50 protein-coding genes (1 of these 50 running past the window's edge) are annotated in these 57,671 nt (G+C 62.1%); 19 read left to right on the forward strand and 31 right to left on the reverse strand.

From position 1 onward, the window contains the following. Positions 1–28: 28 nt before the first annotated feature. Positions 29–349: a 4a-hydroxytetrahydrobiopterin dehydratase gene (locus tag ABAC460_RS31385; RefSeq protein ID WP_023452597.1), complete on the reverse strand. Its 321-nt coding sequence runs from the start codon at positions 347–349 to the stop codon at positions 29–31. Between the two features lie 137 nt (positions 350–486). Here ABAC460_RS31385 and ABAC460_RS31390 point away from each other — a divergent pair, with 137 nt between their 5' ends. Next, positions 487–2,388, forward strand: coding sequence for a glycoside hydrolase family 2 protein (locus ABAC460_RS31390; protein WP_023452598.1), 1,902 nt, complete (start codon positions 487–489; stop codon positions 2,386–2,388). A 232-nt stretch (positions 2,389–2,620) separates the two neighbouring features. Here the strand turns inward: ABAC460_RS31390 and ABAC460_RS31395 are convergent, their stop codons facing one another. The 5 genes from ABAC460_RS31395 to ABAC460_RS31415 form a co-directional block, all read right to left on the reverse strand. After that, entirely contained in the window at positions 2,621–3,415 is a 795-nt protein-coding gene (locus ABAC460_RS31395) for a sugar phosphate isomerase/epimerase family protein (RefSeq protein ID WP_023452599.1), read from the reverse strand. Positions 3,416–3,463: 48 nt separating this feature from the next. After that, on the reverse strand, positions 3,464–4,345 hold the full coding sequence (gene phhA, locus ABAC460_RS31400) for a phenylalanine 4-monooxygenase (protein ID WP_023452600.1): 882 nt from the start codon (positions 4,343–4,345) through the stop codon (positions 3,464–3,466). A gap of 100 nt (positions 4,346–4,445) precedes the next feature. Continuing rightward, a complete protein-coding gene (locus tag ABAC460_RS31405) occupies positions 4,446–4,751 on the reverse strand; it encodes a winged helix-turn-helix domain-containing protein (protein WP_023452601.1) in 306 nt (101 codons plus the stop codon). Between the two features lie 5 nt (positions 4,752–4,756). Then, entirely contained in the window at positions 4,757–5,350 is a 594-nt protein-coding gene (locus ABAC460_RS31410) for a hypothetical protein (protein ID WP_023452602.1), read from the reverse strand. Between the two features lie 32 nt (positions 5,351–5,382). After that, positions 5,383–5,976 carry a hypothetical protein gene (locus tag ABAC460_RS31415; protein ID WP_023452603.1) on the reverse strand — a complete coding sequence of 198 codons (594 nt, stop codon included), beginning with the start codon at positions 5,974–5,976 and terminating at the stop codon, positions 5,383–5,385. Positions 5,977–6,130: 154 nt separating this feature from the next. Between ABAC460_RS31415 and ABAC460_RS31420 the strand changes: the two genes are divergently transcribed. Continuing rightward, positions 6,131–8,299: a prolyl oligopeptidase family serine peptidase gene (locus ABAC460_RS31420; RefSeq protein ID WP_369794084.1), complete on the forward strand. Its 2,169-nt coding sequence runs from the start codon at positions 6,131–6,133 to the stop codon at positions 8,297–8,299. Positions 8,300–8,566: 267 nt separating this feature from the next. Here the strand turns inward: ABAC460_RS31420 and ABAC460_RS31425 are convergent, their stop codons facing one another. Then, complete coding sequence (locus tag ABAC460_RS31425; protein WP_081716474.1) at positions 8,567–9,412, reverse strand: LytTR family DNA-binding domain-containing protein; 846 nt, start codon at positions 9,410–9,412, stop codon at positions 8,567–8,569. 47 nt (positions 9,413–9,459) lie between these two features. Here ABAC460_RS31425 and ABAC460_RS31430 point away from each other — a divergent pair, with 47 nt between their 5' ends. Beyond that, positions 9,460–10,458, forward strand: a complete 999-nt coding sequence (locus ABAC460_RS31430; protein WP_023452606.1) for an alpha/beta fold hydrolase — start codon at positions 9,460–9,462, stop codon at positions 10,456–10,458. 8 nt (positions 10,459–10,466) lie between these two features. Here ABAC460_RS31430 and ABAC460_RS31435 read toward each other — a convergent pair whose 3' ends face one another. The 3 genes from ABAC460_RS31435 to ABAC460_RS31445 are packed head-to-tail and all read right to left on the reverse strand — an operon-like array spanning position 10,467 to position 13,723. Beyond that, positions 10,467–11,648 carry a hypothetical protein gene (locus ABAC460_RS31435; protein ID WP_023452607.1) on the reverse strand — a complete coding sequence of 394 codons (1,182 nt, stop codon included), beginning with the start codon at positions 11,646–11,648 and terminating at the stop codon, positions 10,467–10,469. A 21-nt stretch (positions 11,649–11,669) separates the two neighbouring features. After that, positions 11,670–12,833: a hypothetical protein gene (locus tag ABAC460_RS31440; RefSeq protein ID WP_023452608.1), complete on the reverse strand. Its 1,164-nt coding sequence runs from the start codon at positions 12,831–12,833 to the stop codon at positions 11,670–11,672. Continuing rightward, a complete protein-coding gene (locus ABAC460_RS31445; RefSeq protein WP_235075773.1) occupies positions 12,830–13,723 on the reverse strand; it encodes a response regulator in 894 nt (297 codons plus the stop codon). The genes ABAC460_RS31440 and ABAC460_RS31445 overlap by 4 nt, the downstream gene beginning before the upstream one ends. 147 nt (positions 13,724–13,870) lie before the next feature. Between ABAC460_RS31445 and ABAC460_RS31450 the strand changes: the two genes are divergently transcribed. The 4 genes from ABAC460_RS31450 to ABAC460_RS31465 all read left to right on the forward strand — a co-directional run bounded on the left by ABAC460_RS31450 (position 13,871) and on the right by ABAC460_RS31465 (position 15,898). Further along, entirely contained in the window at positions 13,871–14,275 is a 405-nt protein-coding gene (locus tag ABAC460_RS31450) for a hypothetical protein (RefSeq protein WP_023452610.1), read from the forward strand. A gap of 64 nt (positions 14,276–14,339) precedes the next feature. Beyond that, on the forward strand, positions 14,340–14,684 hold the full coding sequence (locus tag ABAC460_RS31455) for a hypothetical protein (RefSeq protein ID WP_023452611.1): 345 nt from the start codon (positions 14,340–14,342) through the stop codon (positions 14,682–14,684). 4 nt (positions 14,685–14,688) lie between these two features. Next, positions 14,689–15,477 carry a 3-hydroxybutyrate dehydrogenase gene (locus tag ABAC460_RS31460; RefSeq protein WP_023452612.1) on the forward strand — a complete coding sequence of 263 codons (789 nt, stop codon included), beginning with the start codon at positions 14,689–14,691 and terminating at the stop codon, positions 15,475–15,477. A gap of 208 nt (positions 15,478–15,685) precedes the next feature. Next, positions 15,686–15,898: a hypothetical protein gene (locus ABAC460_RS31465; RefSeq protein WP_023452613.1), complete on the forward strand. Its 213-nt coding sequence runs from the start codon at positions 15,686–15,688 to the stop codon at positions 15,896–15,898. A 105-nt stretch (positions 15,899–16,003) separates the two neighbouring features. Here the strand turns inward: ABAC460_RS31465 and ABAC460_RS31470 are convergent, their stop codons facing one another. Both ABAC460_RS31470 and ABAC460_RS31475 read right to left on the reverse strand, forming a co-directional pair. Beyond that, positions 16,004–17,857, reverse strand: coding sequence for an ABCB family ABC transporter ATP-binding protein/permease (locus ABAC460_RS31470; RefSeq protein WP_023452614.1), 1,854 nt, complete (start codon positions 17,855–17,857; stop codon positions 16,004–16,006). Positions 17,858–17,955: 98 nt separating this feature from the next. Then, positions 17,956–18,579 (reverse strand): DsbA family oxidoreductase, encoded by a 624-nt coding sequence (locus ABAC460_RS31475; protein ID WP_023452615.1) that lies wholly within the window; start codon positions 18,577–18,579, stop codon positions 17,956–17,958. A gap of 137 nt (positions 18,580–18,716) precedes the next feature. On the opposite strand from ABAC460_RS31475, the gene ABAC460_RS31480 reads away from it, so the two are divergent. Together ABAC460_RS31480 and ABAC460_RS31485 are read left to right on the forward strand one after the other, a co-directional pair. Next, a complete protein-coding gene (locus ABAC460_RS31480) occupies positions 18,717–19,514 on the forward strand; it encodes a GDSL-type esterase/lipase family protein (protein WP_031236527.1) in 798 nt (265 codons plus the stop codon). Positions 19,515–19,574: 60 nt separating this feature from the next. Further along, positions 19,575–21,605 (forward strand): GAF domain-containing hybrid sensor histidine kinase/response regulator, encoded by a 2,031-nt coding sequence (locus ABAC460_RS31485; RefSeq protein WP_023452617.1) that lies wholly within the window; start codon positions 19,575–19,577, stop codon positions 21,603–21,605. Positions 21,606–21,843: 238 nt separating this feature from the next. Here ABAC460_RS31485 and ABAC460_RS31490 read toward each other — a convergent pair whose 3' ends face one another. The 4 genes from ABAC460_RS31490 to ABAC460_RS31505 all read right to left on the reverse strand — a co-directional run bounded on the left by ABAC460_RS31490 (position 21,844) and on the right by ABAC460_RS31505 (position 26,875). Continuing rightward, positions 21,844–23,742, reverse strand: a complete 1,899-nt coding sequence (locus tag ABAC460_RS31490) for a sodium:solute symporter family protein (protein ID WP_023452618.1) — start codon at positions 23,740–23,742, stop codon at positions 21,844–21,846. A 29-nt stretch (positions 23,743–23,771) separates the two neighbouring features. Next, a complete protein-coding gene (locus tag ABAC460_RS31495) occupies positions 23,772–24,968 on the reverse strand; it encodes an AGE family epimerase/isomerase (protein ID WP_023452619.1) in 1,197 nt (398 codons plus the stop codon). Continuing rightward, complete coding sequence (locus tag ABAC460_RS31500) at positions 24,965–26,143, reverse strand: glycoside hydrolase family 130 protein (RefSeq protein ID WP_023452620.1); 1,179 nt, start codon at positions 26,141–26,143, stop codon at positions 24,965–24,967. The genes ABAC460_RS31495 and ABAC460_RS31500 overlap by 4 nt, the downstream gene beginning before the upstream one ends. Positions 26,144–26,206: 63 nt before the next feature. Next, positions 26,207–26,875, reverse strand: a complete 669-nt coding sequence (locus tag ABAC460_RS31505) for a DNA-3-methyladenine glycosylase I (protein ID WP_023452621.1) — start codon at positions 26,873–26,875, stop codon at positions 26,207–26,209. Positions 26,876–26,939: 64 nt separating this feature from the next. Between ABAC460_RS31505 and ABAC460_RS31510 the strand changes: the two genes are divergently transcribed. Genes ABAC460_RS31510 through ABAC460_RS31520 form a run of 3 tightly spaced genes read left to right on the forward strand, consistent with a single transcriptional unit; the run spans position 26,940 to position 28,931 of the window. Beyond that, positions 26,940–27,386 (forward strand): MerC domain-containing protein, encoded by a 447-nt coding sequence (locus tag ABAC460_RS31510; protein ID WP_235075774.1) that lies wholly within the window; start codon positions 26,940–26,942, stop codon positions 27,384–27,386. Between the two features lie 47 nt (positions 27,387–27,433). Then, positions 27,434–28,558: a YcxB family protein gene (locus ABAC460_RS31515; protein WP_023452623.1), complete on the forward strand. Its 1,125-nt coding sequence runs from the start codon at positions 27,434–27,436 to the stop codon at positions 28,556–28,558. A 46-nt stretch (positions 28,559–28,604) separates the two neighbouring features. Continuing rightward, positions 28,605–28,931, forward strand: a complete 327-nt coding sequence (locus ABAC460_RS31520) for a Dabb family protein (RefSeq protein ID WP_023452624.1) — start codon at positions 28,605–28,607, stop codon at positions 28,929–28,931. Between the two features lie 92 nt (positions 28,932–29,023). On the opposite strand, the gene ABAC460_RS48915 is transcribed toward ABAC460_RS31520, so the two are convergent. Beyond that, positions 29,024–29,377, reverse strand: coding sequence for an endonuclease domain-containing protein (locus ABAC460_RS48915; protein WP_081716476.1), 354 nt, complete (start codon positions 29,375–29,377; stop codon positions 29,024–29,026). A gap of 207 nt (positions 29,378–29,584) precedes the next feature. Between ABAC460_RS48915 and ABAC460_RS31530 the strand changes: the two genes are divergently transcribed. From ABAC460_RS31530 to ABAC460_RS31540, 3 genes are read left to right on the forward strand one after another with little or no spacing between them, the layout of a single operon-like run. Then, positions 29,585–30,439: an alpha/beta hydrolase gene (locus ABAC460_RS31530; RefSeq protein WP_023452626.1), complete on the forward strand. Its 855-nt coding sequence runs from the start codon at positions 29,585–29,587 to the stop codon at positions 30,437–30,439. Positions 30,440–30,456: 17 nt separating this feature from the next. Beyond that, positions 30,457–30,918: a hypothetical protein gene (locus ABAC460_RS31535; protein ID WP_155914600.1), complete on the forward strand. Its 462-nt coding sequence runs from the start codon at positions 30,457–30,459 to the stop codon at positions 30,916–30,918. 55 nt (positions 30,919–30,973) lie between these two features. Further along, a complete protein-coding gene (locus ABAC460_RS31540; RefSeq protein WP_023452628.1) occupies positions 30,974–32,962 on the forward strand; it encodes an ArnT family glycosyltransferase in 1,989 nt (662 codons plus the stop codon). Between the two features lie 218 nt (positions 32,963–33,180). Here the strand turns inward: ABAC460_RS31540 and pstB are convergent, their stop codons facing one another. The 6 genes from pstB to ABAC460_RS31570 all read right to left on the reverse strand — a co-directional run bounded on the left by pstB (position 33,181) and on the right by ABAC460_RS31570 (position 41,482). Continuing rightward, entirely contained in the window at positions 33,181–33,990 is an 810-nt protein-coding gene (pstB, locus tag ABAC460_RS31545) for a phosphate ABC transporter ATP-binding protein PstB (RefSeq protein ID WP_023452629.1), read from the reverse strand. Position 33,991: 1 nt separating this feature from the next. Next, positions 33,992–34,849: a phosphate ABC transporter permease PstA gene (gene pstA / locus ABAC460_RS31550; RefSeq protein WP_031236530.1), complete on the reverse strand. Its 858-nt coding sequence runs from the start codon at positions 34,847–34,849 to the stop codon at positions 33,992–33,994. A gap of 11 nt (positions 34,850–34,860) precedes the next feature. Continuing rightward, positions 34,861–35,736 (reverse strand): phosphate ABC transporter permease subunit PstC, encoded by an 876-nt coding sequence (gene pstC, locus ABAC460_RS31555; RefSeq protein ID WP_023452631.1) that lies wholly within the window; start codon positions 35,734–35,736, stop codon positions 34,861–34,863. An 81-nt stretch (positions 35,737–35,817) separates the two neighbouring features. Further along, positions 35,818–36,867: a phosphate ABC transporter substrate-binding protein PstS gene (gene pstS, locus ABAC460_RS31560; protein ID WP_023452632.1), complete on the reverse strand. Its 1,050-nt coding sequence runs from the start codon at positions 36,865–36,867 to the stop codon at positions 35,818–35,820. 227 nt (positions 36,868–37,094) lie between these two features. Continuing rightward, positions 37,095–39,629 (reverse strand): TonB-dependent receptor domain-containing protein, encoded by a 2,535-nt coding sequence (locus ABAC460_RS31565; RefSeq protein WP_023452633.1) that lies wholly within the window; start codon positions 39,627–39,629, stop codon positions 37,095–37,097. Positions 39,630–39,919: 290 nt separating this feature from the next. Next, complete coding sequence (locus ABAC460_RS31570; protein WP_023452635.1) at positions 39,920–41,482, reverse strand: hypothetical protein; 1,563 nt, start codon at positions 41,480–41,482, stop codon at positions 39,920–39,922. Between the two features lie 270 nt (positions 41,483–41,752). On the opposite strand from ABAC460_RS31570, the gene msrB reads away from it, so the two are divergent. Both msrB and msrA read left to right on the forward strand, forming a co-directional pair. After that, positions 41,753–42,196: a peptide-methionine (R)-S-oxide reductase MsrB gene (msrB, locus tag ABAC460_RS31575; protein ID WP_235075775.1), complete on the forward strand. Its 444-nt coding sequence runs from the start codon at positions 41,753–41,755 to the stop codon at positions 42,194–42,196. 9 nt (positions 42,197–42,205) lie between these two features. Continuing rightward, a complete protein-coding gene (gene msrA, locus ABAC460_RS31580; RefSeq protein ID WP_023452637.1) occupies positions 42,206–42,802 on the forward strand; it encodes a peptide-methionine (S)-S-oxide reductase MsrA in 597 nt (198 codons plus the stop codon). A 116-nt stretch (positions 42,803–42,918) separates the two neighbouring features. Here msrA and galA read toward each other — a convergent pair whose 3' ends face one another. The 8 genes from galA to ABAC460_RS31620 all read right to left on the reverse strand — a co-directional run bounded on the left by galA (position 42,919) and on the right by ABAC460_RS31620 (position 56,165). Continuing rightward, entirely contained in the window at positions 42,919–45,417 is a 2,499-nt protein-coding gene (galA, locus tag ABAC460_RS31585; RefSeq protein ID WP_023452638.1) for a beta-galactosidase GalA, read from the reverse strand. A gap of 238 nt (positions 45,418–45,655) precedes the next feature. Continuing rightward, positions 45,656–48,565 (reverse strand): TonB-dependent receptor, encoded by a 2,910-nt coding sequence (locus tag ABAC460_RS31590; protein WP_023452639.1) that lies wholly within the window; start codon positions 48,563–48,565, stop codon positions 45,656–45,658. A 120-nt stretch (positions 48,566–48,685) separates the two neighbouring features. Next, positions 48,686–49,672 (reverse strand): FecR family protein, encoded by a 987-nt coding sequence (locus ABAC460_RS31595; protein ID WP_023452640.1) that lies wholly within the window; start codon positions 49,670–49,672, stop codon positions 48,686–48,688. After that, positions 49,650–50,237: an RNA polymerase sigma factor gene (locus tag ABAC460_RS31600; RefSeq protein WP_023452641.1), complete on the reverse strand. Its 588-nt coding sequence runs from the start codon at positions 50,235–50,237 to the stop codon at positions 49,650–49,652. The genes ABAC460_RS31595 and ABAC460_RS31600 overlap by 23 nt, the downstream gene beginning before the upstream one ends. Positions 50,238–50,353: 116 nt before the next feature. Next, positions 50,354–51,697: a glycoside hydrolase family 53 protein gene (locus ABAC460_RS31605; protein ID WP_023452642.1), complete on the reverse strand. Its 1,344-nt coding sequence runs from the start codon at positions 51,695–51,697 to the stop codon at positions 50,354–50,356. A 285-nt stretch (positions 51,698–51,982) separates the two neighbouring features. Then, positions 51,983–53,623: an EAL domain-containing protein gene (locus ABAC460_RS31610; RefSeq protein ID WP_023452643.1), complete on the reverse strand. Its 1,641-nt coding sequence runs from the start codon at positions 53,621–53,623 to the stop codon at positions 51,983–51,985. 238 nt (positions 53,624–53,861) lie between these two features. Beyond that, positions 53,862–55,706, reverse strand: coding sequence for an ATP-binding protein (locus ABAC460_RS31615; protein WP_023452644.1), 1,845 nt, complete (start codon positions 55,704–55,706; stop codon positions 53,862–53,864). A gap of 102 nt (positions 55,707–55,808) precedes the next feature. Further along, positions 55,809–56,165, reverse strand: coding sequence for a DUF2200 domain-containing protein (locus tag ABAC460_RS31620; protein WP_023452645.1), 357 nt, complete (start codon positions 56,163–56,165; stop codon positions 55,809–55,811). A gap of 124 nt (positions 56,166–56,289) precedes the next feature. Here ABAC460_RS31620 and ABAC460_RS31625 point away from each other — a divergent pair, with 124 nt between their 5' ends. Further along, positions 56,290–57,201, forward strand: coding sequence for a transglutaminase family protein (locus ABAC460_RS31625; RefSeq protein ID WP_023452646.1), 912 nt, complete (start codon positions 56,290–56,292; stop codon positions 57,199–57,201). After that, on the forward strand, positions 57,198–57,671 hold the 5' portion of the coding sequence (locus tag ABAC460_RS31630) for a transglutaminase-like domain-containing protein (protein WP_023452647.1). It continues 336 nt past the right edge of the window; only the first 474 of its 810 coding nucleotides appear in the window; the start codon lies at positions 57,198–57,200; its stop codon lies beyond the right edge, outside the window. Before ABAC460_RS31625 ends, ABAC460_RS31630 begins: the two co-directional genes overlap by 4 nt.

Consider the following 57,671-nt stretch of genomic DNA (forward strand, 5'->3'; position numbering starts at 1 on the left):
AGAGGAAAGGTCATAACAACTCCATCTTTCACGCCAAAATCGCGGCCGGTTGGACACCGCTGGCCTGGGCGGCCTGTTCGATAAAACGCGCCAGGGCATGGTCGCGGTCGGTGACCGCATCGGCATCATGCGTGGTCAGGCGAATCTGCACGCGGTTATAGACATTAAACCATTCAGGATGGTGGTCGATGCGGTCAGCTTCGGCCGCCACCGACGCCATGAACGCAAAAGCCGCCTTGAAATCGGCAAAGGTAAAATCGGCGCGAATAGCCTTGCCGTCCGGATCGATCTTCCAGTGCGGATAGTCCTGGGTCAGGGCCAACAGTTCATTTTCCTTGAGCTTATGCATGACGGTCTCCAATCCTGGCGCATAATGAACCCAAAGCCATCAGACGCCAATGGCCTTGGCGCCATCAGACGGTAAAGCCGTTGTCAGGCGTTGAACGCCAAGCTAAGTCTTTCGCCTATAAAATACGGGAGGTCGTCATGAAGGTACTGAAACAGTGGGTTCTGGCTTTTGTGATGGCGACGGCGCCCCTGACAGCTCCCATGGCTGCCCTGGCCAACCCCGCGGCGCCCGCCGATAACGCTGCCTACGCAGAGGTCACCCCGCAATATATCCTGGTCAGCGCCGACATGCGCGCCGGCATGAGCCTGTCCGGCCCGTGGCACTGGTCGGTCGATCCGTATCGCGACGGCCTCTACGATTTCCACGGCAAGCCCTACGATCCGACCAAGGGCCGCGCCATGGATATCAGCGTCGCCGACGCCATGGCCAGGAACCCCAACGCCCTTTTCGAACACGACCTCCACCGCGCGCCGGTGACCCAGGTGCCGGGCTCGTGGATCGGTTACGATCCGGAGACACGCTACTACGACGGGCTGATGTGGTACCTGAAGTCCTTCGACGCGCCGGTGCGCACCGGCAAGCGTGTGTTCCTGCGTTTCGGTGCCGCCGATTACCGCGCCGACGTCTATCTCAATGGCCAGAAGGTCGGCAGCCACGAAGGCGGCTTCACCCCGTTCAGCTTCGACGTCACCGATATCCTGCGCGACAAGGGCAACAACCTGATCGTCGCCGTCGATTCCAAGCGCTCGGCCGACACCGTGCCACCGACCGTCACCGACTGGGAAACCTATGGCGGCATCACCCGCGACGTCCGCCTGGTCGTCACGCCCCAGACCTATGTCGATGACGACTTTATCCGCCTGACCAAGGACGGCCGTATCGCCGCGGACGTCGCCCTGGAAGGCGCTGGCAAGTCGGGCCAGGCGGTCGAGGTCGCCATTCCGGCTTTGAAACTGACCCTGAAGGGCACGACCGACGGCAATGGCCGCGTGTCGTTAAGCGCCGCCGCCCCCAAGAGCCTGAAGCGCTGGTCGCCGGAAACGCCGGTGCTATATGATGTAATGGTCAAGGCCGGCGACGACATTTTGCCCGACCGTATCGGCTTCCGCACCATCGAGGTCCGCGGCACCGACATCCTGCTCAACGGCCAGCCCATCTATCTGCGCGGCATCTCGCTGCACGAAGAAGAGTTCGGCACCTCGCCTCAGCGCATCATCACGCAATCGGCGGCGCGCGCCCTGCTGGGCGAGATCAAGTACGGGCTGAACGGCAACTATGTCCGCCTGTCGCACTATCCCCATTCGGAGGTGATGACGCGCATGGCCGACGAGATGGGCCTTCTGGTCTGGTCGGAAATCCCGGTCTACTGGACGGTCAAGTTCGAAAGCCCCGAGGTTCTGAAAGCCGCCCAGCGCATGCAGGCCGAGAACATCCTGCGCGACCGTAACCGCGCTTCGATCATCATCTGGAGCATCGGCAACGAAACCCCGGTCAGCGATGCCCGCAACAGCTTCTACACCGCCATGGCGCGGCACGCCCGGGCGATCGACGGGTCACGCTTGATCAGCGCCGCGCTTTTGACCGAACGCAAGATTGTCGATGGCCATATCGACATGACGATCGACGATCCGATTGTGCCTGAGCTGGATGTCATGGGCGTCAACACCTACAATGGCTGGTACGGCAACGACAAGATCGCGGACGTTCCCAATACCGTGTGGCATAGCGCTTCCGGCAAACCTTTGCTGTTGTCCGAGTTCGGCGCCGACGCCCAGTTCGGCAATGCCGATCCGGAACGCCACAGCCGCTTCAGCGAGGACTACCAGGTCGACTTCTACAATGGCACCTTGGCCATGGCGGACAAGATTCCGTTCCTGCGCGGCATGTCACCGTGGATTTTGAAGGACTTCCGCTCACCGCGCCGCCAAACCATCTGGCAGGAGGGCTGGAACCGCAAGGGTCTGGTCTCCGAAACCGGCCAGCGCAAGCGGGCCTTCTTCGTGCTGAGTGATTATTACAAGAAGAAGGCGGCAGAGTAGGCTCTTATACCTCCCCGCGCCTCTTCGCGTGGGGAGGGGGACCGCACGAGCGAGCCAGGCCGCAGGCCGCCAGCGAGTGAGATGTGGTGGTGGGGCGACTTTCTTTCGGAAACGCCGTCGGAGCGTCACAGACAGCAAGTCGCCCCACCACCATTTCGCTCCACTTCGCTTTGCTCGTTCCCGCTCATGGTCCCCCTCCCCACGCGAAGAGCGCGGGGAGGTATAAGAAAAGCTAGCCCTTCAAATAGCGATAGCTGCTGGCTAGGCTGACGAAGCCGTCAGCAGGGTTGTCGTGCTCGACATAGACCTGCTCGACGCCCTTGGCCTTAGCGACTTTGAGCACCTTGTCCCACTGGATGATGCCTTCTCCGACCGGGGCCATCTCACCTGACGGCGTCTTATCCTTCAGGTGCAGGGTCTTGATGCGGTCGCCGTGATGTTCCAGCACATGGACAGGATCGTGGCCGGCCAGGCTGCACCAGTAACAATCCAGCTCGATCACCACCAAGTCCGGATCGGTCTTGTCCAGCAGGATATGGAACGGCAGTTCGCCGCTGTCGGCTTTGAACTCGAAATCGTGATTGTGATAGCCGAAGACGATGCCGCGCTGTTTGGCCAGTTCGCCCCAGTGATTCATGCGGTCGGCCCACATCGCCCAGTCGCCGCGTTGATCCTGCGGGATCCAGGCCATGACGGCATATTTGGCGCCCAGCACCAGGTTGTCGTCCAAGGTGGCTTCCGGTTTGCTCATCAGATCCGCCAGGCCGACATGGGTCGCGGTAGCCTTCAACCCGCCTTCATCCAGCGCCGCCTTGAACTGCTGCGCCGTCATCCCGGCCAGGTTCGAAGTTTCGATATGGCGGTAGCCGATGGCGTGCAGCTTTTTGAACGTCCCGACCGGATCGGCCTTCAGCGCATCGCGCACGGTATACAGTTCGACACCCGGATCGTACAGGGTTTGCGCTGCGCGAGCGGTTCCAGCCAAGGCCAGGCCGGACAGGCCAAGCAGCAGATGACGACGGTTCATGGGCAGTCCTCCGGTTTTTCACCATAGGAGCACCGCCCGCTACCGTTGTCAAAGTGCCGCGTGATAGGCGCCGCTACCGCGATGGAAGACCCGATCGCTGGCCAGCACATCCGACGGCCGGAAATCGGCCTGGCCGCTCAGTTCGTCATAGATCGGCCCGAAATCGGTCCGCGCCAGGTCGAACAGGCTGTCGATCGACGGCAGGACGAAGTAGCTCTCCTGGAACTCGTCGATGCGATATTCCGTGCGCATCACCCGCTTCAGGTCGAAGCCGATCCGGTTGGGCGAGGCATCGTCCAGCGCAAACACCGTCTCGGTAAACGACGACAGGATGCCGGCACCGAAGATGCGCAGGCCTTCCGGCTGCTCAACCAGGCCGAACTCGACCGTGTACCAGTACAGCCGCGCCAGCCGGTCCAGCACACCCAGCTTTTCGGCACGCAGGCCGCCTTCGCCATAGGCCTGCATGAAATCGGCCATGACCGGGTTCATCATCATCGGGACATGGCCGAAGATGTCGTGGAAGACGTCGGGTTCCTGCAGGTAGTCGAGCTGATGGCGTTTGCGGATGAACTGGCCGGCCGGGAAGCGCCGATTGGCCAGGTGGTCGAAGAAGACATCGTTGGGCACCATGCCGGGGACGGCGACCACCTGCCAGCCAGTTTTGGCGGTCAGAACCTCCGACAGGGCGTCGAAATCGGGAATAGCGGCGTCGGTGATCGGAAGGTCGTTCAGCCCATCGAGATAGGCCTGGCAGGCACGGCCGCGGACGCGCTCGATCTGGCGGTCGAACAGGACTTTCCAGACGGCGTGTTCGTCGGGGGTATAGGCGTGCCAGTTCTGCGGAACGGTCCAGTCCGGCCGTTCGGGCACATAGCCGCCGACGATACCGTGTTTTTCATCTGCGATGTTAAAGGACGGGTCATCCATGGCGCATCTCCGTTGGAGATAGTGTGCCGCCAAATGGTTTCAAATGCAATTATCATTTGCGTTACCCCCCTTTGCCGAGGCTTCGGGCGGCAGGGGCCGTCTATCCACCCGACTCGGCGATCAGTTTTCGCATGGCGTCGAGATAGGCAATGTAGGCCTTGCGGCCCCGCTCGGTCAGGGTCACCGTCGTCTGCGGCTTCTTGCCGACAAAGGCCTTGTCGATCGTGACATATTCGGCTTCCTCCAGCTTGCGCAGCTGAACCGACAGGTTGCCGTCACTGGCCTGCAGCCGCTGCTTCAGGCCGGTGAACTCGGCCGCCCCGGCCGTCGACAGGTAAGCCATGATCCCCAGCCGCAACCGGCCGTGTATCACGTCGTCGATGGAGTCGATGTTGAACTCGTCCATGACGTTCAGGCCTTCTCAGCCTTCATCAGTATATAGCCCGGCAGGGTCGCCAGCAGCAGAAGACAGGCCGTATAGGCCAGCATCTGTTCCGGCATGGCCGCCATCAGGCCCAGCACCGGCGCGGCAACGAAGCAGCCGACCGACACCCATTTCAGCCAAGCCAGGCCGGACATCCGCGCATCCACCCACCAGCCCATGCCATACAGCACGATCAGCACCGGCGAGATAAACGACAGGACATAGGTCTGGCGGGTCTGATAACTGACCAGGATCACCGTAAAGATGAACGCGCCGATACCCAGAGAAACCGCCGTCCACACCGAACTGGAGGCCCTGCCGGTCGTGGTGACGGCGCGGCACTGGCGATTGCGCAGAAAGGCGAGCAGGCCGAAAAGCCCACCCAGGCCGAACCAGATCAGGAAACTGACCCAGACCTGCTGGGGCAGGACGCCGATCATCAGCAGATACTGCCCCACCGAGGCCAGGCCGAACAGGATCCCCGCCCACATCAGGGTGTAACCGCTCCGCAGAGGGCCGGCATTGCCGGCCTCCGCCAGGGCTTTCATGTAGGCGATATCGTCTTGCAGGTTCGAGGACATGGCTGATTCCTTGAGTTTGATGACAGTGGACATCAGACGGCCGGCTTGCGCAAGAGCAGGGTCAGGCCGGGCAGGACGGCGAAGACCACGATGCACAGGGTGTGGACCAGGTATTGCTGGGGCGTACCGGCCAGGGTGGCGGTGTAGATGGCGCACAGGAAGGCTCCGACGGCCAGCAGGTTCGGCCATTTGCGGCCCGACATGACCGCGGCCATGCGCCAGCCTATGCCGTAGATGCACAGGGTGATCGGCGACGAAATGAAGGGCGCCTTGTCGCCGACGCCGAACTGCATCAGCATGGCGATAAAGGCCCCGACCAGGAACATGGCGCCCAGGATCAGGCTGCCCCACACCGCGCGGTAGCGGCGGAAACCGGGGTGGACCTTGGTCATCGGATCGACACCCAGCTTCAGGATCACACCGAACAGCAGGAAGGCGGCGGTGGCGCCCATCCAAACCAGGCCGATCATGCCGGGATGCGGCAGGTGCACGGCGCCGGACAGAACCAGATAATTGACGAAGCTGGCGGTACCGAACGACAGGCCGGCCCAGAAGGGCATGCTGCCGTCGATGATGACAGAGTCGGTTTCAGCCGCATCAGAGGCGGTCATGGCGAGGGTGGACATCAAAAGTCTCCGGGTTGCGATGATTTTGGTATAAAGAAAGTACTTTATTTTGTAAAGTTCTTTTTCTAACGCCGAACATGACTCTTTTGTAATGTCCCATCCACCGCAAAGTCGGGTAGTTTCAACGGCAATTGTATACGAATGGGGGCACATGATGCGAACTTCCCTGACGGCGCTGGCACTGGTATGGGCGATGGCTGCCCTTCCTCTGTCTCCGGCTTTTTCCAAGACCATGACCACTGTCGCCAAGCCCACCGCCTCCAATCCCGCCGACTTGCCCAAAGGCACCCCTGATCCGCGCGCCTTCCTCGATGAAATCGACGGCGAGGCCGCCATGGCCTGGGTCCATGCCCACAACGCCGCAAGTTTGGCCCAGTTGGGTCAGAACCCGCTGTTCGAACAATACCGCACCGAGGCGCTGAAAATCCTGGAAGCGACGGACCGCGTGCCGGCGCCGAACTTCGCCACCGGCGGCTTCGTCGACAACTTCTGGCAGGACAAGGACCACGTCCAGGGCCTGTGGCGGCGCGCGACCTGGGCTTCCTATAAATCCGGTCAGCCCGACTGGCAGACCATCCTCGACATCGACGCTCTGTCGAAAGCGGATGGCAAGACCTGGGTCTATGGCGGCTCTTCCTGCCTGCCGCCGGCCTATACCCGCTGCCTGATCTCGCTGTCCGACGGCGGCCTCGACGCCGACGAAATCCGCGAATTCGACGTCGCGACCAAGAGCTTCATCAAGGACGGCTTTTACCTTCCGGCCGGCAAGCAGAACGCCAGCTGGCGCGATGCCGACACCCTCTATGTCTCGCGCGAGTTCACGCCCGGCGAACTGACCGAGTCCGGCTATGCCTATGTCACCAAGGTGCTGAAGCGCGGCCAGAGCCTGGACCAGGCGGTAGAAATCCACCGCGGCGAAAAGACCGACGTCTCCGCCGGGCGCTATCCGGTGCGCGACGTCACCGGCGCCTATGTCGCTGATGCCTCGTACCGCTATCTCGACTATTACCACTCGCAATACAGCTTCCACGACGGCGACCGCACGGTCACCTTCCCCCTGCCGGCGACGTCCAGCTTCTCAGCTCTGCACGAAGGCCAGATCGTGTGGTGGCTGAAGGAGGACTGGACCAGCGCTTCGGGCAAGACCTATACCTCCGGCTCGGTCATCGCCTTCGACTTCAAGGCCGGCCTGGCCCAGCCCGCCGCCATCGAGCCCGACCTGCTGTTCCAGCCCAACGAGCACGAAGCCGTCGAATCCATCAGCCAGACGCGTAACCGCCTGATCCTGACCCTGTCGGCCAATGTCGTCGGCGAGATCCGCTCCTATGCCTTAAAGGACGGCCAGTGGTCGTCGCTCCGCATCGAGCTTCCGGAAAACTCGACCCTGTCGGTCGGCTCGGCCGATGACGAAAGCGACCGTATCTTCGCCTGGTCCAGCGGCTTCCTGCAACCCTCGACCCTGTACCTGGCCGATGCCGCCACGGGTAAGGTCGAAAAGCTGCGTACCGCGCCGGCGCGCTTCAACGCCGAAGGCCTCCAGGTGCAGCAGCATTGGGTGACGTCCAAGGACGGCACGCGTGTGCCTTACTTCCTGGTCGGTCGTAAGGATATCAAGCTGGATGGCACGACGCCGACCCTGCTTTACGCCTATGGCGGCTTCGAAGTGTCGATGCAGCCGTCCTATTCGGGCAGCCTGGGCAAGCTGTGGCTGGAACAGGGCGGCGCCTATGCCCTGGCCAATATCCGCGGCGGCGGCGAGTTCGGGCCCAAGTGGCACGAGGCCGGGATGAAGACCAACCGCCAGCGGATCTATGACGATTTCGCCGCGGTCGGCGAAGACCTGATCGCACGCAAGGTGACGACGCCGGAACATCTCGGCATCATGGGCGGGTCGAACGGCGGCCTGCTGATGGGCGTGCAACTGACCCAGCGTCCGGACCTGTGGAACGCCGTGGTGGTCCAGGTGCCGCTGCTCGACATGGTCAACTATACCCGCATGTCGGCCGGCGCGTCATGGGCGGGCGAATACGGCAATCCCGACGATCCGGTCGAAGGCGCGTTCCTGCGCTCGATCTCGCCCTATCATAACGTCAAGGCGGGCGTGGCCTATCCGGAGCCTTTGTTCGAGACCTCGACCAAGGACGATCGGGTCGGCCCGGTCCATGCCCGCAAGATGGCGGCCTTGTTCGAAGACATGGGCCTGCCCTATTACTATTATGAGAACACCGAAGGCGGCCACAGCGCGGCCGCCAACCTGCAGGAAACCGCCCGGCGCTATGCGATCGAGTATACGTATCTGGCTGAGAAGTTGATGAAGAAGTAAGTAAAGAGGGAACACGGAAAACACTGAGGCCGCTACGCGGCGACACTGAAAACACGGAATTCCGGTTGAGGTACCGTTCGCGCGAAGCGCCTCAAATTTCCTGCGTTCTGATGCAAGCCAAGTGGATAAATGATCCGCCATTTGAGATGCGGGAGCCGCTTCCTTGAAGGCGCTTCGCGCCGGAGAGTCGGCAGCCTAAATTCCGTGTTTTCAGTGTCGCCGCGTAGCGGCCTCAGTGTTTTCCGTGTTCCCTCTTCCTTGTCCAGCTCATGCTGGCGTTACCGATTCCAGCCAGGCATCGAAGGCCTTACGGCGATGGCGACTCAGCGGCAGGCTCAAGCCCGTGACCAGCTCCACCTTGTCACCGGCCGTTTTGCGGATCGCCTCGCCCGCCACCCAGTGTGAGCGGTGGATCTGGAACCCACCCGGCAACAGCGCTTGCGCCTGCGCCATCGTCATGTGGATCAGCGCCTCACCCTTGGGCGTATGGACGCGCAGATAATGATCCTCTGACGATAACGCCAGGACCGGTTGCGCTCGCAATTCGCGCGGCAACCTGCTGCGGAACTCTGCCGTGCCATCGACCACCGGCGGCGCGTCGACCTGGCCGCCGTCGCGGATGCGTTCCCACGACAAGGCCAGACTGACCGCCCGGAAGATCAGGGTCATGATCAGGTTCTGCCACACCAGGCTGACCGGGTCGATCTGGCCGGCGACCGCCGGGACGAACACCGCCAGGCTGAGATAGACCACCACCGCGCCCGGCACGGCCAGGGCAACATCGACACATAGCGAAGCCCATAGCGGCCAATAGCCCTGAAACCAGCGCCGCGCCACGGCGTAGGAGATGACCAGGGAGCCGGTGCCGATCACGCTGACGCACAGGGCGAAGTGCGCCAGACGCTCCCCCAGGGTCATGCCGGTATAGCTGCCGAAGGGCCCGATCACCCCCAGAGCCAGACCGATCAGCGGCAGACTGGCCAGAACCTGCCATCGCAGCAGCGGCGCCGAATGATAGGTCAGAAAGGACGGAACCAGGCGCGACGCTCCATTGGCGAAGGATGGCCGCCAGTGGCGAAAACAAGCGCCCACTGGCGAAACACGGCGAGACATAGAACGCCGCTATCCCCTAGGCAAGGGACCTCACCTCATCTCAGGGAATGCCCGTGCTCAAGACCCTTCTTCGTACCGTCATCATCACACCGCTGGTCCTGGCCGCCGCCATCGGCGGGATCCTGACCTTTACCGGCCCGAAGACGCCACCGCCGATCGAGGCGATTGAAAGCGCCAACGGCCCGTTATCGGTCTTCGCCCGGGAACAGCCGGCGCCGCAATACCTGACGGCGCGCGATGGCGAGAAACTGGCCTACCGCTTCTTTCCGGGCAAGCCCGGCGGCGGGGTCGCGGTCGTGGTCCACGGCTCATCCGGCACGACGGTCGCCATGCAAGGCGTCGCCAAAACCCTGTCGCAGCGCGGCGTCACCGTCTATTCGGTCGACCTGCGCGGCCATGGCCTGAGCAAGGGCCCGCAAGGCCGTTTCGGCGACATCGTCCATCGCGGCCAGTACGAAGAGGACCTGGCCGATTTAGCCGCCCTGGCGAAACGCGAACACCCCTCCGAAAAGCGCCTGCTGCTGGGCCATTCCATGGGCGGCGCCATCATCCTGCGCACAGCCAGCCTGCCCGCCTATGCCAGCAATTTCGACGCCTATCTGGCCCTGTCACCGGTCATCGCGCCGGGATCGGCCCTGGACCAGCCGAACCAGGGCTGGGTGACGGTCAGCGTTCCACGCATCGTGACCCTGAGCATCCTGAACGGTTTTGGGGTTTCGGCGCTGGACCACCTGCCGGTCCTGGCCATGGCGGTGCCGCCGGGTGACAACAATATGCGGCCTAAGACCTACAGCCATGCTTTGCTGGCCTCGGCCAACCTGCCGCGCGACTGGCAGCCGGCCTATGCGGCGATCAAGGCGCCGACGCGGGTGTTGATCGGCGCGAAGGACGAACTGTTCAGGGCCGAGATGTATCCGGGCGAACTCGGCAAGGTGAATGCGAACATCCCGGTAACTGTGCTGCCCGCGGTCACGCACATGGGCATCGTGTATCAACCTGCCGCTCTGGATGCCGTGGCGATGACGGCGGAGGATCTGCTGAAGTAGCGCTGGCCCTACGCCGCCGTCTGGTCGTCGTTATGGATGCACGCTGCCAGGCTGGCTTCAAAATCGACCAGGATATCGGCGAATTCGATGCTTTCCAGTGGCCGGGAATTGTTCTCGATCACCTTGGCCATGCGGAAACGCCAGAACGACACCATGTGGTTCAGCACACCGATCTTCTCGCCCAGGGTCTGGAACAGGTGCGAGCCATGCTGCAGGAAGTTGCGGAACGGTTCCGGATTACGGTCCTGAGCCAGGGCCGTATAGACGTCGTCATAGGATTCCAAGGTCCGGGCGATTTCGTTCAGCGTCTTGACGATGGTCCGGCACAGGCGCGGCCGCACCTTGCGCAGATACCCCCGCAGGATATCGTCATGGGTGACGTTGGGCTTGTAATGCGCCAGGCCGGTCAGCAACTCGCGTATCCCGTTCTGCAACTCGTTGTGGCACCACAGGTAATAGAGAAACCCGCGCCAGCACATGACGCCTTCGTAAAAGGCCTCCGGCGTCATATCCAGCGCCCCGCGCAACGGCAGCAGTTCCTGGTCCAGCTTGTCCGACAGGATCTTGTTGCCCAGCTTACCGGCCTTCTTGCCGTCGTCGTCGAAGTCATCACCCAGTGCTGCCCGCACCAGGTCCTCGACCTTTTCGGCCGTATAGGCGGCCATATCCTGCAGGTCGGCGTGGGATATCTGGAAATAGATGCCCGCCGGCTTCACACCGATGCGGCCCAGGTGTTCGCGCACCAGGAAAGGGTCCAGCGACGGCAGGCTGTCCAGGATATGCAGGATGCGGACATCGCGGTTCTTGGCCAGGCTGTCGATGCCGAGATAGTTGGACATCAATCCGTCGAAACCGATCTGGCGGTAATAGATCGACCGGCCGCCCAGGCGCAGGTCGAACGGATCATACGGCAGGATGATCTTGGTCACGGTGGCGCGGCCGGTGTTGAACAGCTGGCGTTCGTCGGCGCGCAGGGTGTGTTTCAGGATGATGGCGCGGTTGAGCTGCGAATTCTCGAACATCGGCCGGTCGACCCAGGCCTGCTCCTCGCGGTGATGGACGAAGACCTTGGCCAGGTTCATTACCCGGCTGGACGAGGCCGTCCGGTTCAGGTGAGCCAGGTTGCGGATTTCCCGCGCCGCCATGAACTGGCTTTCGCCGGACGTCCCCGACACATGCAGCAAAGCCATACGCGAACTCCGAAGCCGGGTTTAGTCGCCGCCGTAACGCGTGACGCAGGTCAGCGAATCCTCGAAATCCATCAGGATGTCGGCATATTCGCCCGGTGTCAGGCGCTGGTTCATCATCTGCTGACCCATGCGGTAGCTCCAGAACGAACCGATGTGCGACAGGATGCCGATATTTTCGCCCAGCTCATAGAACAGGCCGGGCCCATCCAGCAGGAAGCGGCGGAACGGCCCGGGATTCTCACCTTCAACCAGGGCGTGATAGGCCTGGTCGTAGACATTGAGCGTGCGGCCGACATTGGAAATAGCGTTGACGATGCTGCGCGCCAGGCGCGGGCGGCATTCCTTGAGATATTCGCGAAGGTTCTCGTCCGAGGCGCCGATCGGCTGGTAGCTGGCCAGCCCTTCCAGCACCCGGCGCATTTCTTCCTGAAGCTCGAGGTGACGCCATTTGAAATACAGGAAACCACGCCACGAGAAGATGCCGTCCGAGAACTCTTCGTCCGACATGCGCAGGGTCTTCTTCAGCGGCCACAGCTCCTTGTCGAGCTCGTTGGCCAGGATCTTGCCGGCCAGCTTGACGGAGGCGCCGCCGACCATGGCGTCGCCGAAAGCGGTGGCCACCAGGCGCTCGATCTCTTCGTTGGCAAAGCCGATCATGCGCTGGACATCGAAGGGCGAAATCTTGAGGTAGCAGGCGCCGGGCTTGAAGCCGTTGCGCGACAGATGTTCGCGCACCAGAAAGGGATCCAGCGACGGCGAGGCATCCAGCAGGCGCAGCACCTGGACGTCGGTATTGCCGCTGATGTCGTCGGTGTTGAAATAGTTCCGGCAGAAGCTGTCGAAGCCCATCTGGTTGACGAAGATGGAACGACCGCCCAGCTTCAGGTCCAACGGATCGAAGGGTAGAATGATCTTGGTGGCGGTACGGCGCGAACGGGAGAACTGATCGCGCTCGTTGGCGCGCAGGGTGTGCTTGACCAGGATCGCCTTGTTCATCTGCGAGTCGCGGAAGAACGGCCTGAGCTGGTACTCTTTTTCCTTCGATGAGCTCAGATAGATCTGGGACAGGTTCAGGACGCGCGAGGTCGAAGCCGTTTCGCCCAGATTGGCCAGGTTGCGGACGTCGCGATTGGTTGCGTTGGCGATGCCGCCATTCTTGGGATCGGCCGGGGCGAAGGCGTTCATGCGGCCTTCCTTCTGCGGCGCTGGTCGACCAGGCGTTTAAGATGCGACACGATACTCACTGCCTCTTCATGCTCACCATAGGGAACATCGTTCAGCCGGATCAGGGCTTCAAGATGTACATCCAGGACTTCGGCTTCTGCCTTCTCTCCGAAATGTCGCACATACTCGTTTAAAGAGTGTGTAGCCTGTTCGATGAGTTTTAACCGCATACCGTGGGCCTGGGTCTGCATGTCCAGCAACCGGCCGGTCAGTTGATCCAAAACCTTGGGGTCGATCCGTTCATGCCGCAAAAGGGTCTGGCGCAGCACGTCCGCCTCGGCCGACAGGCGTTCGCGCAGGGTGCCGTCATCGGCCCGGCGCAACAGGCCAGGGAACAGGCCGGCGCGGCGTTTACGGCGATCGGGGCCGGTAAACTCCGGCGACACGATGAAACGCGTCTTGCGCGTCAGGGAATGGGTCACGGCCTTCAGCAGCGAGGTGGTCGAGAACGGCTTGACGACGAAATCGTTGATGCCGGCTTTTTGGGCCGTGGTGACGTCGTGCTGGCGCTGGCGCGCCGTCAGCATGACGATCGGCACCCGCGGATTAGGAAATTCGGGCTTTTCGCTGTGGGCGGCCTGGCGGATGTCCTTGACCAGGTCCAGGCCCGACTTGCCGGGCAGTTCCCAGTCCATCAGGATCAGGTCGGGAAGATGGGCGTGAATCTGCTCGACGGCTTCCTCGGCCGACTTGGCATAATGCAGCTTGACGAAGCCGGTGGCGCGCAGCAGTTCCTGGACCAACCGGCGTGAGGCGTCATTGTCTTCGACAATCAGAATGGCCACCGACTCGCAATCGATTTTCTTCAGCCATCTCTGGGTCTGGGAATGCACCGTCGCCATCCGCACCATCTGTTACATCCCCCCAACCGTTACCGCACCGCACACTAGCGGGAAGACCTAAATTATTTGTAATTAAGCCATTGAATTCATGGTTAATTTTACCTGAATATCGACTGTGAACCGAACTTTAACGCAGATGACGGATAGTATCGGGCCATGCAACGCCGTCATCTCCTTTTCGCCCTGTGCGCCACGGCCGCGACCGGCCTGGCCGCCGCCCCCGTCCTTGCCAACGCCCCCAAGAAAAAAGGCGGCGGGCTGGGCTATACCCAGTTCCCGATGATCAGTGTCTTTACCAAGGGCGCCGGTCACCGCCACGGCTCGATGAGCGTCGAAATCGGCCTGTATTGCGACGACGCCAAGCTGACCGATCAGGTGAAACTGTACCGGCCCCGCTTGATGGACGCCTATGTCACCAAGCTGCAGGGCTACGCCGCCAACCTGACCGCGGCTTCGCTGGTCGATACCGACTATATCGCCGTTCAGCTTCAGGCGACGACCGACAAGATTCTGGGCCGCCCGGGCGCCAGGGTCCTGCTGGGCTCGATCCTGCTGAATTAGGTTTTGCATTGCACCCAGACCGGAAAGCCGCCATATAGGCAAGGCTAGACGGGAGTTTGCGCAGATGACCTCATCGCCCTTCGAAAACGGTCTCAAGCTGATGGAGGCGCAGCAGCAACTGGCGGCGCGCAGCCTGATCAACCTCATCGAGATGATCAGCACCACGTCGCATCGCTACGCTTCCGACACCACCTCCTTCACCCAGGAAGCCCTGGACCTGATGCGCGCCGCCGCCCAGACGCGCGACCCGGCCGCCTTGGCCGAACTGCAGAAGACCTGGGCCGCGACCTGTATGAAATATGGCCAAAACCAGAGCCGCGCCGCCATGACCTTTGTCGAGCAGTGCGGCCTGCAAGCGCTGAATACCGCCGCGCGCCACGCGCCCCCGGCCACCGGTAACAAGGACTGATCTCATGACGGGTTTGACGGGCAAGACGGCTCTGGTCACCGGCTCCACCAGCGGCATCGGCCTGGCCATCGCCAAGGGTCTCGCGGCCCAGGGCGTGAAGATCATGCTGAACGGGCTGGGCGATGCGGGCGAGATCGAGGCCCTGCGTGCCGACATGGCGAAAACCTACGGCGTCGAGGTGCTGTTTGACGGCGCCAACCTGCTGCGCCCGGACGAGATCGGCGGCCTGATCGGCGCCATCGATGCCAAGCTGGGCGGGGTCGACATCCTGGTCAACAATGCCGGCATCCAGCATGTCTCGCCGATCGAAAGCTTCCCGCCGGAAAAGTGGGACGCCATCATCGGGCTAAACCTGACGTCGAGCTTTCATACCGTCCGCCTGACCTTCGAAAAGATGAAGACGCGGCGCTGGGGTCGCATCGTCAACATGGCGTCGGCTCATGCCCTGGTCGCCTCGCCGTTCAAGTCGGCCTATGTCGCCGCCAAGCATGGCCTGCTGGGCTTTACCAAGACGATCGCCCTGGAAGGGGCCGAATTCGGCATCACCTGCAACGCCATCTGCCCGGGCTACGTCAAGACGCCGCTGGTCGAGAAGCAGATTCCGGACACAGCGAAAGCGCGCGGCATGACCGAGGAGCAGGTGATTCGCGACGTGCTTCTGGCGGCGCAACCGACCAAGGAATTCGTCCATGTCGAAGACGTGGCGGCCCTGGCGGTCTTCCTGTGCTCGGACGCCGGCAAGGCGATCAATGGCGCGCCGATGTCGATCGACGGCGGCTGGGTCGCGGCGTAAAATTTAACGAAAACAGATTCTTAACCACCTCTCCCCGTTTACGGGGAGAGGACGAGAGCCGAGTGAAACGAAGGCGATCGGGTGAGGGGCTTTCGAACGACACAGCACGCCCCTTACAGGTTTTTTATTTTTTCTTCGGACTAACCGCAACGCTTCCCTACATCTGCTATGATCATAGTCCCATGCCTCTGGTGAGAAGGACCTCCACATGATCAAGTTGACCTATTCCAAAGTGCTGCCGCTGATCGCGGCCGCTGTCTGTCTGACTGTCGCTGCGTGCGAAAAGAAGACCGAGACGACTGAAACCACGACCACGACGACGACCAGCGAAATGGCGCCGCCCGCCGATGCCGGCACCGGCATGTCCGACATGGCTATGTCGGAAACCACGACGGTGACCTCGACCTCGGCCGCCCACTAAGCGACTCGAAGTTTTTGGCGGGGGTCCACCCCCGAAAGAAAAAGCCCCGGAACCGCAAGGTCCGGGGCTTTTTGCTGTCAGTCGCCGCTGTAATTCGCCTTGGGCCTACTCCACCTCGGCCTCGACCTTGGCCAGGTTTTCGCGGGCGGCGTCGGCGGCGCGCTGACGTTCCCACATGGCGTAGTACAGCCCCTTAAGCTTCATCAACTCGGCATGGCGGCCACGTTCCGCCACCACGCCGTCCTTGAGCACCAGGATCTCGTCCGCCCCGACCACGGTCGACAGACGGTGGGCGATGACCAGGGTCGTGCGGTTCTTCGACACGTCGTCCAGAGACGCCTGAATCTCACGCTCGGTATGGGTATCCAGCGCCGAGGTCGCCTCGTCCAGGATCAGGATCGGCGGCGATTTCAGCAGGGTCCGGGCAATCGCCACACGCTGCTTCTCACCGCCCGACAGCTTCAGGCCGCGCTCACCGACCTCGGTGTCGTAGCCCTTGGGCAGGGTCGAGATGAAGTGGGCGATCTGGGCGCGCTCGGCGGCATCCTCAACCTCGCCCTTGCCGGCCGCGACATTGCCGTAGCCGATATTGTAGGCGATGGTGTCGTTGAACAGCACGGTATCCTGGGGCACCATGCCGATGACCTTGCGCAGCGACGCCTGGGTGACGCCGCGGATATCCTGGCCGTCGATTTCGATACTGCCGGCCTTCACGTCATAGAAACGGTACAGCAGCCGCGACAAGGTCGATTTGCCGGCGCCCGACGGGCCAACGACGGCCACGGTCTTGCCGGCCGGAACCTCGAAGGTCACGCCCTTCAGGATCTGACGGTCCGGGTCGTAGGAAAAGTGCACGTCCTTGAAGGCGATGGCGCCGTCGCTGACCACCAGTTCGGTCGCGGCCGGCGAATCGACGACTTCCTGCGGTTCGTCCAGCAGCTTGAACATGGCCTCCATGTCGATCAGGCCTGTCGAGATTTCGCGGTACAGCGTGCCGATGAAGTTCAGCGGGATCGACAGCTGCATCATGAAGGCGTTGATCATGACGAAGTGGCCGACCGTCTGGCGGCCGGCGGCGACTTCCAACGCCGACATCACCATAACGATGGCCATGCCGATCGAGAAGATCACCGCCTGGCCGATATTGAGCCAGGCCAGCGAGGTATAGGTCTTGATGGCCGCCTTTTCGTACTTGCCGGTGGCGCGGCTGTAGCGCTCGGTCTCAAGCTGTTCGTTGCCGAAATATTTGACAGTTTCGAAGTTGAGCAGGCTGTCGACCGCCTTGGACATCGAGTCGGTATCGGCCTCATTCATGTCCTTGCGGATGCTGATGCGCCAATTCGAGGCGATGATCGAGAACCAGACATAGACGACGACGGTGGCGACAACGACGACGACGTACCAGAGGCTGAACTGGTAGGCCAGGATGAAGGCGGTGAGAATAAACTCGATGACGGTCGGGATGCCGACCATCATGGTCAGACGGATGATGGTTTCGATGCCGTTCTTGCCGCGTTCGATCACCCGCGACAGCCCGCCGGTGCGGCGTTGCAGGTGGAAACGCAGGCTCAGATTATGCAGATGGATGAAGGCGCGGTTGGCCAGGCCGCGGACGGCATGCTGACCGACGGCGGCGAACAGGGCGTCGCGGACGTTGTTGAGGATCTGCGACAGCATCCGCGCCACGCCGTAGGCGACGACCAGGATCAGCGGGCCGGCGGCCAGAAGGCCCCAGAAATTGATGTCGGGTCCGCCGGTCAGGGCATTGGTGGCCCATTTGTACGTGTACGGAATAACGACCGTCAGCAACTTGCCGGCCAGCATGGCCAGCAGGGCGAAGACGACCTGGGCTTTCAGGTCGGCGCGGTGGGCCGGCCACAGATAGGGCGCCAGGAAGCTGACGGTTTCGGAAAACTTGCCCTTGGGCTTGGGGAACGGAGCTTGCGCCGGTGCGGACATTCAAAGCCAACTTTCGAGTCGTTTCGTCGGCCCTATATAGGCGGCGCCTTCCCCTGCGCCAATTGTGGCAAAAATAATTTTATTCGGCGTCGCAGCAATTACGGCGCGGTGTGATTGTCCGCAATGGCCTTGAAGGCCTTCAGGAAGGCTGACGGCGGATGCGCGCCCGACACCGCCGTGCGGTTGTCGAACACGAAGAACGGCACGCCCTTCACGCCGAATCCTTGCGCCTGCTTCTGGTCCTCGTCGACCCGCGCCCTCAGGCTGGCGAAATCGAAAGCCCCCTCCGACAGCGTCTTGTCCAGGCCGACCTCAACCGCCAGATCTACCAGGACCGCACGGTCGAACAGGTTCCGGCCTTCGGTAAAATAAGCAAAATACATCCGTTGCAGCAGGTCAGACCCCTTGCTGCCCGCAAAGGCCAATAGCGTATGGGCATCGGCCGTATCGCCGACCTGGGTGCCGTTCAACCGAAAGGTCAGCCCGGCCTGGGCGGCGGCGGCTTCGGTGCCGGCAATGGTCGCCTTCGCCTGCTCCGGTGTCTGGCCGTAGCGTTTGACGAACATCTGCTCAACCGGATAGGGCGCCTCGCCCGGCATCAGCCGGAAGGCATGGTGCACGATGACAGGCTCCAGGCCGGCTTCGCGGATGGCGGTTTCCAGATTGACCCTGCCGATATAACAGAAGGGACAAATGACGTCGGACCAGATATCTATGCGCACGAGCACTTTCCGAAAAGTGGGACGCACTTTTCGGTTAAAAAGTGCGAAAAAACAAAAATATTGAGCGCCGATCTGATGCAATCAGATCGAGTAGCGTTCAATCTGCATGTAATACGGTTACGGTTGAGGTCAAGTCTTTGAAGACGTTCGCAGCTCTCTTTACCGGTCTATTCCTGGCGACCGCCCTCCCCGCCATGGCCGCCGAGCCGATCCGCATCATCCTGGTCGGCGATTCGACCATGACCGACAAGTCCGGCTACGGCAAAGGCTTCTGCGCCCGTTTCACCCCTGACGTCACCTGCATCAATGCGGCGCGCGGCGGCCGCAGTTCCAAGAGCTACCGCGTCGAAGGCCTGTGGGACCCGATCCTGGCTCAGCTTCACGACGGCAAGGCTTACGCCCGGACCTATGTCTGGATCGGCTTCGGCCACAATGACGGCTCGTCCAAGCCCGAACGCCACACCGACCTGCAGACCGAATTCCCGCTCAATATGCGCCGCTACGCCGGGGAGATCCACGCTGCCGGCGCCATTCCCGTCATGGTCACGCCCCAGACCCAGCGCTGGTTCCGCGATGGCCGGCTCAAGGACGACCTGCGGCCATGGGCCGCCGCCATCCGGGTGGTCGCCACGGACGGCGGCTACCAACTGGTCGATGTTTATGGCGTTACGCGTGAAGCCGTCCAGGCCATGGGGCCGCTGGCAGCCAACCGCACCGCCGGCGATCCCATCCCGCAGAACATTCTCGACAGCGAAGCTTCGGGCACCTCGGTCCCTGCCGTGTTCACCGACGCTTCGCAGGCGACGACGTCATCGCATCAGGGTTTCGACTACACCCATCTGGGGGCCGACGGCTCAGCCCTGTTCGGCCGGATCATCGTCGACGCCTGGGCAGCGCAAAATCCCGATATCCGCCCTTATGTAAGATCCGAATAACACTGTCTTTAATCCATTCTTATGCACTCCATGGTCTTATCCGGACATTGGAGTAGAGTCATGCATTCCCCCGAGAGTGAGCGGATCCGGCTGGAAGCCCTGTACGCCCTGGACGTCCTGGACAGCGATCCGGAGCCGGGCTTCGACGCCATTACACAACTGGCGGCCAGCCTGTTTCACACCCCGGTCTCCGCCGTATCCTTGATCGACGCCGAACGGCAGTGGTTCAAATCCTGCGTCGGCATCGACAACAGCGAAACCCCGCGCGAAGACTCGATCTGCGACTACGCCCTCGATCACGACCAAGGACTGGTGCTGCTCGACGCCAGCCGCGATCCCGATTTCTGCAACCATCCCGTGGTCGCGCCCGACGACGGCATCCGCTTCTATGCCGGCGCCCTGGTCCGCTTCAACGGCGTGCCCATCGGAACCCTGTGCGTTGCCGACACCGTCCCGCGCGACGCGTTCAGCGACGAAGAGCGCCAGACCCTGACCCGCCTGGCCAATGCCGTCTCTTCCATGCTGGCCATGCGCAAGGACGGCCTTGTCAAGAAGGCCACCATCCGTAGTTTGCGCGAAACCCAGTCCAAGCTGGAAATGATGGAGCGCGCCGCCGGCGTCGGCTACTGGCACCTCGACATGGCCGCCCAGACCATCCAATGGTCTCGTGGCGTCTACGACATCTTCGGCGAAACCCCGGACACCTACACCCCGCGCCTGGGCGGCAGCCAGCACCGTTACCATCCCGACGACTGGCCGATGATCCGCGGCCATATCGAAGGCGCCATGAACGACGGCAAGCCCTTCGAGTTCGACGCCCGCATGAGCCGCAGCGACGGCGCCGAACGCGTCGTCCACGTCCAGGGCGGCGTCGAAAGCGACGACAACGGCAAGACCCTGTCGATCTTCGGCACCTTCCAGGACATCACGCGCCAAAAAGAGGTCGAGGACGCCTTGCGCACGGCCAAACAGACGGCTGAAGACTTCGGCCAGGCCCAGGCCGACTTCCTGTCGAACATGAGCCATGAGATCCGCACGCCGCTGACCACCATCATCGGCTATTCCGGCCTGCTCGACGAGATCGAGGCCATGCCGCCGGAAGGCCAGATGTTCGTAAAACGCCTGCGCAAGGCCGGCGGACAACTTCTCAGCCTGGTCAACGACATTCTCGACTATTCCAAGCTGGAGGCCGGCCAGGTCGAGCTGGATCCGCAGCCGGTCGACCTGCACGAACTGGCCGACGACATCACCGACCAGTTCCGCACCCAGGCCGAATCAAAAGGTCTGGCGCTGAAGGTCGAGGCCGACCCGGCCTGTCCGCAATGGATCGAGGCCGATGGCGTGCGCCTGACCCAGGTCCTGAACAACCTGATCAGCAATGCCTGCAAGTTCACTCAGGCGGGTTCGGTGACGGTGCGCTTCTCCGGCACGCCGTCGGTGGACGGACTGCGCCTGCGGCTCGAGGTCGAGGACACCGGCCCGGGCATGTCGCCGGAGCAGACAGGCCGGTTGTTCAAGCGCTTTTCCCAGGCCGACAACAGCGTCCACCGCAAGCATGGCGGCTCGGGCCTGGGCCTCAGCATCTGTCACGAGATCAGCCGGCTGATGCACGGCCAGGTCGGCTGCGAGTCCGAAGAGGGCCGGGGCAGCCTGTTCTGGTTCGAAGGCGACGTCGGGCTCTATGCCGAGTCCGAAACCGCCACCGGCGCGGACCTGGCGGGTCTGAACATTCTGGTGGTCGACGACCATGAGGCCAATCGCGACATGATCCGCGGCATGCTGGGGCGCGACATCGCGATGACCGAGGCGGCCGACGGTGCCCAGGCTCTGGAACTGTGCCGGTCGCAGCGCTTCGATGTCATCCTGATGGATATTCAGATGCCGGTCCTGGACGGTCTCTCGGCGACGCGCGAGTTGCGCCGGTTGGACGGCATCAATTCCCAGACCCCAGTCATCGCCATCAGTGCGGGCGCCAGTGTGAAATCGGGTGTGTTCGACGCCTTCCTGGCCAAGCCGCTGGACAAGACCGCCCTGCTCCACGCCATCGAGCAAGTCTTGACCGCATCAACCTCCAACCGCAAACGCGCCTGACGAAGGCGTCCTTCCTTCTCCTCTCCACGAAGTGGGGAGGTCGGGTGAGCAAGGGCGTATACGCCCGCCGCGCAAGGAAGGGGTGGAGGGGTATCTTTCTTCGGAGGTAGGGCGGTAAGCTGCTGTTTGAGTCTTTGTCTGAACCACGGCGCAGTTCGGACTGACAGTATACCCCTCCGCCGGCTTCGCCGGCACCTCCCCACTTCGTGGAGAGGAGGTAGATTGCAAACTTCACTTGTTACGCAGGCTCGTCGCGTAGACGATCCCACCAGGTGAACTTCATCACCACCGAACACGCTACCACGACCGCCAGCGTCATCCAGAACTTGTCCATCTCGCGGATCATCAGGAAGATCGCCGACGCCGTCAAAGCTGTCTGCCATACCACCCCGACCAGGCAGTTGAACATATCGCGGCCGAAGTCGCGGTTCGGCTGAACCTCCGGCTCGTCTTCCCGCAGCGCTTTCAACACCGGCCCCCAGAAACCCCATGGCCGGGTCTTTTTGTAGAACGCCTTCAAGGTCTCCATATCGGTCGGCTTTGTGATCAATGACCCGATCACCGCCACAGCCAGACAGGCTGCGAACAGCCACGGGAAGGCCGCCAACCCGTCGACGCCGGCGCCGGTCACCGGGTCCTTGTAGACCGCCATGCCCATGGCCACGATGACGCCCAATCCCATCGACGCCGCATAGCCCGTGCCGTTCAGCCGCCACCAGTACCACTTGACGACATTGGCCACGGTATAACCGCCGTACAAACCGGTCGTAATCCAGGTGACGACATCATTGATCGAGTTCAACTGCCAGCCGATGAAGGCGGCGATGACAGCGAACAGGAACGAGGTCAAATAGCTTAACCGGACCAGCGATGTCTGGTCGGCATCGGGCTTGATATATTTGCGGTAGACATCGTTGACGACATAGGCCGGCGCGGCGTTCAGCGATGCCGAATAGGTTGCCATGAAGGCCGACAGCAGCCCGGCCAGGGCGATGCCCAACAGGCCCGGCGGCATGTAATTGTGCACGACCCACGGCAGGATGGCGTCGAAGTCGGCCGCAAACGGCTTGCCGGCCGCCGCGGCACTGGCCTGGAGCTGGCTCCAGTGCGGCCCGATAAAGACCAGGGCCAGGACGGCCATGCCAGCGATCATCAGATAGCGCGGGAACAGCAGGACCAGGTTGACGAAGCCGGAAATCTTGGCGGCTTCGATCGGCGATTTGGCCGACAACAGGCGTTGCATGTCATAGTTGGGCGCTGGGCCCGCCATGGCCTTGAAGAAGCCCTGGAAAACCATCAGCCCCATGAAGATCGCGAAATAGGAATGGCCTTCTTTCGCGATCGTATCGATGGCCGAAGTCGCCACCACCTTGTTTTCAGGTTTAGCCGTTTCCGCCACCCTGGCCCAGTCGAGATCCAGGTTCCAGCCGAACGCCAGGTTGCTCCATCCGGCCGGAATGGCGGCTTTCAGCGCTTCCGGTGACACCAGGGTAAAGGCCAGCCAGGCGATGGCGATGCACACGATCAGCTTGATGAAGAACTGCAGGATTTCGGTCATCACCACCGAATACATGCCGCCCTTGACCGAATAGAGGGTGGTCAGGCCGACCACGATCAGTCCGTACAGCTTGTCGTTCAGGACCGGATCGGCGGCCAGCTTCCACGGGCTGAACTCGGCGACCAGCTTGCCGATTCCCAAAAACCCGAAGGCCAGCATGCCGACCACCATGATCAGGGCGAAGACGACATTGATCAGGTGCGAGGCGCGCGCGCCAAACCCGTCGCCAAACCGGAAGGTGATCCATTCGGCCCCGGTCAGCTTGCCCGAGCGCCGCAGCCAGATGGCCAGGAACATCATCAGGAAGATCTGGTTGAACACCGGCCACAGCCACGGAATGAAGACCGACTTCAGCCCGTAGACGACCAGAAGCCCGACCATCCACATGGTGCCGGAGACGTCGAACATGCCCGAGGCATTGGACAGGCCCAGCACCCACCACGGCAGCTTGTTGCCGGCCAGGAAGTAGTTGCTCAAAGATCCGGACGACAGTTTCGCCACCCAGAAGCCCAGGCCGATCGTCAGCAGGACGTAACCGGCGACAATGGCGATGTCGATCCAGTGCAGACTTGTTGTCATGTTTTCCTCCCCCGTTTTCAGGGTTATGTTTATGACGCCTTCAGGCGCTTATCCAGTTCGATCATCGCCCGTCCGTTATGGTAGGGGCACTTCCACATGCCGGCGGCATAGACCGGCGGCCGTCCGGCATCCGCGCCGTACCAGGTCCACTCACCGCCCGACGCCGCGCCGTACTGATCCTTGAGATAGCGCCACAGTCGGCCGGCGGCGTCGAGAAAATCCTCATCGCCTGTCATCTGCCAGGCATTGACGAAACCGACCAGGCCTTCCGCCTGGCCCCACCATTCGCCATCCGGATCGAGGTGACCCTCGAAGCCACGCTCATAGCTCAGGCCGCCGCGGCCGTTAAAACCTTCGTCTAACGTGGCGCGCGACAACCCGATCGTCAGTGTACGGATTCGCGCCAGCAAGGCCTTGTCGCCCAGCACTTCGGCGCCTTCCCACATCAGCCACGCCGCCTCGATATCGTGGCCGTAGGAGACGGCCTGGGTATGGTCTTCCCAGTCCATGCCGAAGAACAGTTTCAGGTGCCGTCCGTCATCGGCAAACCGGTCGGCGAAGATCGTCAGGGCACGGCGCAAGGCGTGACCGCTGGCCTCATCCGGCGCCACGCGGTGCAGATTGGCGTAGGCCTCCAGGAGATGGAGGTGGGTGTTCATGGTCTTGGGGCTGGCGGCATCCTTGTCCGACAGGCGCGGATCGTCGATCGGCGACCAGTAGGCGCTAAGGGCCTCTACATAGCCGCGGTACTGCGGATCCCAGAACCGGTCCTCGATCTCGCGCTGAAGCTGCCGCGCCAGGGCCAGGGCGCCGACATCCCCCGTGGCGCCGTGATATTCGCTCAGGGCATAGACGGCGAAGGCCTGGGCATAGCCCTGCTTCTTGGCGTCGGTGACCTGACCTTTGGCATCCAGCAGCCAGTAGACCCCGCCATGGTCGCGATCGACGAAATGATCGCGCAGCCAGACATAGGCCCGGTCGGCAAGGCCTCGCGCTTCGTCCGAACCCAGACAATGCGCCATGGCCGAGAAAAACCACATCAGGCGGGTATTGAGGATGATGCTTTTCGGCGCATCGACGACCGGTTCACCGGCCGCATCGATCTCACCGTGGAAGCCGCCGTTCACCGCATCCGGCGCCTTGTCCGCCCACCAGCGCAGCAGGACCTCCGCCTCCCAGCGGGCCTCGGTGCGCAAGGTCTGGCGGATATCGGCGGTGACGATCATGATTGCTCCAGATAGGCCTGATTGCGGCTGATCAGGTCCAGCCGTTGCTGCACACAACCGGCCGAGGTCAGGGGATCGGATGGCGTATTCTTGCAATAGTCAACCAGGCGGGCCAACGACGAATTGGCGACATGCAAGCGCGTGTCGGACGAGGCGTAATAGATCAGCACCTCTTCCTTGTCGTTCACGATCCAGCCATTGGAGAAACAGACATTCGACACGTCGCCGACCCGCTCCTCACCCTTGGGCGCGATCAGGTGGCCGCCCGGCGCATAGGTCACCTTCCAAGGCGCGTTCAGGTCGGTCATGAACATGTACAGGACATAGCGCAGCCCGGCGGCGGTGTTGCGCACACCGTGGGCCAAATGCAGCCAGCCCTCGGGCGTTTTGATCGGCGCCGGCCCCTGGCCGTTCTTCACTTCCTTGATGGTATGATAGATCTTGGTGTCGACGATGACTTCGGATTCGATGACCGGATCGGTCATGTCTTTGGTCAGACCCCAGCCGATGCCGCCACCACCGCCGACCGAAATGAAGCCGTCCTGTGGCCGGGTGTAGAGGGCGTACTGACCGTCAACGAATTCCGGGTGCAGTACGACATTACGCTGCTGACCCGAATTGGTCTTCAGGTCGGGCAAACGCTCCCAGGTGACCAGGTCCTTGGTCCGGGCAATGCCGCATTGCGCCGTCGCCGCCGAGGTGTCGTTGGGCAGGCTGAAATCCTTGCGCTCGGTGCAGAACAGGCCGTAGATCCAGCCATCCTCATGCTGCGTCAGGCGCATGTCATAGACATTGGTGTCCGGTTCGTCTGTCTGCGGCAGCACAACCGGCGCCGGCCAGAAACGGAAGTTGTCGATGCCGTTGGCACTTTCGGCGATCGCGAAGAACGACTTGCGGTCGTCGCCCTCGACCCGAACCACTACGATATACTTGTCCTGCCAAAGCATGGCGCCGGCATTGAACGTCGCATTGATCCCCAGCCGCTCCTGCATGAACGGATTGGTGTCGGGGTTGAAGTCGTAACGCCATTCCAGCGGCACGTGGCCGGCGGTGATCACCGGATACTGCCAGCGGTGATAGACGCCATTGCCGGTCGCAGCCGGTACATTGGCGCGCGTCAGCAAGGCTTCGTGGTCGGCGCGCAGGCGGCCCAGGCGCTCGGCAGCATGACTCATAGATCTCTTTCCCTAGCGGCTCCCCAAGGATTAAATAAATTTGCTTTAATAAATAAGCAAGCCCTAATCCGTCGAGTAGGCAAGGATTTGACTCATCTGGGTCAGGCCGCGCCCACCCTGTTCATGCCAGGCGGTGATAGCGGCCTGCACGGCGGCGATATCCTTTTTCGAGGTCGGTTCACCCGGCACCACGCCCCAATGGTTCAGCGCCTTGATCACCGACGGCGAAAGAATCAGGGCGTCGCGGCCCATCCGGCGCAGGGCGCGCTGGCCAGTGGCCCCACCCAGGCGCGAGCCGCGGCTTTTCAACTCGCTGGCCAATTCCATATAGCGTTCGACGGGCCATGACGCGAAATAGGCCCCCGCCGAGCCGTGCGATTTGGCGACCTCCGACAGATATTGCGCATTGCCGGCGACCGAGCGGATCTTCATGGCGTTGGCGACCAAACCCTCCGCCTTCATCAACGACGACAGGTCCTCATCCGACATGAATAGCCAGCGCGTGACATCGAATCCGTCGAACACCGCTTCGAACTGCGGCCAGCGTTTGTCGATCAGGTCCCAGTTGAAGCCGGCTTCGAAGATGCAGCGGGTAAATTGCGACAGCCAGCGGTCTTCCGGGATCGCCGCGACCTCAGCCATCGATTTCGGCGTTATCAGAAGACTTTGCAGCGCTTCGGCCCCGCCCTTGCGTTCGGCGGCACGGGCTTCTATCTCGGCAAAACGGATCATGCGGCCGTCCTCGGATCGACTTTTTTGACTCACGCGCCTTGCAAAAAGTTATGATATAACATATTTGCAGATCATCCTATTCTGGACGAAGAAGGCGCAACCCGCAATGGTGCAACTGAAGGCAAGATGGCTCGATATCGCCTCGATGGTGTTGTCGGCCCTGTGCGTCGTGCACTGCGTCGCCCTGCCCTTCATTGTTGCCGGCATGCCCTTCCTGGGCGCCTTTACCGATGCCGACTGGGTTCACCAATCGCTGGTCATCATGGCCGTCCCCTTGAGCCTGTGGGCGATCTACGCCACCAACGCCTGGCGCAGATGGCCGGTCTCGATCCCGATGGCCGCGGGCCTGATTTTTCTGGCGGCCGCCGCCTTTATCCCGGCCTTGCACGATGTCGAAGCCGTCCTCAGTGTCCTGGGTGCGTTGATGATTGCCGCCGCCCATGGCGCCAACTATCTCAGCCAGCGCCCGGTCCATGTGCATTCGACGACCTGCGCCCACGGCGCTGATTGATCCGCCACGACCGGCGGTGCTAGGGTCGCTCCCGTTCAGGGGGCGTAATGACCGAAGCCGAGATTACCACACAACCATTCAAGATCAGACCGCGTGACCATTTGCATTATATGCTGGCCGCTTATTATCGTGGCCTACTAAGGTGGCCTTGGGTTATCTTCTATGTCTTGCAGATCTTCGGCGTTCCCCTTCTTTTAAACCTTGCAGACGTGAGGGAGGGGCGCGTTTCAGGCTTTCTGATCGGCTTGGGCATCATGCTGCTGTTATGGGGCCTTGTGGTTCCGACGATTTCGATTGTCCGCGCAGTATTGAGTTTCCAACGCAATCCTCTGATGTCGGGAGCGCGTTCCATTCGCCTGACAGATCGAAGTCTTGTCGTCGAAGGGCCGGGCCTGTTCTCCGAACTGACCTGGAGCAATTTCCTCAAAGCCGAGCGCAACAAGACCCATTTATATATCTATATGACCGCAGCGACCGCTCAGGCGATCCCGGTTTCGGCATTTCCGTCACGTGAGGCAGCCGACGCGTTTCTGGATCGCGCCCGGCGACTGATCCAACACTCCAAACACGGTCAGGCCGTTGTCTTCGAAACGCCGGTAACGCCGACGCCCAACCAGACCGAGCTTCAATCCGCCCCCTTCACCTACGACTTCGGCACCCACTTTCGCGTCTATCCGACCTTATTTTACGGCGCGATGCGATCAATCGGGATCATCGGCGTGGTGATGGTCCTTGCTATTCTGTTGTCGCAAAACGGCTGGGCCCTGACCGAAACCGGACGGACTGACCTGTGGCCGGAACTGATCGGCATGACCGTGATAATCCCCGCCATTCTTCTGATCCTGCCGCTAATCATAGCCCCAATGACTTGGCTGGCCCTACGCAAACAGGCGGGCATCCGAGGGTCGCGCGTGGCCGCGTTGAGCGACGACCGTCTCGTCGTCCATGGCGCTTCCTTTCATACCGAATTGAAGCTGGCTGACCTGACGCGGGTGCGGCGGACCCGTCACATCATGTTATTCATGACCCGTCCGAACTGCGCCATTGTCGTCCCAATCTCGGCCTTCGCCTCCCCTGAAGACGCCAACACCTTCTTCGACCGGGCATCCGCGCAGTGGAAGGCCAAACATGCCCGGCCTGCGGCGAAAACGCACCTTGACGGAAAGTCGTGAACCTTTAAGGGGAGCGGGTCGTTTTCCTCATCGCGAACTTGTCCGTATGATCCGTCACATAGTTATGTTCAGCTGCAAGGACCGGTCGGACGTCGACGTCATCTATCGCGGTTTGTCGGTGCTGACCCAGATTCCGCAGGTCGCCCATCTGGAAGTGGCTCTGAACGAGAAGATCGACCAGATCGGCAACGACATCGACGTCATCGTCTATGGCGAGTTCGCTTCGCTGGAGGATTTTCGCGCCTACAAGGCCCATCCACTTTACGAAGAATCGATCCGCCGGGTGCGTCACCTGCGCGACATCCGCGTCGCCGCCGACTACACGGTCAGCAACGCCACCCGCGTCCAGCTTCCGGAACTGGCGAAGGCGTAAAACGCGCTTATCGAAACCTCTTGTTCCTTATACTCCCCCGCTATGCGGGGGAGGTGGCGGCGAGCGATAGCAAGCCGTCGGAGGGGGGATTTCTAGACTCCCAACTTTCCGGAGGCCATAAGAACAATTCCATCCGCGACGCCGTCCACATCCCGAAAAACGTCTGCCGCCGGCACGCGATAAATTTCAAGCCCCTGCGCCGTCAACCAGGCTTCCCGAACGCCATCGCGATGTTCAGCTTCATCGCTGTGATGATGGCTTCCGTCGACCTCGATGACGAGTTTTGCGCGAACGCAGTAGAAATCAAGAATGTAAGGGCCATAAGGATACTGCCGCCGGAATATCGGCATGTCGGGTGCTCGGGATTTAAGCCGTTCCCAAAGCAGATACTCCGGCGCAGTCAAGGCGCGACGCATTTGCCGAGCTTGGGCGTACTTGGGTTTCATTTCAACAGACTACCCTCAGATTTCTAAATTGAAAGTTGGCCGGTGCCAAGAAATCCCCCCTCCGACGGCTCGCTATCGCTTGCCGCCACCTCCCCCGCATAGCGGGGGAGTATAAGGGAGATAAGGTGTTCGGATCGATCATTAATGTGACCTTGGCGCAACTCCTAGAATGTGTGACTATCCCCCAAAACATAATGGGAGGATATCATGACCCTTAAAGCCGGCCTGCTGGCCGCCCTCGCCCTGCTCTGCGCTGCACTACCCGCCGCCGCCCAGGATGTCGTCTATCTCTGGGACAAGGGCCAGCCCGGCTTCGAATCGCGTAAGGACATCCCCGAACAGCATGCCGAATGGTGGTGGCGGTCGATCAACAACCCGTCCCTGACCGTCTTCCGGCCCGATCCGGCCAAGGCGTCACGCGCCGCCGTCATCGTCGTGCCCGGCGGCGGCCACCAGAACCTGGTCTTCGGCGAAGAGGGCCTGAAGCCCGCCCAATACCTGCAAAGCCAGGGCGTCACCGCCTTCGCGCTGAAATACGTCCTGGCCCGCGAAGCCGGCTCCCCCTACTCGATCCAGGGCGACGCCCAGGCCGACTTGCTGCGCGCCATCCGCTATGTTCGCGCCCACGCCGCCGACTACGGTATCGATCCGGACAAGATCGGCGTGATGGGCTTTTCCGCCGGGGGCGAGCTCACCTCGCTGGTCGCCTTCACGCCCCAGGCCGGCGACGCGAAAGCCGCCGATCCGATCGACCGCATCGATGCCCGGCCGGACTTCCTGATCGAGATCTATCCCGGCCCGCTGGGCATTCCGAAATTCCTCGACCGCGCCCCGCCGCCGGCCTTTTTCCTCAGCGCCTATGACGACCATATGGCAGTGACCGATTTCGACCTGATCCTTCAGCTCTACAAAAAATACCCCGACGTGCCCTATGAACTGCACGTCTTGTCAGGGGATGCTCACGGCTTCAACATGGGCGACCGCTCGAAACGTAAGGCCGTCCAGAACTGGCCGGCGCGGTTGGGCGACTGGCTCAGCGACATGGGGTATCTGGCGAAATGAAGTGGCTTTGGGGGGTAATGGCACTGATACTACTGGCGGGGTGTGCAGCCAAGATCGATCCTACACCTGTGGCGGTCAATCCGTTTCCGGAGGCGACCGAAGTGCGGATGTATATGCACAAGGACATGATCCGTGTCGACGACAAGGGCCAGGTCAACGAAGGCAGCTTCCCGGAAGGCGGCATCGCTATGGCGCCGGCCGATATCGGAGAACTGAATGGCCCCGCCCTGACCTACATCGTTCCGCCGGAGATGGTTGAGGCCTACGGATGCTGTTTCCCGCGTCACGCCTTTCTCTTCTACGATAAATCTGGCCGTTTCCTGGGGAGCATTGCCGTCTGTTTCGAATGCCATTGTGTCATGACCACCCGCTTCCCAAAACCACTCAAGGGCAAAGACTGGCTGGTCTGGGACGAGGCGATCTTCAAACGAATCATCACGGCACATGGCCAGCCTATTGAGTTCGCGTCTCCGCAATAGCTCTTCCGTCCCGCAAAAGCCCTGTCTATAGTCGCCCGCTTCAAGGGGAGACCTGATGGCTGCGGAATTCTACGAACTGGGCGCCAAGACGGCGCCGGATAAACAGCATCTGTTCGGAGACGATCGCGCCCTGATCCGGGCCGGGCTGATCCTGCTGGCAGTCATGACGATCTGGCGCTTCTATATCAGCCTGATCAGCCACGTCATCTGGGAAGAAAGCCACTTCGTTGTCTCCGGCGAATATTTCGCCCTGGGCTATCCCGACATCCCTGCCGGCTATCCGTGGATCGCAAAAATCATCACCTCGGTCTTCGGCTGGCAGGTCTGGCCGCTGCGCCTGTTCGGCCTCCTCGTCGCCACCGCCATTCCGTTCGCCGTCTACTGGATGGCCAAGCCCGTCGTTTCCGAGCGCAACGCCGTCTGGGCGGCGATCATCTCGCTGCTGGTGCCGCCGATCGCGCTGAACGGCACCATCTTCTATCCCGAAGGCGGCTTGCAGTTGCTGCTGGTCCTGATGCTGGGTTGCCTGTTGCGCGCCTTGACCTCGGACGGGCTGAAGTGGTGGATCTGGGCCGGGGTCTGCGCCGGTCTGGGCCAACTGGTCCACTTCCGCTTCCTGATCCCCGGCCTGGCCGTCGTCGTCTTCATGCTGGCCACCCGTCAGGGCCGCGCCCTGTGGACCCGGCCCGGCCCCTATGTGACGGCCGCCCTGGCCGTCGTGGGCCTGCTGCCCGCCGTCATCTACAACGCCCTGGAAGGCTGGCCGGCCATCCAGTTCCACGTCGTCAACCGGCCGCGCTTCGATCCCGATATCGGCCGCATCGTCGCCTTTGTGGTCCAGTTGTTTGCCATCACCACCCCGGTGTGGTTCATCGCCATGGTCGCCGGCGGCAAGCGCGCCCTGATCGACGACCGCGAAAAACCGCAAAGCCTGCTGGGTTATAGCGCCCTGTTCATCTTCCTGTTTTACGTCGTCCAGACCCTGGTCAACAAGAAGGTCATGCCGCACTGGCCATTTATGGCCACCCTGCCGCTGCTGCCCTATGTGCCGGGCGTGCTAAGCGCCTTTGCTGACCGGGTAACCGGGCCGGGCCGCTATGTCCGCATGGCCCTGATCGCGACCGGTCCCTTGCTGGCCCTGACGATCGGGGTCGCAGGCACGGCCTATCAGTGGCTGTACCGCCATTCGGGCGAACTGAGCGCAGACCTGCGTCAGTACAACAACCTGCAGAACGAAAACTACGAACTGCTGGAGCCGGATATCGCCGCCGCCAATGCCCGGGCCGTCGAGCGTTTCGGGCCGGACATAGCCTGGGCGACCAGCGGCCACCGCACGGCGGTGCACCTGGAATTCCCGGCCGGCGGCGACCGTCACCGCCGCCTCTACACCCTGCGTGAGCCCTATGATGATGTCGCGCGGTTCGTGGTGGCACGGCAGGACTGGAAACTCGACTTCGACGATCTGATGCGCGACCGCGCCGGCAAGGGTGTGGTGCTGATGATCAATGTGCCGGACTATCCGCTGCACGATGTCGAGAAGAACCCGGCCTTGCGGGCGCAGTATCAGCGTTTGTGTTCCAGCTTTGACGAGATCGAGCCGTTCAAGGTGGCGACCCTGCCGCCGCACCGGACGGAGATCGACTTTTACACAGCGCGGGTGCGGAAAGAGCCTCTGACCCTGGCGGCGCCCGTGCCGTGTCCCTTCCTGCCGTCGCTGTACATCGCCCAGCCCCAGCGCGGCGAGTTCCTCGATCCGAACAAGGACAAGCAGTATTACGGCATGGCGGCCGATCCGATCGGCATTACGCGGGTTGATATCCTGCTGGATGGCAAGGTGGTGACTCAGGCGGAGTATGGCGTCGACAACCGCGACAGCCCAGCCCCGGTCGAGCTCGCCTACGATCCGAACTTCCCGCGTGTGCAATTCACCTACCACTTACCCAAGAGCTCGCTGCAGCCGGGCGAACACCGTTTGAGTCTACGCGCCACACGAACGGATGGCACAATAACGGAAGGCTCCGGTCGAACAATTTACGTGAAGTGACCTTTCTTCTCCTCCCTACCGAAGGTGGGGAGGGGGACCGCGAAGCGGTGGAGGGGTATCTTTCTTCCTTGTCCCACCCACTTGTTCTCAAAACCATGAGGTTCGAGACCACAGCCACAAAACCTTCTTTTCAACAAAAAACCTCGCCCCAAAGGAGGGCGAGGTTTTTTGTTGAAGGGAAAGACTTGGGGCCGCAGGCCCCAAACCCCATAAGTTTCTCAGCCAAACCGGCCGCCGATATACTCCCCCGTCTTCGCCACCTTCGGCGTCACGAACAGGTCCGCCGTCGGGCCGAACTCGATCATCTTGCCCAGGAACATAAAGCCCGTATAGTCCGACAGACGCGCCGCCTGCTGCAGGTTGTGCGTCACGATTACGATCGTATAGTCGCGCTTCAGCTCTTCCAGCGTATCTTCCAGCTTGGCCGTTGAGATCGGGTCCAAAGCCGAGGCCGGTTCGTCCAGCAGCAGGATTTCCGGATTGACCGCGATCCCGCGCGCCACGCACAGACGCTGCTGCTGACCACCCGACAGCCCCAGGCCCGACTTGTGCAGCTTGTCCTTCACTTCGTCCCACAGGGCCGCACGGCGAAGGCTCTCTTCGACGATCTCGTCCATCTCGGCCGAGGACTTCGAAGCGTGCAACCGCACCCCGAAGGCGACATTGTCGTAGATCGACATCGGGAACGGCGTCGGCTTCTGGAACACCATGCCGATACGCGCCCGCAAGGCCGTCACATCGACCTTCGGTGACAGAATGTTTTCGCCGTCCAGCAGGATCTCACCCTCGGCACGCTGGCCGGGATACAGATCGTAGATCCGGTTCAGAATCCGCAGCAGGGTCGACTTGCCGCAACCCGACGGCCCGATCAGCGCGGTAATCGCATTGCGCTTCACCGGCAGGTCCACGCCATGCAGCGCCTGGTGGGTGCCGTAGAAGAAGCTGAGCTTCTTCGCTTCCAGCACCAGACTGTCGGCCGGCGGCGGCACGATCACGCTTTGGATGTCCTGAGTGGTCATGTCGCTCATTTTACATCTTCTTTTCACGGGCCAGCCAACGGCCGAGCACATTAATCCCAAGCACGGCAAACGCCAGCAGCACAGCGCCGGCCCAGGCCAGCTTGTTCGCGTCTTCGAACGGGCTCAGGGCAAAATTATACATCATCACCGGCAGGCTGGCGTTTTGGTTCGACATCATGCCCGGGATATCCCACCACGGTTCATGCATGAACTGCGTGTCGCCGGCGGTATGCAGCAGCGGCGCCGTCTCACCGGAAATCCGCGCGAAGCCCAGCAGGCCGCCGGTCAGCAGACCTGCCCCTGCCGCTTTCCAGATGACCCGGCGCACGGTCACGAACTGCGACGCGCCCAAGGCCATGCTGGCTTCCCGCAGCGAACTGGGCTGCAGGTTGAGAATGTCTTCGGTCGTCCGCGTCACCACCGGTGTCGCCAGAATGGCCAACGCCACAGCCCCGGCCCAGCCCGACGCCCCGCCGAACGGATTGACCAGGATGGTCGTCACGAACACCCCGACCAGGATGGACGGCGCGGACAACAACACATCGTTGAGGAAACGGACCGTATGGCCGTACCGCGTGTCGCCACCGATCTCCGCCAACCACGTCCCGGCCAGGATGCCGACGACGACCGAAAAGACCATGGCGACCAGACACATCATGACCGAGCCGACGATGGCGTTACGCAACCCGCCCGCCGAAGTGTCCTTGGTGATGATATCGAGGTTGATGCCGCTCAGGCCCTGGGTCAACAGCGACCACAGGATCAGCAGCAGGGCAACCAGAGCAACCCCCGTCGCCAGCATGCAGGCGCCGGTAAAGAGTCCGCTTATGAGTTTACGGCGAGCGGCCCGGCCAGGATTCGCAATCATGCCATACCTCCTTAGTACCGCTGCGTTGACAACAGCCAGCGGGCAACGGCCAGCACGGCGAAGGTGATCAGGAACAGAACCAGACCCAGCGCGATCAGCGCCGAGGCATGCATGCCGCTGGCCTCACCGAATTCATTGGCGATGGTCGAGGCCAGGGTCGAACTCGACGAAAACAGCGAGGTCGGGAAGGCATGGGAATTGCCGATGATAAAGGTCACCGCCATGGTTTCGCCCAGAGCGCGGCCAAAGCCCAGCATGACGGCGCCGACCAGGCCCTTCTGGACATAGGGCACCAGAACGCGGGTCACCGCTTCGAATGGCGTTGCCCCCATGCCGAAGGCGGCTTCACGCACCTGCGGCGGAATGCTGCGGAACAGTTCGCGGAAGACGGCCGCCATATAAGGCAGGATCATCACCGCCAGGATCACCGAGGCAGTAAAGATGTTGGCGCCGTTGGGCACCCCGGCGAAGATGCCACCCAGAGCCGACAACGGCGTCTGGATATGCTTGGCGAACCACGGCGCGAAAACGAACAGCCCCCACATGCCGTAGACGATCGACGGAATGCCCGCCAGAAGTTCGGTCATGACGGCGATCGGCTGGGCGATCGCGCGCGGGCAGAACTGGGTCAGGAAGATAGCGATGCCCAGGGCGATCGGCAGCGCCATGGCCAGGGCCAGGAAGGACGACACCACCGTGCCGACGATCGGACCAGCGGCGCCGAAGACTTCGCGTACCGGATCCCAGGTCGTCGAGAAGAAGAAGCTGGGGCCGAACTTGGCAAGAGCCGGCCAGCCGCCGATCAGCAAGGCGACGATCAGGCCGCCCAGCACCGCCAGGAGCAGGGTCGCCGCAAAAAAGGCGACGTACCTGAAAATGGGATCCACGACATCCCGGCGTACCGGTGTCTGATCCGTAGAAACTGCGGGTCGGGTAACGGACACGGGACGCCCTGGATGTAAAAGGGTTTACTTATTGGTCGAGGTGTAGACGGGCTTGCCTTCCGAGGTGACCTGCGACCACTGTGCGCGGACCATGGTCTTCACCGCGGCCGGCATCGGCACATAGTCGAGCTCGGCAGCGCTGGCGTCACCGTTCTGGTAGGCCCAGTCGAAATACTGCAGCACGGCCGTGCCCTTGGCGGCGGTCTTCTGATCCTTGTAGACCAGAATGAAAGTCGCGCCGGTGATCGGCCAGGCCTGCTCGCCCGGCTGGTCCAGCAGCAGGATGTAGTTGCCCGGGGCATTGGCCCAGTCGGCGCTGGCGGCGGCGGCGGCGAACGAGTCGGCGCCCGGCGCCGGGAACTGGCCGGCCTTGTTCTGCAGCAGGACGAAGGCGGTGCCGTTCTTCTTGGCGTAGGCGTATTCGACGTAGCCGATCGAGCCTTCGGTCTGCTTGACGAAGGCGGCGACGCCGTCATTGCCCTTGCCACCCAGGCCCAGCGGCCAGTTGACGGCATCGGAAGCACCGACCTTGGAGGACCATTCGGCGTTCTCAGCCGCCAGGTACGTCGTGAACAGGAAGGAGGTGCCCGAACCGTCCGAACGGTGGACGACGGTGATGGCGGTGCCCGGCAGGTTGACGCCGGGGTTCAGCGCCACGATGGCCGGGTCGTTCCACTTGGTGATCTTGCCCAGGAAAATGTCGCCCAGCAGGGCGCCGGTCAGCTTCAGCTGGCCCGGGTGGATGCCGGCGATGTTGACGACCGGCACGACGCCACCCATCACGGTCGGGAACTGATACAGGCCGTTCTTTTCGAGATCTTCCGGCTTCATCGGCTTGTCCGAAGCGCCGAAATCGACGGTCTTGGCCAGGAGCTGCTTGACGCCTGCGCCGGAACCGACGGAATTGTAATTAACGCTGACCTTGCTCTCGCCCTTGTAGCCCTCGGCCCATTTCAGATAGACCGGCGCCGGGAAGGTTGCGCCCGCGCCGGAAACCGTAGAGGCCGGCTTGTTGCCTTGGCTGCACGCGGCCAGACCGGCCAGCAGCGCGATTGCGATCAATTTTTTCAACATGTCAGATATTCTCCAGCGCACCCGTGTGCCCGCCTGCGGCGGCGGTACCCAAGTTTTATGACAGCTTCGTGACAGTCCGTCAGAGGCCCGGTGAAATTGAAGGTTAACGCCCCAAACCCACCGATTCTGCACCGCATTATGTCATATTTGCCGATTTGCAAGTACCAAAAGAAAACCCCCGCCGGGTCGTCTCAGCGGGGGTCTATAGGCATTAATCCGTCTACGGATTAAAACTTGGACTGCAGGGACAGCGAGAAAACCGTGCCGAGCTTGTACGAGTTGATATCCACCCGGTTGTCGCCAGACTTCTGATACTCTTCATACTTCTGGCCGGTCAGGTTGCGCGCTTCGAACTTGACTTCAAGCTCGCGGCCATGAACGGTCACGCCCTGCCGAGCGACGAAATCGACGCGCAGACCGGGATATTCGAAGATATCCGGCTGCCCGCTGTTCGCCAGCCCGCGGCTGGTCGCGCGCTTGCTCGCATAGTTGATCATCAGGGTCTGCTGCGAAAGGTGATCCTGGCTCTCGATCCCGAGTTCGATATTGGCGATATGCTCGGACTGGCCTGTCATGGGCGAGCCGTCGCGGAAGAAGTCGGTCGCCCTGGTCGAACTCACGGCGAAGGCATAGGTCTTGTCGTCCTCATCGACGCTCAGCGACGACTTGGAATAGGTGTAGTTCGCCGAGGCGATGATACGCCGGTCGTTCCAGAGCTCTCCACCGTGTCCCGGAAGCCATGCGGGGATCTCGTAGTACTTCAGGACTTCGGCTTCAAAACCGTAGAGATCGGCTTTCGGCGCGTTGGCGAAGCTCGTCGTGAAATCGTCACCCGAGACGTAGGACTCGATCGGGTTCTCGATCTGCTTGACGAAGCCCGCGATGGTCGCGCGCTGCCCCGGAGCGAAGTACCACTCATAGCGAACCTCGGCATTGGTCAGCTGGCTATCGACCAGCAGCGGGTTGCCGCGATACGCCCGGTTGCTTTCCGGATCAAAGTAGAACTGATAGATCAGTTCGCGGAATTGCGGCCGCGCCAGTGTCTTGGAGGCATTGATGCGCAATTGTGCATCCGCGTTCACCTGCCAGGTCAGGGTCGCCGCCGGCAGAATATAGTTTTCGTCGAGGTGCGTCGCGGCCAGGGAGGCGCCGGGGGTCGTGAAGACCTGGACCGGCGAGACGTCCTGCTTGGCGTGCTCGTAGCGCAGGCCGGCATCGAACTTCCACGCATCGGACAGATCTCCGTCCAGCTTCAGGAAGGCAGCGTCGGTCTTCAGCGTCGCCAGGAAGGCCGGGTTGCCTTCGTTCGTTTCGATCATGACCACGCCGAAATTATTGATCACGGCGGGTTCCAGCAGATAGTCGGGCCGGAACATGTCGACGCCACCCGGGAAGGTATTCGGCGCCTGGAACTGGAAGTCGCGACGTGAGCTCTCACGACGCGTATCGGTGAGGTCGATGCCTGCCGACAGCGCGATGCCCGGCGTCAGCTTGTAGCGCGCGTCGAAGCTGCCCGACATCAGACGCTCGTTCAGATCGGAGTAGCTGATCGTGGCGTCGCCGGAATTTCCGTTGTTCAGGCGATTGACGAAATACTTGCCGAACAGGTCGGCATCGGCGTTCGTGCGGGCATATTCGAAGAACAGTTCCCCAGGCGACTCGCGCTTGGTTTCGGCATAGCTGGCCCGGGCATTGAGGCTGAGCTTGTCCGTCGGCTTGAACTCGCCGACCACCTGAGTATTGGCCAGCTGGCGCTCATACCAGGCGGTGTCCTGCTGCATGTAGTCGACATTGGTGCCATGCCGCTGCCCTAGGCTGAGGCGGGTATGCTTGATGGTGTCGTGGACATAGAAGTTGGTCCACCGGATCTTGGTGTCGCCATTGACCAGCGAAAGACCAAACAGGCCGTTGGTGACAACGCGATTGTCGGTCGTCACCCGTTGGAAATTGGATTCTATATCCGCAAGATCACTCGAGAGCGAATTCTGATTGACCGAGTCGCGCGTCGTCCACTTGTTGCTGTAGCCGGCGGCGGCAATCACGCCCAGGGTCGCGCCATTCTCAAGTTCGAACGGCTTGCCCGCCGAGATGCTGGCGGTGAAATTGACCGGCAGTTCGGGCCAGCGTTGCACCAGGGCATTGCGGCCGTTGACCAGTTGGCTGGCGATCTTCTTGGTGTCGACGGTGCCGGAGCTGATACGGTCGCCGCTGGCCAGATAGGCCGCCATTTCCGAGGGAATGTCACGGTTGCCGTTGTCGTAACCGGTCCAGTCCGACTTGCTGCCGTAATAGGTATAACCCAGGTTACCCGTCGTTTCCGTGTCACCGGAGATGCCGCCACCGATGGTCAGGAAGGCCTCGGTCGGGATAGCGCGCGTCGTCAGGTTGATGACCCCGCCGCCGAACTCGCCCGGGAAATTGACGGAATAGCTTTTTTGAACCAGGGCCGAAGCGACGACATTGGTCGGAAAGAGGTCGAGCGGAACCACGCGCTTGAGCGGCTCCGGGCTCGGCAGGGGCGAGCCATTGAGCAGGGCCAGCGAATAACGGTCGCCCAGGCCGCGGACATAGACATAGCCGCCGCCGACCAGGCTGAGGCCCGTCACGCGGTTCAGGGCGCCGGCGATGTTGCCTTCACCCGTGCGCTGGATTTGCTCGGTGGACAGAACGGAGGTGACCTGCGCGCCGGACCGTACGCTCATGGTGCCCTTGCGGCCGCGAACCGTGATGGTGGAGCCTTCCGAGCCGCCCGGTACGGACACGTCCGGTTGTTCTTGGGGTTGCTCTGCGGGTTGCGCAGGTTCGGCTTCCTGAGCCTGAGTCTGAACTTGGGCCGCCGCTTCGCCCGCCGCATCCTGCGGAGGAAGGACTTGCGCGTCCTGCAGGCCGGCAGCGCGTGCCAGAGATGGAACCGTTAAGGCAGTCGTTATGAGCAGTACGGACGTAAGCCACCGCGAAGTCATTGTCCCAATCCCCTGGGCAAGAGCGAAATCTGATTAGAAGGGGGTGGCCGTCTCCGGCCACCCCTCCCCATTTAGCGAGTGACGGCGTCTTAGTTGACCGGCAGCGACGTACAGGCGCTGTTGGCCGAACCCAGGTTGGCCGTGCTGCTGTTGCAGGTCCAGCCGGCGTACCAGGTATCCGCGCTGTCCTTGACCGCGCCGATGTAGGTGGTGGCCGTGAAGCCCGGCAGAGCGCTGACGTCGAAGGCCGTGACGGCGGTTTCGTTGGCGCCGTTGATGAAGCCACCTGTCAGGGTCGAGGTGAAGGCGTCGTTGTTGTTGTTGGCGCCGGTGCCGAAGGCGGTGGCGGTGGCGGCTGCGTTGTAGCTGCCGGTACCCAGGAACTTGGTGGCGTTACACGACAGGACGACCGACCGCGCCGTCAGGGTCGCCGGCGTGGCGCCGGTACCGTGCAGGCGGATACATTCGTTGTTCGGCGTGTAGATGACCGAGTTCATCAGGGTCGTGTCCGAGTTGCCGCGGAACAGGCCCGAAGCCAGGTCGGCGGCTTCGTTGTTGCTGGACACCTGGCCCTGGATGGCGGTGTAGTTCGAGATCTTCAGGGTCGAGCGCGGCAGGTTGGTTTCGAAGCCGTTGCTGTCGATTTCGAACAGGGCGTCGCCGTTGCCCGGACGCTGGATCAGCAGACCGTACTGGAAGTTGCCGGTCGCGCCGACGTCGAGGTCAACGCTGTCATCGTCAGCGCCGATAGCGACATAGTGCTTCAGGTTGACCACGCCGCCGAAGAATTCAGCGCCGTCGTCCGAGCTGTTGAAGCTCATGATGTGATCGAGAGCCGTGCCCGAACCAACGCCTTCGGTGGTCAGGGACTGAAGCTCGCGGTCGGCACCCAGGACGTAGCCGGAGTAGCGGATCTGAACGTAGGACAGACGGCCGCTGTTGTCGGCGTCGTCGACGCCGCCGTACACGGCCGGGTCAGCCGCGCCTTCGGTCTGGCGTTCGCAGGTGTTGGCGGTCGTCGAGCCGCTGGTGCAGTCGGTGATCTTGGCGCGGCCCATCAGCACCACGCCACCCCACTGGCCTTGCGACGAGTCGGTGTTGAGGCCCAGGACGTTGTCGCGGCTGGTGAAGACGATCGGCTTGGAAGCCGTGCCGACGGCGTTGATCTTGTTGCCGCGGTTGACCGCGAGCCACGAAATGCCGGTGCCGCCATAGATGATCACGCCCGGTTCGATCGTCAGGGTGACGTTGGTGTCGGCGGCCGTCTTGGTGAAGCCACCGTCCGTGCCGATGTCAACGCGGCCCGGCAGTTGGTACAGCAGGCCCGGAACCTTCGTCAGCACGATCGACTTGTTGACGCGCGACGGCAGGCTGCACACGCGCCAGGTGCCGGTCGGGCCGGTGATGGTGCCGGCGTCGGTCAGGCCTTGCGGATCAGCGATCGTCGGGCAACCCGAGGCGGCCACGACCAGGCTCGACGACGAGCTGGAGCTGCTCGAGGAGGAAGACGCGGGCGGATAGGTGATGGTGACGTTGCCGCCCGTGCCGGGGGACGAGATGTCGTCGGCGCCGCAGGCAGCGAGCGAAGCGGCGATGGCAACGCTGGCGCCGGTGGCCAAAAGCAGCGTGCGCAGTTTATTCTGGCTGATCATAAAACGTCTCCAAACGTGTTTCGGAAGGCACGCTGGTCAACGACGCATATGTCGTTCCTACCCCTGGTGCGGCCCATAGGAGCGGTCCTATAGGTCGGCCGGATGACAGCCCGGCTACAGTTACGTGACACTAATGTGTCACCGCGCTGGTATGTCCGAAATGTCACAAGGCTCCGCTGTAACCCAAAGCGCGATTTGGGCGTATAAGAGGTATCGAAAGGACATCCGATGCACCGTCGCCATCTTCTCTCCTGTCTCTCCCTCGGTGCCTTGAGCACCGTCCTCGGCTGTTCGGCCCAGGCGCCGCAAGCCTCGGCCGAAACCGTCAACCCGCTGAACCTCAGCGACGCCGAATGGAAACGCCGCCTGTCGCCCGACGCCTATAACGTCCTGCGCCACGAAGCGACCGAACGGCCCGGCTCGTCCCGCCTGCTCGACGAACACCGTAAAGGCACCTTCGTCTGCGCCGGCTGCGACCTGGATCTGTTCACCTCGGACGCCAAATATGACAGCGGCACGGGCTGGCCCAGCTTCTGGAAGCCGATCTCCGGCCACATCAAGACCAAGACCGACTACAAGATCGGCGTGCCGCGCACCGAATATCACTGTGCGCGCTGCGGCGGGCACCAGGGCCACGTCTTCGACGACGGCCCGCGTCCCACCGGCAAACGCTATTGTAACAACGGCGTCGCCCTCAAATTCATCCCAGCCTAGGAGTTAGCCATGTTGAGACGTTTGTTCCTGTCGGCGGTTGTCGCCTTGGGCATGATGGCCGGCGCGGCCCAGGCCGAGGTCGCGGTGTTTGCCGGCGGTTGTTTCTGGAGCACGCAGAAGGCGCTGGACCAGGTGCCGGGCGTGAGCTCGACGCGGGCGGGCTTTATGGGCGGTTCGGTGAAGAACCCGAGCTACTACCAGGTGGTCCAGGGCGGCACCGGCCATGTCGAGGCGGTCGAGGTCACCTTCGACCCGAAAAAGGTCAGCTACCAGACGCTTCTGGATGCCTTTTGGCATTCGACCGATCCGACGACGCAAAGCCGGGTGATCTGCGATGCCGGCGAACAGTACCGCACGGCGATCTTCACCTTCAACGACGGCCAGCAATCGGCGGCCGTGGCGTCGAAAAACGCCGTGGCGAAGGAACTGGGCAAGCCGATCCGGACTTTGATCGTGCGTTCGACGGAGACGGGTTTACCGTTTTACCCGGCCGAGGACTATCACCAGCATTACTGGAAGACGCACAAGAGCGACTACGACCGTTATTATGTCGGCTGCGGCCGCGGCCCGGCGCTGAAGAAGCTCTGGGGCGATAAGGCGAAGTGAGACGAAAGAAAAAACCCCTCTCCCCGCCTGCGGGGAGAGGACGAGAGCGGAACGAAGTGAAGGCGATCGGGTGAGGGGCCTTTAGAGGACGCAGTGCTCCGAAGATGCCCCGCCCCTCACCCCACCTTCAGCGTTACCTTCCCGGCTTTCAGCCCCTCCGCCGAAGCCGTCACAATCACCGCCCCCGCGTCCTTCCCGGCCTGAACAATCGCGCTGCACAGGCTGTTGAACGCCTTGCGCTGAGACGCCTTATCCGGCTCATGGCTGTTCGGATTGCCATTGCCGACCCCGATCACAGCCCCAGCCCCAGCGACCTCGAACCGGATCAGGTTATCCGCTTTCGGCACCGGCCGGCCCTTGGCGTCGACCACCTCAGCCCGCAGAACCGCCACATCGCGCCCATCCGCCAACAACCCGGTCCGATCCGCCGTCAACACCACCCGCGCCGGCGCACCCGCCGTCTCGCGCTTGTCCTTCAACACCACCTTGCCCTTATTATAGCCGAAGACCTCGATCTTGCCCGGCGCATAGGGCACCGACCATTCCAGGTGCCGGTTGCGCGGCATGGCCTTCTTGCCGGCCGACTTGCCGTTGACGAACAGCTCGACCTCTTCGCAGTTGGAATGGGCCCAGACCGCGATCTCCTGGCCCTCCTTACCTTCCCAATTCCAGTGCGGCAGCAGGTGCAGCAGCGGCTCCGGGCGCCACCAGGCGCGGTAATAATAATAGTTGTCCTTCGGGAAGCCGCAGGTATCGAACACGCCGAACTGCGACGAGATGCTGGGCCATTCCGAGAACGGCGTCGGCTCGCCGCGATAGTCGAACCCGGTCCAGATAAACCCGCCGGCCATGTACGACTTGTCGGCCGCATGGCTCCACCAGGTCTCGGCGGTGGTCGCCCACCACGGCGCCGTGGTGTCGTAGGCCGGGACGATGTGCCCCGGCGCATCCAGCACATACTCACCCCGCGTCGAGACGGTCGAGGCCGTCTCCGACCCGATCAGCGGGATTTTCGGATACTTGGCGTGGAACTCGTCGATCAGATGGGTGCGGTAGTTGAAGCCGATGACATCGACCACATTGGTCACGCCGTAGCCATAGCCATTATCCATGGCGTAGGTGACCCCGCGCGTCGGATCCAGTTCCTTGCACAGCCGCTTCATGGTCCTGGCGACCACAGCGCCGCGATCGGTGCCCTGCTGCGGCTCTTCGTTACCGATCGACCACAGGATGACGGACGGGTGGTTGCGGTCGCGCAGGATCATGGTGCGCAGATCGTCCAGCCCCTGCTGTGACGAGGTCATGGTGCGGGTCTCGTCGATGACCAGCAGGCCCAGTTCGTCGCAGGCATCCAGCACTTCCGGCGTCGGTGGATTGTGCGAGGCGCGGTAGGCGTTGCAACCCATCTCCTTCAACAGCTTCAGGCGATAATACTGCAGGGCGTCGGGCATGGCGGCACCGACCCCGGCATGGTCCTGGTGGTTGCAGGTGCCCTTGAGCTTCAGATGCTTGCCATTCAGGAAGAAGCCCTGTTCGGCGTCGAACTTCACATCGCGGAAGCCAAAACGGGTGGAGACGCTGTCGACGATCTTGCCGGCCTCATCGCCGAGCGTCGCTTCCACGGTGTAAAGGAACGGATCCTCGACCGACCAAAGATGCGGCTCTGCGATATGCTGGGTCAGATCGATCTCCGCTTCGTCCCACGGCTTCAGTTCCACCCACACGGCGGCAACCTTTTTCGACCAGTCCAAGCCTTCGGGCAGCGGAACGACGGCCCCGGCGTCGACCAGAACCTTGCGTGTCTGGTCGGAGGCATTCCTGACCTTCACCTGGACCGCGACCGTGCCATCCGTCGCCGGCCGCACCCGGACGCCATAGGGCGGGATGTGAACCGCATCCGTCTTCACCAGCCAGACATGGCGATAGATGCCGGCGCCCTCATAGAACCAGCCCTCGCCCAGCGAGGCATCGACGCGCACCGCCACGACATTGGGCTTGTCGTCGGTATTCAGGAAATCGGTAATGTCGATGTTGATGGGCGTATAGCCGCCCTGGTGCTCGCGGACGATATAGCCGTTGACCGTGACGACGGCGCTGCGGAAGACGCCGTCGAAGTGCAGCGAAATGCGCTTGCCGGCATCGGCCTTATCCAGGCTGAAACTCTTGCGATACCAGCCGACCGAAGTCTCCGGATACTCGCGTCCCAGCGGCTTGAAACCGTGATTGGCGGCCGGGTCCCAGACCTCGCCGCGCTCATTGGGTTTCAGTTCGGAAGCCTTCGGATTCGGTACGAACGGAAGTTCGACCGCCCAGTCGTGCGGCAGGTTCAGTTCCCGCCAACCGGAATCGTCGAACCCGGCCTGGGTGGCCTTGCCGGAATCCGGCCCCTGCTTGGCATAGGTGCGTTGATCCAGGCCGAAGCCGAAATCCTTCTCGCCATCATGCAGGTGGCCAAAGGCGAACCGCCAGCCGTCGTCGAACAGGATACGCTGCCGGGGGCCATTGTCGGCCGGCTTCGGCGATGGCGAGTAAGGTTGAGCCTTGGCGGAAGCAGCCGGCACGGCGGCGGCGATAGCGGCGGTGGCCAGCAGATGGCGTCGGTTGAGTTCCAGCATGGCATTTCCCTCATTTGGCTTTTTTGTCGGATAAAAAAGAACCGGAGCCCGACACAAGTCAAGCTCCGGCCAGTGGAGACTCTTCGGGAGAAGAGGGATCGAGTTCTGAAGGGTGAGGTACGCATAGACGGCTTCCTCAAGCTCCCTCCTCCCTACGAAGTGGGGAGGGGGACCCCGAAGGGGTGGAGGGGTATCTTTGGGTGTCCCCTCCTACCAAGCCTCAATTCCATCTAAGGCCTTAGTACTTCACCGTCACGTCGAACAGGAAGCGGCGACCGTAGTAATCATTCCGCAGCAGACGGTCTTCCTTGTTGTCGTAATAGGCCCGCAGCGGCGTATCCAGCAGGTTGGCCGCCTGTACCCGAAACGAGATCCGGCTGTTCAGCGCGTAAGATGCACTGGCATCCAACGTCGTTTCCGGCGCGACCCGGGCCAGGGCGCTCGAATCCCAGCCATAAATGGCGGTATAGGCGCTGTGGTAACGCGCGCCCAGACGGGCATCGAGGGTGCCGTTGCTGTACCACAGGTCCACGGTCGCGGTCGTCTTGGCCACCCCGTTCATCGGCAGCGGATTGTTCGACGGAACGAACTCCTCGATGTCGGAATCGACCAGGGCCAGGTTCGAATAGATGCCGAACTTCTCAAAACCCGGAATGAAGCTGAACGGGGTCTGATAGGTCAGTTCCACACCCGCGATATAGCCGCTGTCGTCCTTGTTGACCGGCGAGATCAGGGTGTAGGTATTGCCGTTGATGGTCTCGCTGCGCTGGTTGTAGCCGACATAGTTATCGACCTGCTTGTAGTAGCCGGCGACGGCGAACAGGGCGTCACGGTTGAAGTACCACTCATACGACGCATCGAACTGGGTCGCTTCGAACGGCTTCAGGTATGGGTTGCCGGCGGAACCGGTGAACGGCGCGGTCGGCGAGATCGAACGATTGGCCTTCAGCTCGTTCAGCGGCGGACGCGACAGGACGCGCGCGGCGCCCAGCTTCAGGTAGGCGCCGTCGCCCAGGTCGAAGCGGGCCGCAGCACTCGGCAGCAGTTTGGTGTAGTCCCGGCCGCCCTTGGCGGTGACGGCGACCAGCGGGTAGAAGGCCCAGTTGCCCTGGATGTCCTGGAACCAGCCCCCGCCCGAACGGCTTTCACCGGCGCTTTCGCTGCTCACGGACACGGCGCGCAGGCCGATATTACCGTTGACCGGGGTCCCGGCGAAGGTGGTGTCGTAATAGCCTTCGATATAGGCTTCGGCGACCTTTTCCTGAACCTCGGAATTGAAGTTCACCGACTTGGGATCAAAGTCCAGGGCGCCGGCGCCATAGGCCGCCGTGACCAGCTTGTCGAAATCGCCATCCAGCAGCGACGGCACGTCGAAGTTCTTGAACGTGTAGTGGGTGAACAGGTTCGACGGCAGGGTCGTCACGCCCGGCAGGTGACCCGCCTGGCCGTCATTGCCGCTGCTGTCCGACTTGGTGCGGTCGGCCAGGCGCAGGCCGAACTGCACCGAGGTCCAGAAGCCGTCGTCCATATGGCGGCGGAAATCCAGCGAGGCCGAACCCAGTTCGTCGCGCAGGCGGCCCGGCGAATAGGCGCCCATCACCCATTCGATGCTCTGGCTGGCGTCCTGGGGCTGGGTCGAGACGTGGATGAAGGGATCATCGCCGTCCAGGCGCCAGGTGGTGGTGGCCGGATAGTAGCGCATTTCCACGGCCTGCCACAGGTTGCTGCGTTCGGCCTTGGAGTAGGAGATATCGGCCGTGGCGGTCCAGGCGCCTTCGGTCCACTTGCCGTTCAGGCCCGTGACGATCAGGTCCTTGTCTTCGCTGTATTCGGCGATGACATTGGTGATTTCGCTGTACGAGGTCGTGGCGCCGACCAGGTCGCCGCCGACGATGACCGGATTGATATAGCCACCGGCATTGCCGCCGTCCCAGTTGCCCCAGTTGCCGTCGAACCATTGCTGGTTCTGGTGTTCGGAAATCTTGAACTTCGAATACAGCAGGTCATAGGTCAGTTCGAAAAACTCGCTCGGCTTCCACTGAAAGCCGGTCGACAGGCTGTAGCGGTCCGAAGTCAGGAACTTGGCTTCGGAGGCCGCGCCCCACGGCGTCGGCACGTCGGGACCGTTGGCGACGATCGGGCCGGTATTGTTGGCCGGACGGATCTTGTCGTCGTTATAGCCCCAGCCCTGGAAGGACTCGTAGCCGTTCTTCTGCTGCTGGGCGGTGACGCCCAGGACGAAGGCGAATTCGGGCGAAAGCTTCTTCACCAACGAACCCGACCCGCGATAGCCCAGTCCGTCATAGCCCGGGAAGGCCGTGCCGCCGTCATAATAGACGACGCCGGCGCGGGCGACGATTTCCGGACCGCGATAATCGAGCGGGCGGATGGTCTGGATGTCGACCGTGCCGGAAATACCGCCGGCCAGCAGCTTGGCTTCCGACGACTTGTAGACGCTGACGCCAGACACGACTTCGGAAGGATAGATTTCCCAGCGGACGTTACGGTCCGGTTCGGACGAGGCGACTTCGCGGCCGTTGACGGTGCCCAGAACCATGCGCGGACCGATGCCCCGGATGGCGGCCTGGCTGTCATTGCCGCGGTCGCGGGTGGTGTTGACGCCCGGCAGGCGGGCCAGGGATTCGGCGATGGTGACGTCGGGCAGGACGCCGATGTCTTTCGAAGCGATCACTTCGACCACACCGGTTTCACGGCGCTTGGTGTCCAGCGCGTCGCGCAGCGACTTGCGCATGCCGACGACGACGACGGCGTCACCGGCATCGGCCGGGGCGTCGACAGCCGCCGGCGCGGCACTGTCCGGCGCCGACTGCATCGAAGCGCGGACGATGACAGCCGAATTGCCGTCCTGGGTCCGGACATTGAGGCCCGTACCGGCGACCAGCTTGGTCAGGGCCGTGTCGACCCGCAGGTTGCCTTGCAGGGCGTTGGTGCGGACGCCGCGCAGGTCGTCGGCTGAGGCCAGCACCTGCAGGCCCGACTGCTGGGCGAACTGCGGCACGGCCGTGACGGCGTCCTGGGCGGGAATGTTGAAGGTCTTGGTGGCCTGGGCATAGGCGGGGGCGGCCAGGACGGCGACCGCCGCGGACGCCATCAGCGCGCTGCGCAGACCGGTGTGCAAATAGGACATGAGTTAGGCTCCCTGTGTTCTGTAGATTTGTTTTATCAAAGGGCGCTTTTCGGCCCCCTACAGACACAGATGCGGCGCTGAATTTTTTCCGCCGGATTTGTACTACTTTTTGTTCACCGGCTATCTGGCAGCCGAAACTGTGCCAATTATGATACGGTCTTCGCCGATGCTGACCGGCACGTCCAGGGCGACCTGGACCGCCCGGACGAAGCTTTCCGGCTGGTCGACCTGGAACCCGCCGACCAGTTCGGCGCTTCGCAGAGCCGGATCGGCGATGATGATTTCGCGGTCATTATAGCGGTTGAACTCGGCCACGGCTTCGGACAGGGCCGTGCTGTTCAGCATGACCTGACGGTCGCGCCAGGCCAGCTTGCGTTCGACCTCTTCCGGGTGGTGCGTCGACTGAATGGCATCCTGCGCCGGCACGAAGGCCTCGGCGCCCGCCGTCAGGGTGACGCGTCGCGATGGATCCTTGATGCTCCATGCCTCGACCACGCCCTCGGTGACCAGGACATCGGCCCCTCCGTCATGCCGGCGAACGCTGAAGGCCGTACCCACCGCGCGCACGCGGATATCGCCCGCTGTCACCACAAAAGGCGCATCGGGATTCTTGGCGACCTGGAACCAGGCCTCACCCTTGACCAGGTCGACATGGCGCATGTCGTCCTTCATGGCGACGTCTATGCGGCTGTCGGTATTGACGGCGGCCATGGACCGGTCTTCCAGCGGCACGTTACGCAGCTCGCCGTGGCCGGTTTCCAGGGTCACCCGGCCCAGCAGGGTCACGCCCACCGCGGCCGCACCGGCGACAGAGGCCGCCATGGCCCCGCCCAGCACGTAGCGCCGCGTCCGCTCGGCCTTGCGCCGCTTGAGCTGGGCCGCCACCTCGCGCCCGGCGAGGCCGGAACCATGGGTCAGTACCTGGGCGCGGTCCAGCAGGATCCAGGCGGCTTCGGCACGTAGATAGGCGCCGGCATGGCGCGCATCGGCGTCATGCCAGGCCAGGAACTCGGCACGCACGGCGTCGTCGGGCTGCGCATACATGCGCGCCACCCAGGCCGAAGCCTGCGCCTCCACCAGCGACTCAGTCTGCGGCTTGGGCGGCATGCACGCTCCCGAAGGCAGCGACAGCTGCGGGTTTGGACGTCATGGCCATACGCTGAAGGATAAGGCTCAAACCGCGAGCCGTTTCTTTTTCGACGACGTTCTCGGTCAGGGACAGGGCCCGCGCCGTTTCCGCCTGCGACAAACCATGGACCTTGCGCAGTTCGAACACGTTGCGGCAGCGCTCGGGCAGGCCCTTGATCAGCTCCAGCACCCGATCCAGCTCGGCGCGCGACGAAGCGCACGCTTCTGGATTGGGAGTGTGGTCGGCAACGCCCAGCTCGTCGATATTCTGCACGGTCATGATCGACACCACGCGGTTACGGCGGACCTGCTCCAGGACGATGTTGCGCGCCGAGCGGAACAGATAGGACCGCGGGTCGGCGATATGGTCGACCCGGTCCATCCGCAACAGGCGGCAATAGACTTCCTGGACGATATCATCGAGCTCATCGGCTTTGACACCCAAACGTCGGAGCCACAGGCGCAGGTCATGCTCGTGCGGCAGGATTTGTGTTGCGACAAAGGCCAGCAGGACCTGACGCTTCTCCCCGGATGAGAAGGTCATGGCCGTGCCGCCGTTAAAGCTAAGACGCGTGGCATGGGGGTTTCCGCCGTTATTTTTGTTATCGGCGGAATTTATATCATAATTTTGCAATCAAACCAGTCAATTGTACTACAATATCATGGCTGTGTTCTCAGAGTCACGGTCCCAGCGGCCGCCGGTACGGTAACGCCTTGCGCTTCGGCATCACCGACAGCCGCTTCGGTACCCGCCACGGCAGCGACGATCGCGCTGCCCGGCCGCAGCCAGGCCTTGTAGACGAAACGGCCGCCGTCCCTGGTCATCGCCACAATCACCCCGCCGGTAAAGTCGCCGGCCAGGTACTGCGCCGGCTGGCCGCTGTCGGCGACGGTAAAAGTCACCTCGACCGGCCAGACATAGGACGCTTTCGGCCAATCGATCGCCGGCACGGCCTTGCCCTTGAAATCGAAGAAGGCGGCGTTTTCCCATGACGATCCGGTACCCCAGCGCGTCTTGCACTTGGTCGACACCCAGGCCGGCTCCCAGTAGACGACGCCGTTGCCGCCGGAATCCATGACCAGCTGCATCAGGTCGTGCATGTATTTGGCCTGGCCTTCCGGGGTGATCGGATAGCCCGGAAGGATCGAATCGGTCCCCAACAGGTTGCCCATCTCGTCGTTCCAGCCGTCGGTAAAGGCATAGGCGGTTTCGACCACCACCACCTCCTTGCCGAAGGCGTGGCGGACGCGCTGAATGGTGTCGGCCAGTTGCTGCGTGTCGTATTTCGACCACTTGCGGTAATAGCTGATGCCAATGACGTCGTAGTCGGTCACTCCGGCTTCGCGGGCGGCGGCGAACCACGGCTCGACATTTTCCGGCTGAGCGATGTGCAGCATGATCTGCGGCTTGATCGCCGTCTTGGCCGAAGCGTCGCGCACACCCTTGATTCCGGCCTGGAACAGCAATGCGTTACGCTTCCAGTTAATGGGAAGTTTGGCGCCTTCCCACGACGAGACGATCTCCTTGTTGCTCTCATTGCCGACCTGAACCATGTCGGGCATCAAGCCCTTCGCTTCCAGGTAAGTCAGAGTATCGACGGTAAACCTATAGAGCGCGTCGGCCTGTTGCTGGTCGCTCATGCCTTCCCAGGCGGCGGGGGCCAGCTGCTTTTCACCGTCGGCCCAGTCGTCGGAATAGTGGAAGTCGAGCAGGACCTTCTGACCGGAGGCGCGGGCAGCGGCGAGAGTCTTTTCGGCGTCGGCCAGGTTGGAATAGTTCGTCCAGGTCGGGTTGTTCCACAACCGCACGCGGACCAGGTTGTGGCCGGATTTTGCGAAGATCTTATAGGGATCGGTCTCGCCGGCGTAGCTGTATCTGGCGCCGCAGTCCTGCATTTCGTTGACATAGGACAGGTCGGCCCCGAACCAGTAGTCGCGGGCGGAGGCGGAGGTCCCGGCCAACAGGGCCAGCAGGGACAGGGTGGTGAGGGGAATGTGTTTCATACCAGACCTAGATGTGCGGCCACGATTTTTCCGCCGAAAAGGTAGAAGAGGGTAGGCTTCACCTTTCTTGCTCCTCCCCGCTTGTCGGGGAGGGGGACCGCCCGAAGCCGTAGCGAAGCAAAGGCGTAGGGGGGTGGTGGGGTCTCTTGCTGTCTTGTCGGCGCCGCCTGAGATTCGGGAAAGTAAGAAACCCCACCACCACGTGTCGTCCTTCGCTACGCTTCGTCCTGGCGCGGTCCCCCTCCCCAACAAGTGGGGAGGAGCAAGAAAAAACAAGTCAGCGGGTCAGCCCCAGCTATCGACAAACCCCTTGCGGCGGCCATTGGCCATTTCCGGCGCCGACATCATCAAAGGCTTGGGCCGGCCCAGGTGATAGCCCTGACCGAATCCGATGCCCATCTCGACACACAGCCGGACCATCTCCTCGTCCTCGATCATCTCGGCGATGACCTCCGTCTTCAGCTCCTTGCACAGGCTGCTGACCGAGCGGATCAGGGCGCGCTGACGCGGGTTCTCGCGCGCATCCTTCAGGAACGGCCCGTCGATCTTGACATAGTCGACATCGAAACTGCGCAGGTAAGCATAGGCCGCGGCGCCGGCGCCGAAATCGTCCAGGCACACCTGATACCCCGTACGGCGCAGCCACCTCAGGAAGGTTCCCACTGCATCCAGCTGCTTGATCTCGCTCGACTCGGTCAGCTCGAACATCAACCGGCTTGTCAGGTCGCGGTGCGGCATCAGCAGTTGACGCAGGCTTTCGCGGAACGCTTCCGACTCTACGGAAGCACCCGACAGGTTGACGGCGATACTGACATCTGTGCGGGCCTGAAGCATGTCCACGGCCTTCTTGCAGACGGCCAGATCGAAATCCTCCATCAGCCCCAGCTGTTCGCTCATGCGGATGGTGTCGTAGGGCGAGCGGCCGTCCGAAAAGCGCATCAGCGCCTCGTAGTGATGGATCTTCCGATCCTGCAACGACACAACAGGCTGATAGAACAGGCTGAAATTGTTGTCTTCGATCAGGCTCTTGATCGAATCGAAATGCTGCACCGTCTCGGCCATGGCCGACTTCAGGCTTTCCTGAAGCGACTTGATCTGGGTCTTTTCCGGCTTGCAGAAGTTGGTAACGGCAAAGCTGAGGGCGCGCGCCACGCTGTCCTGGTCCAGGTTGCCGGTCGACAGTTCCAGGCTCATCACGGTGGGCACAAAGCTGTTTTCGGCCAGGCCGGCGGCCACGGCCACGGCCTTGAACTCACGCGTCAGACTTTCCGGCGTGGCGGTATCGCCCTTGGCCGGCGGGATATAGCTGAATTCCTCGTCCGACAGTCGCGCCGCCGCGGTGCCGCCCATCGACTGGGCGCGCAGAACCGCGCCGATCTCACCCAGCAACTGATGCGCCTGCGGCTTCGGAAGGCCGCGCACGGCGTTGGACAGCCCTTTCAGGCGGACCATCTTCATTTCCCTGGGCGCCTTGGCCGGATCGCCGGCCAGGGCGCTGTTTGCCATATCCTGAAATCCGGAACCATCCAGCAGGCCGGTGGTTTCGTCGCGCTCGGTCAGCGAGACATTGGACAGGACGGTCAGGGTCAGGAAGGTGTGGTTGTCCTGGGTCGGCAGGTGGCAGGCGCCGAGATTGATCAGCAACGGCGGCTTGTCGCCCTGGTCCAGGCGCAGCGAACAGGGCTCGATGCGACCCAGGCGCTGGGCGCGCTGCAGGAGGCGGCGGGCGAACGACCGGTCGGCCGGCAGAATGATGTCGGTCACATCACGGCCGGCGATCTCGGCGGCCAGCGCATTGAGCAGCGCCTGGGTGGCGCCGACGGTCTTGACGATTCGCAGGTCTGCGTCGATTTCGACCAGAAGGTCGGCGGCGGCCAATGAAAAGGCCATGTACCGGTCACGCTGGTTCTTGAAGTCGTCACTCATGCGGCATCCCCGACGGGCCCACCTCTCACCAGAGCAGGCTAAGGGTGACATCATGCCAGTGAGTTGTTAATTTTGACTTAGATGCCAAATTTTCCCGACACGAAATAAGGTATTGAAACACCTTCACTTTATCCGGAATGCGCAAACTGTGCCATTGCGCGTAAAAAAGCGCCCTGCCCCGACCGGGACAGGACGCTGATACTGTACGCAACTCGACTGACTTTCTGGGTTATGGCTTTCAGAGATCCAGCTTCATGTCCTGAAGCAGCGCCTTCAGATATTCGCGATTGATGCGGTCCTCGTCGACCGGCGCGATTCGAGCGGCAGCCGCCTGGGCATTCGGGCGCATCGGGTCAATCGGCGCACGCATCGGACGCGGCGCGATGAACTGGGCGGTTTCGATCGCCTTGGCCGGGCCTTCGACCCACTGCACCGGGATTTCGAACCAGAAGTTGGAGCCTTCGCCCTGACGCGAGACGACGCCGATATGGCCGCCCAGCAGGTCGACAATGGCCTTCGAGATCGACAGACCGAGACCGTTGCCGCTCTTGCGGTTCGCCGTAATGTCAGCGCCACCGAACAACGTCAATGATTGATCTTCGCTCATGCCGACGCCGGTATCGCGGACCGAAATGCGCAGCCACGGGGCGTTTTCGATCGTCACCTGCGACGCTGTCACATTGATCAGGCCACCACGGGTAAACTTGCAGGCATTGCTCAGCAGGTTCTGCACCACCTGGCGCAGGCGCATCGAATCAAGACGCGCATAGGGGTTGTCGCAGTCGACAAAATGCGCCGTCAGCTTGGTTTGCGACGCCTGGGCCTGGGCAGCGAACTGGTTGACGACATCCTTGACCAGGTTGACGACATTGACCGATTCCTCGGCCGAATGGGCGTGATCCTCACCGCGCGCCGGCGCCGCTTCCAGCGACGAGACGTCGACCGTATCCTTGACCAGCGACTGCAAGGCCTTGGCCGACTTGAGCAGGTTAGTGGTATAGGCGGCGATGTCCGGATTGTCGTGGCGCTGCTCGTTCAACAGGCGGGCATAGCCCAGGATGTTGTTGAGCGGCGTCTTCAGTTCATTGGTGATGTGGGTCAGGAAGCTGTTCTTGGCTTCGTTGATGTCCTCGGCCGCCATACGGGCGCGAATCAGTTCTTCCTGGTCCGACACGCCTTCGGTGACGTCACGGACGACGCCGCACAGGCGGATCGCCGTGCCCTTGTCGTCATATTCGACGCCGCCCTTGGTGCGGATATTGCGGGTGACCTTGTCCTTGCGGCGCAGGATCTCGACGTTGAAATCGAAGTCCTCGCCATAGTTCACGGCGCGCTGGAACTTATCGATGATCAACTGTTGATCGGCCGCTTCATAGATGTCGAGCTGGGTGGCGACACGCGGCTTGTACGACTTGGGCGACAGGCCGTAGATGGCGTACAGGCCCTTGGACCAGGTGACTTCGCGGGTTTTCAGGTCGATGGCCCAATGGCCGATGCCGGTCATGTCCTGGGCCAGGTCGAAACGGATCTGATTCGACTTGAGTTCAAACAGGATGTCACTGCGCTCGACCGTGTTCTGGGCCAGGGCGATGGTGGTGGCGGCATTGTTGGCGAACTGACGGAACAGCGCCATCTTCGCTGCGGTGAAATCGTGACGCGGCTGGCGCTCGCTGAGGATCAGCACGCCCAGGACAACGCCGTCGGAGACCAGCGGCATGTCGACATAGAAGCGCAGTTTCGGCCCGTTCAGCACGGCGGCTTCCAGGAAGTAGCGCGCGTCGGCGGTGGCGTCCGGAATTAGCAGGGGCTCGCCCGGGATCAGCTTGCGCTGGCAAAAGGAAATGTCGTCCAGCAGGGTTTCGCTGCTGAAGCCCGCGGTCCCCTTGACCTCAAGCTGGCTGCCTTCATACAGCTTGATGATGGCCAGCGGCGTGTCGAACAGGCCGGCGGCCAGTTCGCACACGGACTTGCAGATACGCCCGAATTCGAGCTCGCGTTCCTGAGCCTTGGCCTGGGCCTTGGCGTCACCTTTTTGGTGCGCGGAGGCATGGGCAAGGGCGGTGTCTTCAGCAAATTGGGGCATAGGTAAACCTTCTCGATGCACGAAGGTTAACCAAAAAGGTTTACCCATTTGTAAATGAATCGCTTAACCACGCGTTATGGTTAAGCTTTTCCGCAATGAGTTTTAATTGGCCGGTTTACGCAGGATTTTCGCCATCGGCCGGCCCTTGGCCAGTTCGTCGATCAGCTTGTCCATATAACGAATTTCGCGCATCAGCGGGTCTTCGATCTCTTCGATCCGCACGCCGCAGATCACACCGGTGATCAGGTGCCGCGCCGGATGAAGCTGCGGCGCCTGGGCGAAAAAGTCCTCGAAATTGGTCTTCGCCGCCAGATGCGCTTCGAACTGCGCCTGGCTATAGCCGGTCATCCAGAGGATAATCTCGTCGACCTCGGCCTGGGTACGGCCCTTCCTCTCCACCTTCGCGATGTAGAGGACATGCACGCTGGCGAAGCTCATCTTATAGATACGATGGGTCATGACTCATAATGACCCAGCCCCGGCCCGGTTGGCAAGAGGGGGCGAGGAAGGTGTCGGCTGACGCATCGAAAACTTGCATCCCGGCCTGTAAACCCGCTGCGTGGTAACCGAAAGCTGACCATTCATGACCGTCCTGCGGGTGACGCACATCACGACCTACACGTACAAACGGCCGGTCGGATTTGGACAGCACCGCCTGCTGTTTCGACCGCGCGACAGTCAGGACCAGCGCCTGTTGTCGTCCAGCCTGAACATCTTCCCGGCACCCAGCGACCTGTTCTGGATTCATGACGCCTTTAACAACTGCATTGCCGTCGCCGAGTTCGACACGGAGTCGGATACCTTGAGGTTCGAAACCGATATCGTCCTCGATCATAAGCCGCAAAACGCCCTGCATTTCCGCGCCGACGCCGAAGCGCGGGTTTGGCCCTTCGCATACGACGATGAAAACCTGCCGGACCTGCAGGCCGTGATTGCGCGCCAATATTCCCAGGACACGGAAACGCCGGCGTGGGCCCGGCGCTTTGTCGATCCGTCCGGCGGCGCCGACACGGCGCGGCTGCTGGAATCTCTGACCCACGCCATCCACAACGATTTCAAGTATATCCGCCGCGGCAATCCCGGCACGCAGACACCGGAAATGACTCTCTACAGCCTGAGCGGCACGTGCCGCGACTACGCCCTGCTGATGATCGAGGCCGTCCGGTCGCTGGGCTTTGCCGCGCGTTTCGTCACCGGCTACATCTATTCGCCGTCCCGCGACACGCCCGAACGGCTGGGCGGCGGCGCGACCCATGCCTGGGTCCAGGTCTTCCTGCCGGGCGCGGGATGGGTGGAGTTCGACCCCACTAACGGCATTGTCGGTAATCGCGACCTGATCCGCGTCGGCGTGACCCGTACGCCGCGCCAGGCCATCCCGCTTTGGGGCACCCATACCGGAACCCGCATGGATTTTTTAGCCATGGATGTCCAGGTTGACGTCAGCTCCGTAGAGCCTCCGCTTATCCCGTCCCAACTCAACAACGAGCCCTTATGAAAATCCGCGCCGGCTACACCCTCACCTACCAATGTCCCAAGCCGACGCCCATGCTGTTGTGCCTGAACCTCCACCCATCGCGCCGTCCCGATCTTCTGACACCGCAGGTGATCACCTTCGCGCCAGCGATCGAGTCCTGGGACTATTCCGATAGCTTCGGCAACATCTGTACCCGCATCACGGCGCCCCAGGGCGAACTGACAATCTCAACGGAGTTCGTGGTCTACGATTCCGGCAAGCCTGACCATGTTCCCTTCGACGCCGTGCAGCACGATATCCGTGACCTGCCGGACGAGGTGCTCGTCTTCCTGCTCGGCTCGCGCTACTGCGAGACCGACCGCCTGGATGATATCGCCTGGTCCCTGTTCGGCACGACACGGCCCGGCTGGCCCAGAGTCCAGGCCATCCTCGATTTCGCCCACGCGCGTATCCGCTTTGACTATCAAATGGCCGATCGTCGGCGCGGCGCC

The sequence above is a fragment of the Asticcacaulis sp. AC460 genome, assembly GCF_000495795.1.
Classification (GTDB): domain Bacteria; phylum Pseudomonadota; class Alphaproteobacteria; order Caulobacterales; family Caulobacteraceae; genus Asticcacaulis.

Coding starts and splice junctions, on each gene's coding strand:
- ABAC460_RS31385 (WP_023452597.1), bottom strand. CDS start 349: ATGCATAAGCTCAAGGAAAATGAACTGTTGGCCCTGACCCAGGACTAT.
- ABAC460_RS31390 (WP_023452598.1), top strand. CDS start 487: ATGAAGGTACTGAAACAGTGGGTTCTGGCTTTTGTGATGGCGACGGCG.
- ABAC460_RS31395 (WP_023452599.1), bottom strand. CDS start 3,415: ATGAACCGTCGTCATCTGCTGCTTGGCCTGTCCGGCCTGGCCTTGGCT.
- phhA (WP_023452600.1), bottom strand. CDS start 4,345: ATGGATGACCCGTCCTTTAACATCGCAGATGAAAAACACGGTATCGTC.
- ABAC460_RS31405 (WP_023452601.1), bottom strand. CDS start 4,751: ATGGACGAGTTCAACATCGACTCCATCGACGACGTGATACACGGCCGG.
- ABAC460_RS31410 (WP_023452602.1), bottom strand. CDS start 5,350: ATGTCCTCGAACCTGCAAGACGATATCGCCTACATGAAAGCCCTGGCG.
- ABAC460_RS31415 (WP_023452603.1), bottom strand. CDS start 5,976: ATGTCCACCCTCGCCATGACCGCCTCTGATGCGGCTGAAACCGACTCT.
- ABAC460_RS31420 (WP_369794084.1), top strand. CDS start 6,131: ATGCGAACTTCCCTGACGGCGCTGGCACTGGTATGGGCGATGGCTGCC.
- ABAC460_RS31425 (WP_081716474.1), bottom strand. CDS start 9,412: ATGTCTCGCCGTGTTTCGCCAGTGGGCGCTTGTTTTCGCCACTGGCGG.
- ABAC460_RS31430 (WP_023452606.1), top strand. CDS start 9,460: ATGCCCGTGCTCAAGACCCTTCTTCGTACCGTCATCATCACACCGCTG.
- ABAC460_RS31435 (WP_023452607.1), bottom strand. CDS start 11,648: ATGGCTTTGCTGCATGTGTCGGGGACGTCCGGCGAAAGCCAGTTCATG.
- ABAC460_RS31440 (WP_023452608.1), bottom strand. CDS start 12,833: ATGAACGCCTTCGCCCCGGCCGATCCCAAGAATGGCGGCATCGCCAAC.
- ABAC460_RS31445 (WP_235075773.1), bottom strand. CDS start 13,723: ATGGTGCGGATGGCGACGGTGCATTCCCAGACCCAGAGATGGCTGAAG.
- ABAC460_RS31450 (WP_023452610.1), top strand. CDS start 13,871: ATGCAACGCCGTCATCTCCTTTTCGCCCTGTGCGCCACGGCCGCGACC.
- ABAC460_RS31455 (WP_023452611.1), top strand. CDS start 14,340: ATGACCTCATCGCCCTTCGAAAACGGTCTCAAGCTGATGGAGGCGCAG.
- ABAC460_RS31460 (WP_023452612.1), top strand. CDS start 14,689: ATGACGGGTTTGACGGGCAAGACGGCTCTGGTCACCGGCTCCACCAGC.
- ABAC460_RS31465 (WP_023452613.1), top strand. CDS start 15,686: ATGATCAAGTTGACCTATTCCAAAGTGCTGCCGCTGATCGCGGCCGCT.
- ABAC460_RS31470 (WP_023452614.1), bottom strand. CDS start 17,857: ATGTCCGCACCGGCGCAAGCTCCGTTCCCCAAGCCCAAGGGCAAGTTT.
- ABAC460_RS31485 (WP_023452617.1), top strand. CDS start 19,575: ATGCATTCCCCCGAGAGTGAGCGGATCCGGCTGGAAGCCCTGTACGCC.
- ABAC460_RS31490 (WP_023452618.1), bottom strand. CDS start 23,742: ATGACAACAAGTCTGCACTGGATCGACATCGCCATTGTCGCCGGTTAC.
- ABAC460_RS31495 (WP_023452619.1), bottom strand. CDS start 24,968: ATGATCGTCACCGCCGATATCCGCCAGACCTTGCGCACCGAGGCCCGC.
- ABAC460_RS31500 (WP_023452620.1), bottom strand. CDS start 26,143: ATGAGTCATGCTGCCGAGCGCCTGGGCCGCCTGCGCGCCGACCACGAA.
- ABAC460_RS31505 (WP_023452621.1), bottom strand. CDS start 26,875: ATGATCCGTTTTGCCGAGATAGAAGCCCGTGCCGCCGAACGCAAGGGC.
- ABAC460_RS31515 (WP_023452623.1), top strand. CDS start 27,434: ATGACCGAAGCCGAGATTACCACACAACCATTCAAGATCAGACCGCGT.
- ABAC460_RS31520 (WP_023452624.1), top strand. CDS start 28,605: ATGATCCGTCACATAGTTATGTTCAGCTGCAAGGACCGGTCGGACGTC.
- ABAC460_RS48915 (WP_081716476.1), bottom strand. CDS start 29,377: ATGAAACCCAAGTACGCCCAAGCTCGGCAAATGCGTCGCGCCTTGACT.
- ABAC460_RS31530 (WP_023452626.1), top strand. CDS start 29,585: ATGACCCTTAAAGCCGGCCTGCTGGCCGCCCTCGCCCTGCTCTGCGCT.
- ABAC460_RS31535 (WP_155914600.1), top strand. CDS start 30,457: ATGGCACTGATACTACTGGCGGGGTGTGCAGCCAAGATCGATCCTACA.
- ABAC460_RS31540 (WP_023452628.1), top strand. CDS start 30,974: ATGGCTGCGGAATTCTACGAACTGGGCGCCAAGACGGCGCCGGATAAA.
- pstB (WP_023452629.1), bottom strand. CDS start 33,990: ATGAGCGACATGACCACTCAGGACATCCAAAGCGTGATCGTGCCGCCG.
- pstA (WP_031236530.1), bottom strand. CDS start 34,849: ATGATTGCGAATCCTGGCCGGGCCGCTCGCCGTAAACTCATAAGCGGA.
- pstS (WP_023452632.1), bottom strand. CDS start 36,867: ATGTTGAAAAAATTGATCGCAATCGCGCTGCTGGCCGGTCTGGCCGCG.
- ABAC460_RS31570 (WP_023452635.1), bottom strand. CDS start 41,482: ATGATCAGCCAGAATAAACTGCGCACGCTGCTTTTGGCCACCGGCGCC.
- msrA (WP_023452637.1), top strand. CDS start 42,206: ATGTTGAGACGTTTGTTCCTGTCGGCGGTTGTCGCCTTGGGCATGATG.
- galA (WP_023452638.1), bottom strand. CDS start 45,417: ATGCTGGAACTCAACCGACGCCATCTGCTGGCCACCGCCGCTATCGCC.
- ABAC460_RS31590 (WP_023452639.1), bottom strand. CDS start 48,565: ATGTCCTATTTGCACACCGGTCTGCGCAGCGCGCTGATGGCGTCCGCG.
- ABAC460_RS31595 (WP_023452640.1), bottom strand. CDS start 49,672: ATGCCGCCCAAGCCGCAGACTGAGTCGCTGGTGGAGGCGCAGGCTTCG.
- ABAC460_RS31600 (WP_023452641.1), bottom strand. CDS start 50,237: ATGACCTTCTCATCCGGGGAGAAGCGTCAGGTCCTGCTGGCCTTTGTC.
- ABAC460_RS31605 (WP_023452642.1), bottom strand. CDS start 51,697: ATGAAACACATTCCCCTCACCACCCTGTCCCTGCTGGCCCTGTTGGCC.
- ABAC460_RS31610 (WP_023452643.1), bottom strand. CDS start 53,623: ATGAGTGACGACTTCAAGAACCAGCGTGACCGGTACATGGCCTTTTCA.
- ABAC460_RS31615 (WP_023452644.1), bottom strand. CDS start 55,706: ATGCCCCAATTTGCTGAAGACACCGCCCTTGCCCATGCCTCCGCGCAC.
- ABAC460_RS31620 (WP_023452645.1), bottom strand. CDS start 56,165: ATGACCCATCGTATCTATAAGATGAGCTTCGCCAGCGTGCATGTCCTC.
- ABAC460_RS31625 (WP_023452646.1), top strand. CDS start 56,290: ATGACCGTCCTGCGGGTGACGCACATCACGACCTACACGTACAAACGG.